The sequence below is a fragment of the Rhizobium leguminosarum bv. trifolii WSM2297 genome (assembly GCF_000271845.1).
Genome location: NZ_JH719395.1, coordinates 108,451 through 164,264 on the forward strand (window position 1 = coordinate 108,451; position 55,814 = coordinate 164,264).

54 protein-coding genes and 1 pseudogene (2 of these 55 only partly in view) are annotated in these 55,814 nt (G+C 60.9%); 27 read left to right on the forward strand and 28 right to left on the reverse strand.

Annotated features, from left to right (window positions below; all coding sequences use genetic code 11):
* From pepN to RLEG4DRAFT_RS40865, 3 genes and pseudogenes are all read right to left on the reverse strand, one after another.
* On the reverse strand, positions 1-723 hold the 5' portion of the coding sequence (gene pepN, locus RLEG4DRAFT_RS15780) for an aminopeptidase N (RefSeq protein WP_003578139.1). The gene continues 1,926 nt to the left of window position 1, outside the view; only the first 723 of its 2,649 coding nucleotides appear in the window; its start codon is at positions 721-723; its stop codon lies off the left edge, out of view.
* Positions 724-910: 187 nt separating this feature from the next.
* Positions 911-2,016, reverse strand: a pseudogene (locus RLEG4DRAFT_RS58680) (methyl-accepting chemotaxis protein).
* A gap of 102 nt (positions 2,017-2,118) precedes the next feature.
* Positions 2,119-2,286, reverse strand: coding sequence for a hypothetical protein (locus tag RLEG4DRAFT_RS40865; protein WP_171898213.1), 168 nt, complete (start codon positions 2,284-2,286; stop codon positions 2,119-2,121).
* A gap of 64 nt (positions 2,287-2,350) precedes the next feature.
* Between RLEG4DRAFT_RS40865 and RLEG4DRAFT_RS15790 the strand changes: the two genes are divergently transcribed.
* Together RLEG4DRAFT_RS15790 and RLEG4DRAFT_RS15795 are read left to right on the forward strand one after the other, a co-directional pair.
* Positions 2,351-3,289, forward strand: a complete 939-nt coding sequence (locus tag RLEG4DRAFT_RS15790; RefSeq protein ID WP_003578144.1) for a DMT family transporter — start codon at positions 2,351-2,353, stop codon at positions 3,287-3,289.
* A gap of 222 nt (positions 3,290-3,511) precedes the next feature.
* Positions 3,512-4,384, forward strand: coding sequence for a hypothetical protein (locus RLEG4DRAFT_RS15795; protein ID WP_003578146.1), 873 nt, complete (start codon positions 3,512-3,514; stop codon positions 4,382-4,384).
* Here the strand turns inward: RLEG4DRAFT_RS15795 and RLEG4DRAFT_RS40870 are convergent, their stop codons facing one another.
* The 6 genes from RLEG4DRAFT_RS40870 to RLEG4DRAFT_RS15820 form a co-directional block, all read right to left on the reverse strand.
* A complete protein-coding gene (locus RLEG4DRAFT_RS40870) occupies positions 4,385-4,537 on the reverse strand; it encodes a hypothetical protein (protein WP_003578147.1) in 153 nt (50 codons plus the stop codon).
* A gap of 50 nt (positions 4,538-4,587) precedes the next feature.
* On the reverse strand, positions 4,588-4,779 hold the full coding sequence (locus tag RLEG4DRAFT_RS15800) for a hypothetical protein (protein WP_003569328.1): 192 nt from the start codon (positions 4,777-4,779) through the stop codon (positions 4,588-4,590).
* Between the two features lie 132 nt (positions 4,780-4,911).
* Complete coding sequence (locus RLEG4DRAFT_RS15805; RefSeq protein WP_003578149.1) at positions 4,912-5,817, reverse strand: uracil-DNA glycosylase; 906 nt, start codon at positions 5,815-5,817, stop codon at positions 4,912-4,914.
* Between the two features lie 68 nt (positions 5,818-5,885).
* On the reverse strand, positions 5,886-7,178 hold the full coding sequence (locus RLEG4DRAFT_RS15810) for an Hsp70 family protein (protein WP_003578152.1): 1,293 nt from the start codon (positions 7,176-7,178) through the stop codon (positions 5,886-5,888).
* Between the two features lie 212 nt (positions 7,179-7,390).
* Positions 7,391-10,516 carry an efflux RND transporter permease subunit gene (locus tag RLEG4DRAFT_RS15815; protein ID WP_003578154.1) on the reverse strand — a complete coding sequence of 1,042 codons (3,126 nt, stop codon included), beginning with the start codon at positions 10,514-10,516 and terminating at the stop codon, positions 7,391-7,393.
* Positions 10,513-11,820, reverse strand: coding sequence for an efflux RND transporter periplasmic adaptor subunit (locus tag RLEG4DRAFT_RS15820; protein ID WP_003578156.1), 1,308 nt, complete (start codon positions 11,818-11,820; stop codon positions 10,513-10,515). The genes RLEG4DRAFT_RS15815 and RLEG4DRAFT_RS15820 overlap by 4 nt, the downstream gene beginning before the upstream one ends.
* A 289-nt stretch (positions 11,821-12,109) precedes the next feature.
* Between RLEG4DRAFT_RS15820 and RLEG4DRAFT_RS15825 the strand changes: the two genes are divergently transcribed.
* Positions 12,110-12,991, forward strand: coding sequence for an aminoglycoside phosphotransferase family protein (locus RLEG4DRAFT_RS15825; protein ID WP_003578158.1), 882 nt, complete (start codon positions 12,110-12,112; stop codon positions 12,989-12,991).
* A 109-nt stretch (positions 12,992-13,100) separates the two neighbouring features.
* Here RLEG4DRAFT_RS15825 and RLEG4DRAFT_RS15830 read toward each other — a convergent pair whose 3' ends face one another.
* A complete protein-coding gene (locus tag RLEG4DRAFT_RS15830) occupies positions 13,101-13,889 on the reverse strand; it encodes an SDR family oxidoreductase (protein ID WP_003578159.1) in 789 nt (262 codons plus the stop codon).
* A 246-nt stretch (positions 13,890-14,135) separates the two neighbouring features.
* Between RLEG4DRAFT_RS15830 and RLEG4DRAFT_RS15835 the strand changes: the two genes are divergently transcribed.
* Both RLEG4DRAFT_RS15835 and RLEG4DRAFT_RS15840 read left to right on the forward strand, forming a co-directional pair.
* Positions 14,136-15,800 carry an electron transfer flavoprotein-ubiquinone oxidoreductase gene (locus RLEG4DRAFT_RS15835; protein ID WP_003578160.1) on the forward strand — a complete coding sequence of 555 codons (1,665 nt, stop codon included), beginning with the start codon at positions 14,136-14,138 and terminating at the stop codon, positions 15,798-15,800.
* A 101-nt stretch (positions 15,801-15,901) separates the two neighbouring features.
* Complete coding sequence (locus tag RLEG4DRAFT_RS15840) at positions 15,902-16,543, forward strand: L,D-transpeptidase (protein ID WP_003578161.1); 642 nt, start codon at positions 15,902-15,904, stop codon at positions 16,541-16,543.
* A gap of 70 nt (positions 16,544-16,613) precedes the next feature.
* On the opposite strand, the gene RLEG4DRAFT_RS15845 is transcribed toward RLEG4DRAFT_RS15840, so the two are convergent.
* Positions 16,614-17,519, reverse strand: coding sequence for a DMT family transporter (locus RLEG4DRAFT_RS15845; protein WP_037093770.1), 906 nt, complete (start codon positions 17,517-17,519; stop codon positions 16,614-16,616).
* A 97-nt stretch (positions 17,520-17,616) separates the two neighbouring features.
* On the opposite strand from RLEG4DRAFT_RS15845, the gene RLEG4DRAFT_RS15850 reads away from it, so the two are divergent.
* Positions 17,617-18,138, forward strand: coding sequence for an Lrp/AsnC family transcriptional regulator (locus RLEG4DRAFT_RS15850; RefSeq protein WP_171898214.1), 522 nt, complete (start codon positions 17,617-17,619; stop codon positions 18,136-18,138).
* 176 nt (positions 18,139-18,314) lie between these two features.
* Here RLEG4DRAFT_RS15850 and mgtE read toward each other — a convergent pair whose 3' ends face one another.
* Together mgtE and RLEG4DRAFT_RS15860 are read right to left on the reverse strand one after the other, a co-directional pair.
* The gene (gene mgtE / locus RLEG4DRAFT_RS15855) at positions 18,315-19,688 is read right to left on the reverse strand and encodes a magnesium transporter (RefSeq protein WP_003578164.1); all 1,374 of its coding nucleotides are present in this window, start codon (positions 19,686-19,688) and stop codon (positions 18,315-18,317) included.
* A gap of 365 nt (positions 19,689-20,053) precedes the next feature.
* The gene (locus RLEG4DRAFT_RS15860) at positions 20,054-21,280 is read right to left on the reverse strand and encodes an MFS transporter (RefSeq protein WP_003578165.1); all 1,227 of its coding nucleotides are present in this window, start codon (positions 21,278-21,280) and stop codon (positions 20,054-20,056) included.
* A 295-nt stretch (positions 21,281-21,575) separates the two neighbouring features.
* Here RLEG4DRAFT_RS15860 and RLEG4DRAFT_RS15865 point away from each other — a divergent pair, with 295 nt between their 5' ends.
* Positions 21,576-22,520, forward strand: a complete 945-nt coding sequence (locus RLEG4DRAFT_RS15865) for a diacylglycerol/lipid kinase family protein (protein WP_003578166.1) — start codon at positions 21,576-21,578, stop codon at positions 22,518-22,520.
* A gap of 16 nt (positions 22,521-22,536) precedes the next feature.
* Here RLEG4DRAFT_RS15865 and RLEG4DRAFT_RS15870 read toward each other — a convergent pair whose 3' ends face one another.
* Entirely contained in the window at positions 22,537-23,886 is a 1,350-nt protein-coding gene (locus tag RLEG4DRAFT_RS15870) for a glutamine synthetase family protein (protein WP_037093774.1), read from the reverse strand.
* Between the two features lie 80 nt (positions 23,887-23,966).
* Between RLEG4DRAFT_RS15870 and RLEG4DRAFT_RS15875 the strand changes: the two genes are divergently transcribed.
* The 3 genes from RLEG4DRAFT_RS15875 to RLEG4DRAFT_RS15885 all read left to right on the forward strand — a co-directional run bounded on the left by RLEG4DRAFT_RS15875 (position 23,967) and on the right by RLEG4DRAFT_RS15885 (position 27,743).
* A complete protein-coding gene (locus tag RLEG4DRAFT_RS15875; RefSeq protein ID WP_003578169.1) occupies positions 23,967-25,334 on the forward strand; it encodes an aspartate aminotransferase family protein in 1,368 nt (455 codons plus the stop codon).
* 209 nt (positions 25,335-25,543) lie between these two features.
* The gene (locus tag RLEG4DRAFT_RS15880) at positions 25,544-26,953 is read left to right on the forward strand and encodes an NfeD family protein (RefSeq protein WP_003578171.1); all 1,410 of its coding nucleotides are present in this window, start codon (positions 25,544-25,546) and stop codon (positions 26,951-26,953) included.
* A gap of 28 nt (positions 26,954-26,981) precedes the next feature.
* Positions 26,982-27,743, forward strand: coding sequence for a slipin family protein (locus RLEG4DRAFT_RS15885; protein WP_003578173.1), 762 nt, complete (start codon positions 26,982-26,984; stop codon positions 27,741-27,743).
* 302 nt (positions 27,744-28,045) lie between these two features.
* On the opposite strand, the gene RLEG4DRAFT_RS15890 is transcribed toward RLEG4DRAFT_RS15885, so the two are convergent.
* A complete protein-coding gene (locus RLEG4DRAFT_RS15890) occupies positions 28,046-28,564 on the reverse strand; it encodes a prepilin peptidase (protein ID WP_003578177.1) in 519 nt (172 codons plus the stop codon).
* Positions 28,565-28,823: 259 nt separating this feature from the next.
* Between RLEG4DRAFT_RS15890 and RLEG4DRAFT_RS15895 the strand changes: the two genes are divergently transcribed.
* From RLEG4DRAFT_RS15895 to RLEG4DRAFT_RS15960, 14 genes are all read left to right on the forward strand, one after another.
* A complete protein-coding gene (locus RLEG4DRAFT_RS15895; protein WP_003578179.1) occupies positions 28,824-29,027 on the forward strand; it encodes a Flp family type IVb pilin in 204 nt (67 codons plus the stop codon).
* A 98-nt stretch (positions 29,028-29,125) separates the two neighbouring features.
* Entirely contained in the window at positions 29,126-30,043 is a 918-nt protein-coding gene (gene cpaB, locus RLEG4DRAFT_RS15900) for a Flp pilus assembly protein CpaB (RefSeq protein ID WP_003578181.1), read from the forward strand.
* Positions 30,044-30,098: 55 nt separating this feature from the next.
* Positions 30,099-31,589 (forward strand): type II and III secretion system protein family protein, encoded by a 1,491-nt coding sequence (locus RLEG4DRAFT_RS15905; RefSeq protein ID WP_003578183.1) that lies wholly within the window; start codon positions 30,099-30,101, stop codon positions 31,587-31,589.
* Positions 31,573-31,878, forward strand: coding sequence for a hypothetical protein (locus RLEG4DRAFT_RS15910; RefSeq protein ID WP_003578185.1), 306 nt, complete (start codon positions 31,573-31,575; stop codon positions 31,876-31,878). Before RLEG4DRAFT_RS15905 ends, RLEG4DRAFT_RS15910 begins: the two co-directional genes overlap by 17 nt.
* A gap of 91 nt (positions 31,879-31,969) precedes the next feature.
* Entirely contained in the window at positions 31,970-33,571 is a 1,602-nt protein-coding gene (locus RLEG4DRAFT_RS15915) for a TadE/TadG family type IV pilus assembly protein (protein ID WP_003578186.1), read from the forward strand.
* Complete coding sequence (locus RLEG4DRAFT_RS15920; RefSeq protein ID WP_003578189.1) at positions 33,568-34,047, forward strand: TadE/TadG family type IV pilus assembly protein; 480 nt, start codon at positions 33,568-33,570, stop codon at positions 34,045-34,047. Before RLEG4DRAFT_RS15915 ends, RLEG4DRAFT_RS15920 begins: the two co-directional genes overlap by 4 nt.
* The gene (locus RLEG4DRAFT_RS15925; protein WP_003578191.1) at positions 34,041-34,664 is read left to right on the forward strand and encodes a TadE/TadG family type IV pilus assembly protein; all 624 of its coding nucleotides are present in this window, start codon (positions 34,041-34,043) and stop codon (positions 34,662-34,664) included. The genes RLEG4DRAFT_RS15920 and RLEG4DRAFT_RS15925 overlap by 7 nt, the downstream gene beginning before the upstream one ends.
* Before the next feature lie 29 nt (positions 34,665-34,693).
* On the forward strand, positions 34,694-35,836 hold the full coding sequence (locus RLEG4DRAFT_RS15930; RefSeq protein WP_003578192.1) for a response regulator/pilus assembly protein: 1,143 nt from the start codon (positions 34,694-34,696) through the stop codon (positions 35,834-35,836).
* Entirely contained in the window at positions 35,833-36,393 is a 561-nt protein-coding gene (locus tag RLEG4DRAFT_RS15935; RefSeq protein ID WP_003578194.1) for a L,D-transpeptidase, read from the forward strand. Before RLEG4DRAFT_RS15930 ends, RLEG4DRAFT_RS15935 begins: the two co-directional genes overlap by 4 nt.
* A 19-nt stretch (positions 36,394-36,412) precedes the next feature.
* Complete coding sequence (locus tag RLEG4DRAFT_RS15940) at positions 36,413-37,861, forward strand: CpaF family protein (protein ID WP_003578196.1); 1,449 nt, start codon at positions 36,413-36,415, stop codon at positions 37,859-37,861.
* Positions 37,858-38,811: a type II secretion system F family protein gene (locus RLEG4DRAFT_RS15945; protein WP_003578197.1), complete on the forward strand. Its 954-nt coding sequence runs from the start codon at positions 37,858-37,860 to the stop codon at positions 38,809-38,811. Before RLEG4DRAFT_RS15940 ends, RLEG4DRAFT_RS15945 begins: the two co-directional genes overlap by 4 nt.
* Positions 38,812-38,818: 7 nt before the next feature.
* Positions 38,819-39,763, forward strand: a complete 945-nt coding sequence (locus RLEG4DRAFT_RS15950) for a type II secretion system F family protein (RefSeq protein ID WP_003578198.1) — start codon at positions 38,819-38,821, stop codon at positions 39,761-39,763.
* Positions 39,764-39,778: 15 nt separating this feature from the next.
* Positions 39,779-41,083: a hypothetical protein gene (locus RLEG4DRAFT_RS15955; protein WP_003578199.1), complete on the forward strand. Its 1,305-nt coding sequence runs from the start codon at positions 39,779-39,781 to the stop codon at positions 41,081-41,083.
* Positions 41,084-41,144: 61 nt separating this feature from the next.
* The gene (locus tag RLEG4DRAFT_RS15960) at positions 41,145-41,705 is read left to right on the forward strand and encodes a hypothetical protein (protein WP_003578200.1); all 561 of its coding nucleotides are present in this window, start codon (positions 41,145-41,147) and stop codon (positions 41,703-41,705) included.
* A 207-nt stretch (positions 41,706-41,912) separates the two neighbouring features.
* Here RLEG4DRAFT_RS15960 and RLEG4DRAFT_RS15965 read toward each other — a convergent pair whose 3' ends face one another.
* From RLEG4DRAFT_RS15965 to RLEG4DRAFT_RS15985, 5 genes are all read right to left on the reverse strand, one after another.
* Complete coding sequence (locus RLEG4DRAFT_RS15965) at positions 41,913-42,431, reverse strand: tetratricopeptide repeat protein (RefSeq protein ID WP_003578201.1); 519 nt, start codon at positions 42,429-42,431, stop codon at positions 41,913-41,915.
* Between the two features lie 384 nt (positions 42,432-42,815).
* Complete coding sequence (locus RLEG4DRAFT_RS15970) at positions 42,816-44,300, reverse strand: ArnT family glycosyltransferase (protein ID WP_003578202.1); 1,485 nt, start codon at positions 44,298-44,300, stop codon at positions 42,816-42,818.
* Positions 44,301-45,803: a glycosyltransferase family 39 protein gene (locus RLEG4DRAFT_RS15975; protein WP_003578203.1), complete on the reverse strand. Its 1,503-nt coding sequence runs from the start codon at positions 45,801-45,803 to the stop codon at positions 44,301-44,303.
* A 9-nt stretch (positions 45,804-45,812) separates the two neighbouring features.
* The gene (locus RLEG4DRAFT_RS15980; RefSeq protein WP_003578204.1) at positions 45,813-46,829 is read right to left on the reverse strand and encodes a glycosyltransferase family 2 protein; all 1,017 of its coding nucleotides are present in this window, start codon (positions 46,827-46,829) and stop codon (positions 45,813-45,815) included.
* 137 nt (positions 46,830-46,966) lie between these two features.
* A complete protein-coding gene (locus RLEG4DRAFT_RS15985; protein WP_037094632.1) occupies positions 46,967-48,457 on the reverse strand; it encodes an ArnT family glycosyltransferase in 1,491 nt (496 codons plus the stop codon).
* A gap of 185 nt (positions 48,458-48,642) precedes the next feature.
* Between RLEG4DRAFT_RS15985 and RLEG4DRAFT_RS15990 the strand changes: the two genes are divergently transcribed.
* Entirely contained in the window at positions 48,643-49,605 is a 963-nt protein-coding gene (locus tag RLEG4DRAFT_RS15990; protein ID WP_003578206.1) for a lysylphosphatidylglycerol synthase domain-containing protein, read from the forward strand.
* On the opposite strand, the gene RLEG4DRAFT_RS15995 is transcribed toward RLEG4DRAFT_RS15990, so the two are convergent.
* From RLEG4DRAFT_RS15995 to RLEG4DRAFT_RS16010, 4 genes are read right to left on the reverse strand one after another with little or no spacing between them, the layout of a single operon-like run.
* Positions 49,573-50,814, reverse strand: a complete 1,242-nt coding sequence (locus tag RLEG4DRAFT_RS15995; RefSeq protein ID WP_003578208.1) for an RNA polymerase sigma factor — start codon at positions 50,812-50,814, stop codon at positions 49,573-49,575. The genes RLEG4DRAFT_RS15990 and RLEG4DRAFT_RS15995 overlap by 33 nt on opposite strands.
* A gap of 9 nt (positions 50,815-50,823) precedes the next feature.
* Positions 50,824-51,183, reverse strand: a complete 360-nt coding sequence (locus tag RLEG4DRAFT_RS16000) for a YciI family protein (protein WP_003578210.1) — start codon at positions 51,181-51,183, stop codon at positions 50,824-50,826.
* A 3-nt stretch (positions 51,184-51,186) separates the two neighbouring features.
* Positions 51,187-51,546, reverse strand: coding sequence for a YciI family protein (locus RLEG4DRAFT_RS16005; RefSeq protein WP_003578212.1), 360 nt, complete (start codon positions 51,544-51,546; stop codon positions 51,187-51,189).
* A 10-nt stretch (positions 51,547-51,556) separates the two neighbouring features.
* Positions 51,557-51,916 carry a YciI family protein gene (locus tag RLEG4DRAFT_RS16010; RefSeq protein WP_003578214.1) on the reverse strand — a complete coding sequence of 120 codons (360 nt, stop codon included), beginning with the start codon at positions 51,914-51,916 and terminating at the stop codon, positions 51,557-51,559.
* 154 nt (positions 51,917-52,070) lie between these two features.
* On the opposite strand from RLEG4DRAFT_RS16010, the gene RLEG4DRAFT_RS16015 reads away from it, so the two are divergent.
* Complete coding sequence (locus RLEG4DRAFT_RS16015; RefSeq protein ID WP_003578215.1) at positions 52,071-52,286, forward strand: hypothetical protein; 216 nt, start codon at positions 52,071-52,073, stop codon at positions 52,284-52,286.
* An 11-nt stretch (positions 52,287-52,297) separates the two neighbouring features.
* Here RLEG4DRAFT_RS16015 and RLEG4DRAFT_RS16020 read toward each other — a convergent pair whose 3' ends face one another.
* The 3 genes from RLEG4DRAFT_RS16020 to RLEG4DRAFT_RS16030 all read right to left on the reverse strand — a co-directional run bounded on the left by RLEG4DRAFT_RS16020 (position 52,298) and on the right by RLEG4DRAFT_RS16030 (position 54,599).
* Entirely contained in the window at positions 52,298-53,800 is a 1,503-nt protein-coding gene (locus tag RLEG4DRAFT_RS16020; protein ID WP_003578217.1) for an AMP nucleosidase, read from the reverse strand.
* An 87-nt stretch (positions 53,801-53,887) separates the two neighbouring features.
* Positions 53,888-54,067, reverse strand: a complete 180-nt coding sequence (locus RLEG4DRAFT_RS16025) for a hypothetical protein (RefSeq protein WP_037093780.1) — start codon at positions 54,065-54,067, stop codon at positions 53,888-53,890.
* A gap of 193 nt (positions 54,068-54,260) precedes the next feature.
* Complete coding sequence (locus RLEG4DRAFT_RS16030; protein WP_003578221.1) at positions 54,261-54,599, reverse strand: DUF2147 domain-containing protein; 339 nt, start codon at positions 54,597-54,599, stop codon at positions 54,261-54,263.
* Positions 54,600-55,044: 445 nt separating this feature from the next.
* Between RLEG4DRAFT_RS16030 and RLEG4DRAFT_RS16035 the strand changes: the two genes are divergently transcribed.
* Positions 55,045-55,311, forward strand: coding sequence for an SEL1-like repeat protein (locus RLEG4DRAFT_RS16035; RefSeq protein WP_003578223.1), 267 nt, complete (start codon positions 55,045-55,047; stop codon positions 55,309-55,311).
* 196 nt (positions 55,312-55,507) lie between these two features.
* Here the strand turns inward: RLEG4DRAFT_RS16035 and RLEG4DRAFT_RS16040 are convergent, their stop codons facing one another.
* Positions 55,508-55,814, reverse strand: partial view of a pyridoxal phosphate-dependent aminotransferase gene (locus RLEG4DRAFT_RS16040; protein ID WP_003578225.1) — the end only. 806 nt of this gene lie beyond the right edge of the window; 307 of the gene's 1,113 nt are visible here — the last part of the coding sequence; its start codon lies off the right edge, out of view; its stop codon occupies positions 55,508-55,510.

A 55,814-nucleotide genomic window follows, 5' to 3' on the forward strand; every position in this document is an offset into this window, starting at 1 on the left:
CATCGAGCGTTTCAGTGCGTCCATCGCATAGGCCGCGCGCGGTTCCTTGCCGTGCTCGACATAGATCTTCAGCACCACCTCGCGGCCGGACATAGTGGTGAATGTGTCTTCGACGACGCCGAGATCGCCGGCAACGAGCGCGAAGAGATAGCTCGGCTTCGGATGAGGGTCGAACCAGGCGGCGAAATGCTTGCCGGGGCCGTAGCCGGCGCCGCCGAGGAAATTGCCGTTCGACAAGAGCAGCGGGTTGGCATCCTTGTCGGCGATGATGTTGACCGTAAACGGCGCAAGCACGTCGGGCCGGTCGGGGAAATACGTGATGCGACGGAAGCCTTCCGCCTCGCATTGCGTGCAATAGATGCCGCCGGTGCGGTAAAGGCCCATCAGCTGGGTGTTGGCCTCGGGGTTGATGAGCGTGGTGATCGTCAGCTCGAAAGGCGCGCTTTCCGGCAGGTCTCGCACGGTGAGGCTTTCCGCTGTTGCGTCATAACGCGAGGGGTCGAGCTCCACCTGGTCGAACAGCAGCCCCGACAGCGTCAACTCGTCGCCGTCGAGCACGATCGGCGCTGCCGGATCGGTGCCCGGGCGGCGATGAAAGATCAGGCGTGCCTCGACCTTTGTCTCCGTCGGGTCGAGTTCGAAAGTCAGGTCCACGCGTTCCAGCACGAAGTCGGTGGGACGGTAATCTGCCAGATGAATGACCTGGCCGGTATCTGTTCGCATGGTGTTTCCTGAAGACCGTTATTTGACAACCGCGGAATACAGAGGCGGGCGCACTCTGCCATAAATTTGCCGGGCATGATTACATTAAAGTCTGAACTAAACTTAAAGCAAATTGCCCGCGAACCTCAAGTTCGCGGGCAAAATATCCTGTTTGGAGCGGATGAGCGCCTCTGCCGGCCGGATGGCGCTATTTCAGATTGAGCGCCGCCTTGATCGTCGCGTCATTTTCCGTCCGTTGAACGACGACGCCGTACCAGCCGAGCCCGTCGTAATCCTCGTAGCCGAGGGTGCGCGCGAAAGCGACGATCGAGCCGCTATTGTCGTAATAGCTGCCCTTGGCCCGGCCGGACGGGTTGGCGAGCGCGAAATGCGAAAACAGCAGGGCGGGATTGGTGGTGGCGTGACCCGGCTCTTGCCGTCGAGCAGCATGACCGTCGTTTTCTCCGCCAGCTGCGGCGGCAGGTTCGCCTCTTTCTCGACGATCGCCTGGCCCTGGTTCTGCCAGTCGAAATAGACGCCGAGCGTGCCGATCAGCCGTCCGTCGATCTTGCCGCCTTCGCGGATGCCGGTGGCATAGACGAGCGCATGCCTGTTGTCGTGGAGCGGGCTCGCCTTGACCTCGTCGACGATATAGGCGTCACCGGAGGAGCACGCCGACGCGGCGCGAAACCACGGATCGCCGGCAAGGCTTGCCCCCGCGATCTTGCGCTGGAACTTGGGATTGGCCGACGCGATCACCTTGCCTGAGAGATCGGTCACGACGAGATCGAGATAGACGGTGTAGAAGCGGTTGATGGCGCCGAGACGCTCCGCCGCAAAGGCGGCGGTCTCCCTATCCGGGTTCTGCAGCGCCTGCCAGAGTGCCGGATCCGTCGCCCACCAGCGCACATCGGCGGTGCGCTCGAAAAGGTTGCGGACGATAAGCTGCACCAGCGTCTGCGCCAGATCGGTGAGGCGAACGCCCTCCATCTCCTCGACCAGCGAATCGGCCATGGCGCGGCTGAGGCCGATACGGCCGAGCACGTTGCTCTCGAACCTGCCGGTGATGTCGCTTGCGATCTGTGCCAGCCGCTGCACCTCGTTGGCTACGACCGCAAAGCCCTTTCCGGTCTCGCCGGCTCTTGCCGCCTCGATCAGCGCGTTGATGGCGAGCAGCTTGATCTGCTTGACGATATTGGTGTTGTCGGCGCTGAAGCGCTCAAGGTCGGTGCTGATGCCGTCAGTGACGACACGCATCGAGCGCGGTGTCGCATTCTGCGACCGGGCAATGGTTTCTGCGCTGAGCGGCTTCATCAAATGATCCTGGAAGGGCGGGCAATCGTCTGGGCGAATAAAATTTCGAGATCAGCAAAAACGATGCGTGCCTATGGTTTTCAATTGGTTAACACCGCGCGATCAGAGGTAAACATTTTGATATGATTGGCCGAAGAGAGCGAAATTTCGACGGGAGGGCGCGCGTTGCGCATCGTCGACCGGCGGCGGACAGCGATTTTGCGATTCTTCGGCGCTGCTTGCGATTTTTCGCCAATCGCGATTTTCTTTCGCTACGATGGAAGAGATCATCCCTGCGTTCCCGAGTCGAACGCGTCTTCCCGTACCTGTTAAGTCAGTATCACGAGCCAGGATCATGCACGCGGTTCTCAAAAACCCGATGAGAGGCATTGCGCTGAAAGTCTCGTCGGTCGTGGTCTTCCTGGCCATGCAGACCTTCATCAAGCTGGCGGGCTCGGACATCCCGCCGGGTCAGGTTACTTTCTGCAGATCCTTCTTCGCGCTCTTCCCGATCATCGCCTATCTCGCCTATATCGGGCAGTTGCGCGCCGCCTTCTACACCGCCAATCCGGTCGGCCACCTCAAGCGCGGCACGATCGGCATCATGTCGATGGCTTTTGGTTTCTACGGCCTCCTGCATCTGCCGCTGCCGGAGGCGATCGCGCTCGGCTATGCGCTGCCGCTCGTTGCCGTTATCTTCGCCGCGGTTTTTCTCGGCGAGACCGTGCGCATCTATCGCTGGAGCGCCGTCCTAGTCGGCATGGTCGGCGTTGCCATCATCTCGTGGCCGAAGCTGACGCTGTTTCGTGATGGCGGCATGGAAGCCGAACAGGCCGTTGGGGCCCTCGCAGTGCTGCTCTCGGCCGTCCTCGGCGGCATGGCGATGATCCAGGTGCGCCGTCTCGTCGAGGAGGAGAAGACGGCGACGATCGTGCTCTATTTCTCGCTCACCGCCTCGGTCTTCTCGCTGGCCTCCCTGCCGTTCGGCTGGCATGTCCTGCCATGGCCGTCGGCACTCTATCTGATCGCGGCCGGCTTTTGCGGCGGCGTCGCGCAGATCCTGTTGACCGAAAGCTACCGCCATGCCGATGTCTCCACCATCGCGCCATTCGAATACACATCGATCCTGCTCGGCGGCATCGTGGCCTATTTCGTCTTCGGCGATGTGCCGAGCGTGACCATGCTGATCGGCACGCTCATCGTCGTCTCCGCCGGCATCTTCATCATCTATCGCGAACATCAGCTGGGCATCGAGCAGCGGGAGGCGCGCAAAGCCACGACGCCGCCGGCCTGACGCCGCAAACCGATGTGGATTGCAGCCTCTCGAAATTGCTCTCAATGAGTGAAAAGAATGGTGAATTCTTGGGATATCGCCGCTTCCCGGAATATGTTTGTAGAAGATGAGAGACTATCAGTTATTCGAAGCTGTGCATGCCTGAATGGCCGCTGATGCCGGAAGAGCGCTCGGTGTCGTTGCTTCCATCGTCGGCCGGCGAGGGAGGTGGAGAGAAGCGTAATGGCATTCACGGCGGAGCAATTGGCGGGGAACTGCTCCTTTCTGCTGAGCATCCGCTTTTTGGCTGGGCAGATGCGCGGCATGTTCGATGCCGGTCCGCGCCTGGCGCGATTGCTCGCTTCGCATCAGCGCTGGCTTCTGACCCAGACTGCCTATGCCCTCAACCTGGAATATGATCCGCGCGACCCGACCTCGGGTTTCACCGCCGTTCGGCTGACCGGACGCATCACCGCGCATAAGGTGGCGAGCCGCAACACCGTGCTCGCCTTCATCGAAGAACTTTATACCTACCGCTTCATTGTCCACACGCCCGGCGACGAACGGCGGCGGCCACGTCATTTCGAGCCGGCCGATGTCAGCCATCAGGCGATGTTTGCCTGGATCCATTCCAATCTCGGCGCGCTCGATCTGCTTGACGGTGGTCAAAGGGCAGCGTTTTTCCAGACGAACCCATCATTGATGCGGCTGGTTCAGCCGCGCATCGCCCGCCATTGCCTGGAAGATGCCGCCTGGCGCGAGCCGCCGGAACAGGTGGCCTTGTTCCTCTGGACGGAAGCCGGCGGCCTCGTGGTCGACAATTTCATTGCCCGCATGGATATAGAAAACATCGAGGCGGGGAGGTATTCCGTCGGTCGCGTCGACACCCGTGCGCTCGCGGCCGACTTCATGATGTCGCGCACCCATCTGCAGCGGCTCCTCGCAAAGGCGGCGCAGCGCGGCTGCGTCGGCTGGGATGACGAACCGCGCAAGACGCATTTTTGGATATCGCGGGATTTCGTCGAGCAATATTGCGCCTGGCAGGCGGTCAAGTTCGCCTATGTCGACGAAGCCTTCGAATGGGCGAAAGCCCAGTTCGAGGAAATGGCCGTCTGATCAGAGAACGATTGCCGAAGCGCTTGCGCCGCCAATGCCGGTATCGGCCGGCTTTACCGAAAGCTCGCGCTCATACTCCCGCGCCGCGCAAACCGCGACGCGGATATGCTCGAACGTGTCGATAGTGCGCAGAAGCGATAGGATCGTGGACATTTCAAGTACTCGTGGATTTGACGCGGAAGGGCAGGCGAAGCGCCTGCCGCTCAATATTGCTGGAAGTCCGAGAAGATCGCGTCGGGGCGCGCCGTGCGGCCGTTGATGCCGGTGCCGCGGGCGGTCATCTGTTCGTTCGCGGCAAAGCCGAAGCGGCTGTAGCCGTGGGTGGAACGAACCTGGTCGCCGGCGAGGCGAAGGGTTTCAAACCCGCTATGGATAGGACGAAAATGCTTGTTCATGGCCTTGGTTCCTGTGGTTCCTCCCAAGACACCATCTCATATTGCGGTGCAGCATTGATTCCGCAATGCGTCACGACGGGATGCAGTCATGCGCAAAACGCATGGGTCGATTCATGAATTATTCAACTTTGGCTAATTTCTAAGCAAAGAGAGGGACTTAAGCTTCGCTTGAAAGGCGAGCAGGTCATTCCAGGCCAGCCGTTTATTGACGGGCGCGGTTAACAGATCCTGCGGATGCAGGCTGGCTATGGCAGGAATGACACAGTCCGCAGCGGCAATTTCCCTCCAACGGCCGCGCAGGCCGTGAATCGTGTCGTTTTCGCCGAAGAAGAAGCGGGCCGCAAAGTTGCCGAGCAACAGGATCGCCTTGGGTTCGGCCAGAGCGATCTGCCGTTCGATGAAGGGCCGGCAGATGTCCATTTCGGCAGCTGAGGGCGCACGATTGCCGGGTGGCCGCCAGGGGATGACCTGCGTCAGCAGGACGCTCGAGCGCGTCAGCCCGATTGCCGCCAGCATCTTGTCGAACAGTTGGCCGGATTTCCCCGAGAAGGGCACACCTTCGCGATCGTCTTCGGCGCCCGGTGCCGAGCCGATCACCATGATACCGCTTTCGGCATTACCGCTAGCAAAGATAGTCGAGCGGGCGCTGTGCTTAAGATTGCAGCCGTTGAAAGCTTCGATCGCGGTCTTGAGTTCTGCCAGCGACCGCGCGGTTTCGGCGACGAAACGCGCCTGCTGCACCGCCTCGCCATCCGGGATCGCCGGTTGCGGGCCGGAGGCGGCGCGTTCGGCCGGGGCCGGGCGCGCCGCTGTAGTCGGGCGCGGCGGTGTCCGGCTTTCACCAGGCGCGGCACGGTCCCCAGCGGCGGCAGGTTGCGGCTGCGCCTGGGTCGCCGGGCGGCGGGCGGCCTTCATCGCCTCGAATTCGGCGAAGCGGTCGATCGCCTCTTCCTCCAGCAGCCATTCCACGCCGGCATCCGCATGGAAATGCAGAAGCGCTGCAAGCTCGGCGGGGGAAAGGTCGTTGGCGGAGATCATCCGACAGGTTTAGCGGAGAGACTGTGGCATGGAAAGGGCAGCCGACAGATTGCCCGCCCTTGCCGGCGCTATTGCACAGTCCATTGCGCGATGTCGTCGCGTTCACCGATCAGCGCCAGGCCGTGGGCGATCGACAATAGTTCGCCGCCGCTCTCGATCTTGTCGCTGTCGAAGCGCTCGGTGAAAATGCGCCGCACCGCCGGCACGAAGGAGGTGCCGCCGGTCAGGAACACCTTGTCGATGCCGGATGCATCGGTGTTGGTCTTTTCCAGGACGTCGTCCAGCGCCCCTTCGATACGGGCGAGGTCGTCGACGATCCAGCTTTCGAAATCGCTGCGCTTGATCGTGCGGCGGCCGCCGCGGCCGAGCGGGGCGAAATCGAACGGAGCCTCTTCGGCGGAGGAAAGCGCCATCTTCGTAGCAGAGACCGCCTGATAGAGCGGATAGCCTTCGTCATGGTCGATCAGCTCGACGAAGATTTCCAGCTTCTCCGGTTCCAGCGCCGTGCGCACCAGCTTCTTGAGATCGTCGAATTCCCGCGAGGTCTTGAAGATCGACAGCTGGTTCCAGCGGCTGAAGCTCGCATAGTAGTTTGACGGCACCTCAAGGATCTTGTCGAAGCTCTTGAAATGGCTACCCTTGCCGATCTGCGGTGCGACGATGTTGTCGATCATGCGCGCATCGAAATGGTCGCCGGCCACCCCGACGCCGGAATGGCCGATCGGCGTGGCCGTCAATTTGCCGGCCCTGGTCTCGAAGCGGATCAGCGAATAGTCCGTCGTACCGCCGCCGAAGTCGGCGACGAGCACGGTCGCATCGGACTTCAGGTTCTGCGCGAAGTAGAAGGCGGCCGCAACCGGCTCGTAGACATAATGAATTTCCGGAAAGCCGAACCGCGTCAGCGCCTCGTTATAGCGTTGCACCGCCAGCCTCGGGTCTGGACTGGCGCCGGCAAAATGTACCGGACGGCCGGCGATGATGCGGCTGGTATCATCGGGCCAGCTCTCGCCGGCGTAATGGCGAAGGCGCCGGATGAAGATTTCCATCAGGTCTTCGAAGCTCTGCCGCTTGCCGAAGATGATTGTGCCCTGGAAGAGCGCGCTTGCCGCAAAGGTCTTGATGGATTGCAGGAAACGGCAGTCGCCGGGATTGTCGATGAACTGACGGATCGCGGCATGGCCCGCCTCGACCTTCAGCGCCGAGGCGCCGAGCTGCGCATCCTTCATGAAGGAAAGCGCCGTGCGCATGCTGTCGGCCGTGCCTTCCGTGCTGGTGAATGCCATCGAGCGCGTCGCGCCGCCATCCGCCGTGGCGAGAACCGTATTGGTCGTGCCGAAGTCCAAACCCAGCGCCTGAGCCATGCCCGCACCTCTTTCATGCCGATTGTTATTGGAGGCGGAGCATGGCTCCGCGAAGGGGCGTAAGCCCGCCCCGGATTCAAGAGGGCGGGTGATGCCACAGAGGCGTGACACATTCAAGAGGAGCGAAAGTTGAGGTGATCGAGGCGCACTTCTTCTTCAGAAGTGCGCCGCAAGAAGGGTCAATCGGCAACGCCGAACTCAGAGGGCCGTCATCATTCGGCAGCCATTGCCCTTGCCTCCTGCACCTGCACCTCGGGCTCCTCGACCTTCTTTCCGCCGATCAGGCGGCCGAGGAAGTTTCCGAAGCGGTCCATCTCGACGAAGATGACCGGGGTGATGAACAGCGTCAGCATCTGCGAGACGATCAGGCCGCCGACGACGGCAATGCCGAGCGGCTGGCGCAGTTCGGAGCTTGCGCCGGTGCCGAGCGCGATCGGCAGGGCGCCGAGCAGGGCGCAGAAGGTCGTCATCATGATCGGCCGGAAGCGTCGCACACAGGCCTCGTGGATCGCGTCCGTCGCCTTTTCGCCGGTCGTGCGCATGGTCTCCACCGCCACGTCGATCATCATGATCGCGTTCTTCTTGACGATGCCGATCAGCATCAACAGACCGATCAGGGCGATGATCGACAGATCGAAGCCCATGATCTTCAACGCCAGCAGCGCGCCGAAGGCCGCGGCCGGCAGGCCGGAGAGAATGGTCAGCGGATGGATGAAGCTTTCATAGAGCACGCCGAGCACGACATAGATGGTCAAAACCGCCGCCAGGATCAGATAGGGCGTATTGCCCTGCGACTGCTGGAAGATCTCCGCCGTACCGCCATAGGAGGTGAAGACGTCGGCTGGCACGCTGATGTCTTTCTTGATTTGTTCGACCGCCGCCGTCGCGTCGCTGAGCGAGACGCCTTCCGGCAGGTTGAAGGACACCGTGGTCGAGACCAGCTGGCCCGTCTGGTTGATGGTTACCGGGCCGGTGGTGCGCTGCACATGAGCGAAGTTCGACAGCGGCACCAGGCTGCCATTGGAGGAGGCGACACGGATCTCCGACAGCTTCTGGTCGTCCCAGGGTTTGCTGGTGTCGTATTCGACGATGACGTCGTAGCTGTCGCCGGTCGACTGGATTTCCGCCGCCGAATATCCGCTGAAGGATTCCTGCAGCGTCGTGCGCAGCGTGTCGTTGTCGATCCCGTAAGCGGCTGCCCGCTCGGTATCGATGACGATACTGGCCTGCAGGGCGTTGTTCTGGGCGTCCGAGGTTACATCCGTGAACAAGCCTCGGTCGCCACGCATCGCCGTCTGGATCTTGCCGGCCCAGAGGTTGGTCTGGTCGGCGCTGAGTGCCTGCACGACCAGCTGATACTGGCTGGCGGTCTGGCGGCCGCCGAAGCGCAGGCTCTGGTTCGGCGTCACGAAGGCCTGCAATCCGGGGATCTTGTTGATCGCCGTGCGCAACTCGCGCAGCGTCTGGTCAAGCGGCGGACGCTCCTTCTTGTCCTTGAGTTCGACAAACATCGAGCCGTTGTTCTGCGGTTTGTTCGGGTTGCCGCCGATCGTCGACATCACGTGGTTGACCGCCGGGTTCGCCTTGACGGCGGCTGCCGCCTGCTGCTGCAGCGCCTCCATGGCGGTATAGGAAATGTCCTGTCTCGCCTGCGTGCTGATCGTCAGCCGGCCGATGTCTTCCTGCGGGAAGAAACTCGTCGGCAGCGTCATGAAGAAATAGACCGTCAGCGCCACCGAACCGAGGAAAACCCCGAGGATCGTCAGGCGATGGCGAAGGCACCAGCCAACCGCCCTGTCGTAGCCGTTGAGTGTCCGCTCGAAGCCGGCATCGAAAATGCGGATGAGGAGCGGCGGGCGGCTGTGATTGTTGGAGAGGCGCGAGCCGAGCATCGGCGTCACGGTCAGCGAGACGATCGCCGACGAGATGATGGCGATGGCGACCACCATGCCGAATTCGTTGAAGACGCGACCGACGACGCCGCCCATCAACAGGATCGGGATGAAGACCGCGATCAGCGAAACCGACATGGAGATGATGGTGTAGCTGACTTCGCCGGCCCCCTTGATCGCCGCCTCCCGCACCGGCATGCCTTCCTCGACATGACGCAGGATGTTTTCGAGCATGACGATCGCATCGTCGACGACCAGCCCCACCGCGAGCGTCAGCCCGAGCAGCGAGATGTTGTCGATGCTGTAGCCGAGTACATACATCATGCCGAAGGTCGAGATCAGCGACAGCGGAACGGCAAGTCCCGGAATGATCGTTGCTGTGGCATGGCCGGTGAAGAGATAGATGACGAGAACGACGAGGCCGATCGTCAGGAACAGTGTGAACTTCACGTCGGCGATGGCGGCGCGAATGGGTTTTGCCGCGTCGTTCATGACGACCGTCGTGACCGAAGGCGGGATTTCGGCGTGAAGCTGTGGCAGCTTGGCGTTGATCGCATCGACGACATCGACCGTATTGGCATCCGGCTGACGCTGAATGGCAAGGATGATGCCGCGCTGGCCGTCATACCAGCTGCCGGTATACTGGTTCTCGACGCTGTCCTGCACATCGGCGATATCGCCGAGATGGATCGGCGCGCCGTTCGGATTGGCAATGACCAGCGAGCGGAATTGGTCGGCATTGGTCCGCTGCGTGTTCGCCGTGATGGTCATGCTCTGCGAACTGTTCTGCAGCGTTCCCACCGGCTGCTGGCTGTTGGCGGCAGAAAGCGCCTTGTTGACGGTATCGATGCCGATGCCGCGGGTGAGCAGCTTGTTGGGATCGACCTCGACGCGCACGGCATAGGTCTGCGCACCGTAAACGCTGACCTGGGCAACGCCCGGAAGTGTCGAAAGCGACGGCGAGATGATGTCTTCGGCGATCTCGTCAAGTTTGCTGCGGGGCATGGTGTTGCTCTGCACGGAGAGCAGCATGACCGGCGCATCGGCCGGGTTGGTCTTGCGGTAGCTCGGCGGCGTCGTCAGGTTGTCGGGCAGCTGGCGGGTGGCATGTGAGATCGCCGCCTGCACGTCGGCCGCAGCGGCGTCGATATCGCGGTTGAGATCGAACTGCAGCACGATACTCGTGCTGCCGAGCGAACTGGAGGCGCTGATTTCGCTGATTCCGGGAATGGTCTCGAACTGCTTGATCAGCGGCGTGGCAACCGAGGTCGCCATCGTCTGCGGCGAGGCGCCGCTCAACTGCGCCGAAACATTGATTGTCGGAAAGTCGACCTGGGGCAGGGCCGCAACCGGCACGAGCCGGTAACCGGCAAGGCCGGCCAGAATGACGCCGATGGCAAGCAGCGTCGTCGCGACGGGGCGCTGGATACAGAAATTCGGGATCATTGCTGAGCTCCCACCGCGATCGTCTCGGATTGCTGGGGTTGCCGAGGCTCTTCGGCGGAGGCGACATCAAGCGTCTTTTGATCGAACTGCTCGTTGATCGCTTGCTGGTCGCTGAGCTGGCCCTGGCCTTCCACCACGACATGGTCGCCTTCCGAAAGACCCGATGCGATGGCGGTGAAGCCGCCATTGGCGCGGGCAACGGTCACCGGCGTCAGATGCGATTTGCCGTCCTTGGCGACGAAGGCGAAGAACCCCTCCGGGCCGGGGCTGACGGCAACCGTCGGCACCACCACCTGCTGTTCGGTACTGTTGAAATGCACCACGATGTTGACCGACTGGCCGGGCCAGAGCGCGCCGGCGGCATTCTCGAATTTTGCCTTGGCGAGGATCGTGCCGGAGGCGGTATCGACGGTGTTGTCGTAAAAACTGATCTCGCCCTTGCGGACTTGCCCCTTGGTGGAAGCGGGGACCGTGCTGACCTCGACCGGGCCGGCGGCCAGGGCGGTCTTCAATCCCCTGAGATAGCGTTCCTGCAGGTGGAATTTCACATAGATCGGATCGTATTTGGCGATGGTGACGATCGCCGAGCCGGCATTGAGGAAAGCCCCCTTGCTGATGGCGATGTCGCCGAGCCGGCCGTCGAAGGGTGCGCGGATATCGGTATTTTCGAGGATGATCTGATCCGAGGCAAGTGTCGCCTTGTCGGCATCGACCGTGGCGGCGGCGGTATCGCGGGCGGCTTTCGCCTGATCGAGGCTCTGCTGGGTGCCGGCCTTCTGGTCGAAGAGGTCTTGCGCGCGCACCAGTGCGGTCTCGGACTCCGAAAGAGTCGCCGTATCCCGCACGATCATCGCATTGTCCTTGTCGACGGCGGCCTTGGCCGTCCGGTCGTCGAGCTTGGCGATCAGGTCGCCGGCTTTGACGGTCGCCCCATCCTGGCCATTGATGCTGACGATCAGGCCCTGTTCTTGCGCGGCGATGGTGGTGTTGTCGTCGGCATCGGCCCAACCGGAAGCCGTCACATCCGTCGGCAGCGTCGTCTTCACGGCTGCAACGGTCTTCACGACTGTCGGGCCACCGCCGCCGCGTCGGCGCCCGCCGCCCTGATGTTGCCCACCGTTCTGCGCTTGATCGGCCTGCGCCTGATCGCCCTGTACCGGCTGCCCGCCATTGCCGCCAACCGGCTGCTTGATGAACTGCGAGAGGTAGGGAATGCGGGAGGCATAAGGGAGCATATTCCCGAATTGCCAGACGCCGACGGCGGCAACTGCGATAACGCTGACAGTGATCCAAAATTTCTTCATGGGCGAGACCGGGGGTTGAACGGGGTTTGCGATTTTTATGCTCTGATTGAGCCGCTTATATTGCGGCGCAAAAAAGACATAATTCCCGGGTCGCAATCACTAAGTGGTTATAACGGCTTAAATTTTTGTAATGAATATTCCGTAATATTCAAACTATACTAATATAGGCCAGTGTAACTCCGGTGCCGTTTGACGGCGGAGGGGCAGGCGGCTCGCGACAAGACGAGATCGGTCCGCGTGCCGTTCGTCGCCCGGCGAAAAAACACGGAAAAAGAGAAGGCAGGTCGTCATGACCGAATTGAACGCAAGCGAATTTCGCTCTCTCATCACAAGCGTGTTTCCTGAACTCACGGCCTCTGTCTTCAAGCTGGCGGCGAAGAGCTGGGATTCGCTTGCCGTCGACGTCGATGACACGCTGATCTTCAAGTTTCCCCGCCATCCAGCCGCCGAAAGAGCGCTTGTGAAGGAAGCCGGCGTGCTCGACATCGTTCGGCCGTCGCTGTCGATGGCGGTTCCCGACATGCACATTCACGACGGGCCGCCGATCTTCTCCAGCCATGCCAAGCTCGACGGCGAGCATCTCATTGCCGAAGATTACGATGCGCTGGGGCAGGGTGTTCGCCGGCACCTCGCCGATGACCTCGCACGGTTTTACGCCGAGTTGCACGTGCTTGATGCCGATCGCCTGCGTCAAGCCGGGGTCGGAGCCATCCAGCCATGGCAATCGCCCGACGCGGTGCGAACGAAGGCTTTGCCGCTGCTGCCGCCCGACATCGGGCGTTTTGCCGAGGCCGTCATTGCCGATTTCGAAGCCTTGCCGCCTGATCCCCACGGCACGGTCTTCGGCTTCTTCGACGGCCATGGCTGGAACATGGCCTTCGACCATGCGCAAGGCAGGCTCAACGGCATTTACGATTTCGCCGATTCAGGTTTTGGCCCGCTGCACCAGGAATTCATCTACTCGAATTTCATCTCAGCCGATCTGACCGCACGCATCGTATCGGCCTATGAGATGCTGACCGGACGCAAGCTCGACCGGCGGCGCATTGCGATCCTGACGGGCTTCCATCGTCTTTCCGAACTCGCCGAACTCGCAGACGATCCGGCGCATGTCGACTTGATGGTCCAAAATGTTGCGACATGGGCTGCTGTGGCGGCTCATGTCGGCTAATGCATGTCGCCCGAAAGTGTAGCGGTTCCGGGATAACGACATGCATAAAACAAAGAGCTAACGCCCGTCGCATGAAGCAAGCTTGCTGCGACGCGCTTTAAAGCAGCCGTCAGACGGATCGCGCCGCGCCGCCGTCGCAGCGGATCAGCGAGCCGGTGATGTAGCTTGCCGGCTGGCTGCACAGGAAGGCAGCCGTTGCGGCAAATTCCTCCACCCGGCCGTAGCGGCCGACCGGAATGCGCGCTTCCTTGTCGGTGCGGATCTCTTCGAGGCTCTTGCCCGTCCGCTTTGCCGCCGCCCCGTCGAGATCGTCCAGCCGCGCGGTCAGGATGCTGCCCGGCAGGAGCAGGTTGGTGGTAACGCCGAAGCCCGCCACTTCGGAGGCGAGCGTCTTGCTCCAGCCGGCTAGAGCCGGGCGCAGCGTATTCGATAGTGCCAGATTGGCGATCGGTTCGATCACGCCGGAGGAAGCGACGGTCAGGATTCGGCCCCAGCCCTGCGCCTTCATGCCGGGCAGCAGCGCGTTGGTGAGCGTAATCACCCGGGCGACCATGGAGAGGAAATAGGTCTCGAGCTTTTCACCCGTCATGTCTTCGGTCGTGCCGGGCGTCGGCCCGCCGGTATTGTTGACGAGGATATCGAGCCCGCCGAATTTCTCCTTGACAGCGCTCGTCGTCGTCTCGACGAAGCGTTCATCGCCGAGGTCGGCCCAGATCCAGTCGGCCCGGCCTTTGCCTTCGCTGTTGATCGCCTTGCAATTGGCTTCCAGCTGCTCGCCGCTGCGCCCGCAGAGCAGCAGGTTTGCGCCTTCGCGCGCCAGTGCCGTGGCGATGCCGAGGCCGAGCCCACGCGAGGAGGCGAGGATGAGCGCCCGTTTGCCTTCGATGCCGAGATCCATGATTGTCCTCCAATATCTCTAGGCGATGTATAAGACGCATACGGCGGAAAAGGAAAGGCAGTGGCACCGGTTCCGCGCGTTTGATAATTGACGTTTACGTAAACGGTATATAATTTTGCCTCCCGAAGCGTATCATTGTGCGAATTGAAGATTGGCTGTCGTATCCCGGCTCGACAATGCTTTCTCGTTTTGACAAGAAAGTGCCTATGGGATGACGGCCGCGCGCCGCCAAGCGGAGACGAGTGAATGACCGAGACGACTGAACTGCCCGAACGCGAGAGCATGGAATTCGACGTGGTGATCGTCGGCGCAGGCCCTGCCGGTCTTTCCGCAGCAATCCGGCTGAAGCAGGTCAATCCGGAACTCTCGGTCGTCGTGCTGGAGAAGGGGGCCGAGGTCGGCGCCCACATACTCTCCGGTGCGGTCGTCGATCCGATCGGCATCGACCGGCTGCTGCCTGGCTGGCGCCAGGAGGCGGATCACCCGTTCAAGACGGAAGTAACTGCCGATCACTTCCTGCTGCTCGGACCGGCCGGCTCGATCCGCCTGCCGAATCTGCTGATGCCGCCGTTGATGAACAATCACGGCAACTACATCGTCTCGCTTGGGCTTGTCTGTCGCTGGCTGGCAACCAAGGCCGAAGAACTCGGCGTCGAGATCTATCCGGGCTTTGCCGCGACTGAAGTGCTTTACAATGACCAGGGTGCGGTCATCGGCGTTGCCACCGGCGACATGGGCATCGAGAAGAACGGCGAACCCGGCCCGAACTATACCCGCGGCATGGAACTGCTCGGCAAATATACCCTGATCGGCGAGGGGGTGCGCGGCTCGCTCGCCAAACAGCTGATCGCCAAGTTCGATCTGCAGAAGGATCGCGAACCGCAAAAGTTCGGCATCGGCATCAAGGAGCTCTGGCAGGTCAAGCCGGAAAACCACAAGCCGGGCCTGGTGCAGCATTCCTTCGGTTGGCCGCTGGGGATGAAGACCGGCGGCGGCTCCTTCCTCTATCACCTCGAAGACAATCTCGTCGCCGTCGGCTTCGTCGTCCACCTGAACTACAAGAACCCCTATCTCTATCCCTTCGAGGAATTCCAGCGCTTCAAGACCCATCCGGCGATCCGCGGAACCTTCGAGGGCGGCAAGCGGCTCTCCTATGGGGCGCGCGCCATCACCGAGGGTGGCTACCAGTCGGTGCCGAAGCTTTCCTTCCCCGGCGGGGCGCTGATCGGCTGTTCGGCCGGTCTCGTCAACGTGCCACGCATCAAGGGCAGCCACAATGCGGTGCTGTCGGGCATGCTGGCGGCCGACAAGATCGCCGCGGCGATGGCGGCCGGCCGCAGCCATGACGAGGTCGCCGAGATCGAAAACGAATGGCGCAAGGGCGACATCGGCAAGGATCTGAAGCGGGTGCGCAACGTCAAGCCGCTCTGGTCGAAGTTCGGCACGGCGATCGGCGTGGCGCTCGGCGGTCTCGACATGTGGACCAATACGCTATTCGGCTTTTCCTTCTTCGGCACGCTGAAGCACGGCAAGACCGATGCGCAGAGCCTGGAGCCGGCATCGCAGCACAAGCCGATCGCCTATCCGAAGCCGGATGGTGTGTTGACCTTCGACCGTCTGTCCTCGGTGTTCCTGTCGAACACCAATCACGAGGAGGACCAGCCGGTGCATCTCCAGGTGAAGGACATGGACCTGCAGAAGCGCTCGGAACACGACATCTATGCCGGCCCGTCGACGCGTTACTGTCCGGCCGGTGTCTATGAATGGGTGGAGAAGGACGGCAAGGACACCTTCGTCATCAACGCCCAGAACTGCGTCCACTGCAAGACCTGCGACATCAAGGACCCCAACCAGAACATCAACTGGGTGCCGCCGCAGGGCGGTGAAGGGCCGGTCTATCCGAATATGTGAGGCGGATTATCTCAACCGCCGACAATTTTTACGTGCTGACGCCTTCGTGATCACTTGTTGCGGGCTGCCGTTAGCCGTTCGTTAACCATAATTTCCTTAGTTTGCGACATCATGTTGACGCACTAAGGACAACGATCTCCCGCCGGGGCTTCCTGATCGCTCTGCCGCTTTTTGTCGCCGGCTGCTCTTCAACCGGCCTGAACAGCCAGACGAATTACGCCGCACTTCCGGATGAAAAATTCCCGTTGAGGCAGGTGCCGATCGACAAGATCAAGCCGGAGCTCCGCCGTCAGGAAGTAGCCTACGAAACCACGCATGCGGCCGGCACGATTGTCGTCGATACGACGGCACGGCGCGCCTACTACGTCCTCGGCGACGGCAGGGCGGTGCGCTACGGCGTTGGTGTCGGCCGCGAGGGACTGGCCTTTGCCGGCAACGCCTATATCGGCCGCAAGGCCGAGTGGCCGAGCTGGACGCCCACCGAAAACATGCAGCGCCGCGAAGAACGTTATCGCAAACTCGCCGGCGGCATGCCGGGCGGCCCGAACAATCCGCTCGGTGCACGTGCGATGTATCTCTATCGCGGCGGCGGCGATACACATTTCCGCATTCACGGCACCAACCAGCCGCAATCGATTGGTCTTGCCATGTCGAGCGGCTGTATCCGCATGATGAACCACGACGTGATCGACCTCTATAGCCGCGTCGAGGTCGGCGCCAGGGTCGTTGTCATCCAGGCCTGATCCCGGGCAGCAGACGTGCAAAAGCCGCCGCAGCGATAGCTGTCGGCGGCTTTTGCTTTTGGTGAGAGTTTCAACGGCGCCGCGCCGCAAAACCCGTCGACAGCGCCACGCCGATGCCGGTGATGACGGCGGCGCTGATTTCGGCAATTCCGACCGGTTCGCCGAGCAGGAAGCCGCCGCCCAACGTCGCCAGCACCGGTGTCAGCGCCGTGAAGGCGGCCGCCTGTGTACCGCCGAGGGTGCGAACGGCCGTGCCATAGGCGACCATGGCGACGAGGCCGGAAAGAATGCCCTGGCTCAGCACTTGCAGGCCGATTTCCGGAAGCGGGGCCTGCGGCAGCGAGATGCCGAAGACGAGGGCCAGCACAGCCATGATCAGGAAGGACCAGACGGCAATCAACGCGCTGGCCTGAATGGCCGTCAGACCGGAGCGGCGGAAGGCATGCGTATAGCTTGCCCAGAGCACGGCGCCCGCCGGCAGCATTACAAAGCTCGTCCAGGGCAGGGAGGCATCGACAAGGCTGCGGGCGAGCAGGATCAGCACCCCGCCGACGATCGCCACCAACCCGGCGATGCGCGTCGCATCCGGCCGCTCCCGAAACAGCAGAATGCCGATCAGGGCGGTGGCAAGCGGCATGGAGCCGCCGAGCAGGATTCCGGAGGAGGCTGCCGGTGTGGAGTGGATCGCAAGCGTCGTCACCAGGAAGAAGATCGCGCCGCAGCCGGCGACCATGATCGCCAAAAGATGCAGCGGCAGACCCTTCGGCAGCAGGCCGATGCGAAGCCAGACCGGCGACAGCGCGACGGCTGGAATGCCGAAGCGGATGAGGCCGATATCGATCGAGCCGAGCGACGTCGTGGCGCTGTGGCGGGTTGCCAGAAACCAGGAAGCCCAGATCAGCACGGTGATGGTGCCGGCGGCATAACCGACGGTCTGCGAAGGTGATCTGTCGTTTGAAAATGCGATCGTGCTCATCGTCCTAATCCTTTCCTGCATCCGGATCCTGTCCGGTTCAAGAGAAGATTAGCTTGAGATGCCGAGGCATGTCCTTGCTATCTCTAGCTCGAAAATCATGCTATGCGCAATCTTCTGCCAATTACTGCCGATAGGAATCGCGAAAATGCCAAATCTCGATAAATTCGATATCGCCATCCTGAAGTGCCTGCAGGAGGATGCGCGGGCGACCAATGTCGAGATCGCCGAGAAGGTGAACCTGTCGCCATCGCCCTGCCTGCGCCGCATCCGCAATCTTGAACGCTCCGGCATCATCCGCGGTTACACCGCCGATATCGACCGCAAGGAGGTCGGACTCGGCCTAACCGTCTTCGTCGAATTCAAGGTCGCCCATCACAGCCGCGAGAACTCCGAGGCGCAGCACAAGGCGCTGCTCGCCATCCCCGAGATCGTCTCTTGCTTCCTAATATCGGGTACCGCCGATTTCCTGGCCGAAGTGGTGGTGGAGGATCTTGCCGCTTACGAGCGGCTTCTGACCGAAACGCTGCTGACGTTGCCCAACGTCAGCGACATCCGCTCAAACTTCGCCATTCGCAGCATCAAGACGCATGGACCGTTGAAACTGCCCGAGGGGCAATAATTTCCCAATACTTTTTTCTCGGCCAGTAAAACCCCTCCCCAACCCCTCCCCACAAGGGGGAGGGACAAACCTGGGGCACCGTCTCGCTCCCCCGAAAGGTCAAATATTTGGAATGCGGGTGCGGCAGTTTAAGCCCCTCCCCCTTGTGGGGAGGGGTTGGGGAGGGGTCTTAGGCTTTACAGCAGCGTCCCGCTGAGGATGAGCAGCGCCACCGAGAAGTAGATGACGAGCCCGGTGACGTCGACCAGCGTGGCGACGAAGGGGGCCGAGGCGCTGGCCGGATCGAGCCGGAGCTTCTGCAGCAGGAAGGGCAGCATCGAGCCGCAGATCGAGCCGAAGGTGACGATCCCGATCAAAGCGGCAAACACCGTGATGGCGACCATCTGCCAATGCGGGCCGTAATCATAGAGCCCGGCCGACTGCCAGAAGACGATGCGGATGAAGCCGACAAGGCCGAGGATCGCGCCGAGCACGATGCCGGTCGGCAATTCGCGCAACAGCACTTTCCACCAGTCCGAAAGCTTCAGTTCGCCAAGCGCCAGCGCCCGGATGATCAGCGAGGTCGCCTGCGAACCGGAATTGCCGCCCGAGCTCATGATCAGCGGGATGAACAGCGTCAGCACCACGGCCTTTTCCAGCTCGCCTTCGAAATGCTGCATGGCGCTTGCCGTCAGCATCTCGCCGAGGAACAGGGCGGCGAGCCAGCCGGCGCGCTTGCGGATCATGCCGGCAAAGCCGATCTTCATATAGGGCTGGCCGAGCGCCTCCATGCCGCCGAACTTCTGGGCCGCTTCCGTCGTGTCGGAGATCATCGTGTCGATCACGTCGTCGACGGTGACGATGCCGAGCATCTGCCCGTGGTCGTCGGTGACCGGCAGGGCGAGCAGGTCGTGCTTGCGGATCAGCCGGGCGACGTCCTCCTGCTTCATCAGCGGATCGGCCGAAACCGGCGCGCCCTTCTGCGCCACCGAGAGGATCGAGGCATCGGGCTCGCCGGTGATCAGGCGGCGCAGCGTCACCACATGCAGCAGCGCATGGCTGATCTCGTCGAGCACATAGATCGCATAGACGGTCTCGCGCGAGCGTTCGACTTGGCGCACATGATCGAGCGTCTGGGCAACCGTCCAGCTATCGGGCACGCTGACGAATTCCGTCGTCATGATGCCGCCGGCCGTGCGCGGCGGATAACCCATCAGGTGCTGGATGGCGATGCGCACCGGTTCGTCGAGGCTGGAAAACAGCCGGGCGCGGGTCTCGCCGTCGAGTTCGAGCAGCACATCGGCGACACGGTCGTTCGACATTCCGTGCAGCAGCCGTGCGGCGTCCTCGGCACTGATCAGCGCCAGGATTTGCGCGGCGTTGCGAAGCTCCGGCCGATCGAGAATGTTGACGGCATAGTCGAGCGGCATGCCTGACAGCACGCGGCCGGCATCCTGGACGGTGAGTGCGTTCAACGCATCGACGCGTTCGGCGATGGTTGCGCCGCGGCTGTTGTTGATGAAGGCACGGGCGGCATGGCCTGCCCGAAGAGGGAAGCGATTGATGTTCATTTGAGGCTCGCCTTTCCGTCGATCCGCCGTAGCGTCCCGAACGGGCGAGCCGACAGGAGTCGGTCAGCGCACGAGGGCCGCGTACGGCAAAGGCAATCGACTGCTACTGTCACTTGGCATCGTAATGATGGCTCCGTTGAAATCCGCGGAAGACGAGTGCCGTCCACGTGAGATGCTCCTGCATAATTCCTTAAATCGGAATCGATTTAAGGATAAAATTATGCAGCAATTCTAAGTTCTACAGCGTCCTTTGCGCGTCTGAAAAGACGCGCGGCGCCGTAGGTGGTCCCGAACGCGAAAAAAGTCAAGCGGGGTAAATGCTTAACGCCAGAATGTCGCACCCTGCGAGTTGCGGGTGGGACGCTCTACGCGACCTGCGTCCTGCGGTCGCGGCGCTCAAGGCGAAACGAGGCTGCAAAGACGAAGAGGCCGAGGAAGGAGAGGGCTGCGCCGACATAACCGGTTGCCGCAAAACCATAGCCCCCGGCGATGACGAGGCCGCCGAGCCAGGCGCCGATCGCATTGGCGATGTTGAAGGCGGAATGGTTGGAGGCGGCGGCCAGCGTCTGTGCATCGGCGGCGACATCCATCAGCCGCGTCTGCAGCGCCGGGCCGGCGGCAAAACCGCAGCCGACCAGGAAGACGCAGAGGCCGAGCATATAGGGGTTGGCGGCGGTCAGCGAGAAGGTGGTCAGCACGACGATATTATAGACGAGCGAGCCGCCGATGGTGCCGAGCAGCGATTTGTCGGCAAGCCACGAGCCGATGAAATTGCCGGCATTCATGCCGACGCCGAAGAGCACCAGCATGATCGGGACGGCTGTTTCCGGCAGCATCGCCACCTCTGTTGTCGTTGAGGCGATATAGCTGAACATCGCGAACATGCCGCCATAACCGACGGCGGCGATGCCGAGCGTCAACCATACCTGCGGCCGGCGGAAGGCGCCGAGCTCGCGCAGAAAGCTTGCCTCGTCGGAAACCCTGTCCTTGGGCACGTAGAACCAGATCAGCGCCACCGTCAGCAGGCCGAGCACGCCGACAGAGAAAAATGCGATCTGCCAGTCAAGCGACTGGCCGAAGAATGTCGTCAACGGCGTACCGAGAAGGGTTGCGACGGTCAGGCCGAGCATGACGCGGCCGACGGCACGGGCGCGGCGCTGCACCGGCACCATCGAGGCGGCGACAAGCGCCGCGACGCCGAAATAGGCGCCATGCGGCAGACCGCTGACAAAACGCAGCAGCGTAAAGGTTTCGAAGGTCGGCGCCATGGCGCTGAAGATGTTGCCGGCGGCAAAGATCAGCATCAATGTCAGGAGCAGCGTGCGGCGCGCCATTTTCGCAGCGAGCACGGCGATGACAGGCGCGCCGATGACGACGCCGAGCGCATAGGCGCTGATGACGTAACCGGCTTGCGGCGTCGTCACCGAGAAGGTGTCGGCGACATTGGGAAGCAGCCCCATAATCGCAAATTCGCCGGTGCCGATGCCGAAGCCGCCGCAGGCGAGCGCCAGCTGGACCAGCGCCACTGTCGTTGCCGACGGCAGCCCTTCATCCCGGCTGTCGATGGAATCATTGACGGCGATCTCACTCACGAGCGTTCCTCGATGCGGTTTTCTGAATGCCGATGGCCCAGGCGCTGCCGCGGGCCGATCGTTCAAAATGGCGGGATGTGGAGACCTGTCTCCGATCCTTCCATCTATCCGTGAGCTCTCGGCCGGCGTCGAGTGCGTTTTTTGCAGTGCAGCGTCCTGCTATGTGCATATGTCTGTTGCAATATTTGCATTTCTGTCATCTTCCGGAGAAGGCGTCGGCGCTTGAAATCGCCGATGCCGCAACCATCTCAAGAGCAAAGGCAGGATTATTTCCGCGCCAGGGACGGGAGCCCATATGAAGCTTGTAGGCTTTTTCAATCGCGATGGCGGTACGTTCAAGACCACCGACATGCTGGCCTACGAAAAGAGGGCGGAGGAAGCATTCCGCGACGCGGGGCATGATTTCGACGCCATCGTCTTCTCCGGAAAGGAGATCATTCCCGCCATGGAGCGGGCGGCCAAGCGCGACGATATCGACGGGATCGTCGCCGGCGGCGGCGACGGCACGATTTCCGCGGCGGCATCGATCGCCTGGAAAAACGGCATTGCACTCGGCGTCGTGCCCGCCGGCACGATGAACCTCTTTGCCCGCTCGTTGCGTGTGCCGCTCGATATCTGGCAGGCGCTCGATGTGCTTGCCTCCGGCGAAATCGACAATGTCGATATTGCCAGCGCCAACGGCCGGCCCTTCATCCACCAGTTTTCCGCCGGCCTGCATGCCCGCATGGTGCGTTACCGCAACGCCTACAGCTATCGTTCGCGGCTGGGCAAGATCCGGGCGAGCACAAAGGCGGCCTTGGGTGTCGTCCTCAATCCGCCGGAATTCGAGGTCGAGTTCGAGGCGGCCGGCATGCGCGAACGCCGCTGGGTGTCGGCAATCTCCGTCTCCAACAATCCCTTCGGCGAGAATGCGCTGCTTTACGCCGATAATCTGAGAAGCGGCGAACTCGGCTTCTATGCGGCAAATCCGCTGAAGCCGCTCGGTGTCGCCCGTCTCGCCATCGACATGCTGCGCGGCAAGGTCCGCGAGAATGCCGATGTCATGGTCATGCACCCGGCCGAGGTGCGGCTGCATTTCCCGAAGCTGCGCTCCAAGGCCAATTGTGTCATCGACGGTGAGTTGCTGCCGCTCGAACGCGATGTTTCGATCAGGCTGCACCCGGGCGAGTTGAAGGTTCTCGTCAAGCAGGGTCTGGCTGCCCAGGTGGACGCGGACGAACGCCGCGAGCCGGCCGCCTAAGGCGGTCCTGACAGTTTCAGAGCCGGGGCAGATAGGTGCGATAGTCGAAATCCGAGACGGTGCGCAGATGCGCAAGCGCTTCCTTGCGCTTGGTGTCGCCATAGAGCGCCTGATACCGCTCGCCGAAGATATCAGTGATGAAGGGCGAGGTGCGGAAAGTCTCGACGGCGCTCAGGAAATCATGCGTCAGCCGTGTCGTATTCGCCGGTGTGTGCGAGGGTGTCGTCTCCTCGCCGGGGTCAAGTTCGTGGTCGAGACCTATGAGCATGCCGCCGAGGATTGCCGTCAGCAGCAGATAGGGATTGGCGTCGGCGCCGGCGACGCGGTGCTCGATGCGGGCGGCCGGCCCATCCTTGTCGGGTATGCGGATCGCCGTGCCGCGATGGCCGTTGCCCCAGGTGAGGTCCACGGGCGCGAACGAGCCCGGCTGGAAGCGGCGGTATGAATTGGCGAAGGGGGCGAAGATCAGCTGCGCCTCGCGCATGGTGTTGAGCAGCCCGGCAGCAACCGATTTGAGCCGTTTTGGCTCGCCGCCCTTGGCGTCGAGGATGTTGCGGCCGTGCCGGTCGATGACGCTCGCATGCACATGCAGGCCGGAGCCGGCATGGTCGGAATAGGGTTTGGCCATGCAGGTCGATTTCAGCCCGTGGCGGCGCGCCGCCTGTTCGGCGATGCGCTTGAGATAGAGGCAATCGTCGGCGGCCGCCAGCGCATCGGGACGATGCAACAGGTTGACCTCGAACTGGCCCGGGCCGAACTCCGCCGTCGTCGCATCCGCCGGCAGTCCCTGTGCCTTCGCATAGGCCCTCAGCGTCCCGAGATAGTCGTCGAGCGCGTCGACGGCGCTCATGTCATAAAGCTGGAAGCCGTTCGGTTCGCCGCGATAGGTGAGACTTTCTGGCGGGGAGGGGCGTCCGGTCTCGCGCCAGTCTCCCGACATCACGTAGAATTCCAACTCGGTCGCCACCACAGGCGTTAGGCCGCGCGAGGCATAGCGCTCCAGTATCGAGGCAAGGATGGCGCGCGGATCCATGAAGCTCGGGCTGCCGTCGAATTCGTGCATACTGGCGAGCACCTGCAGCGAGCCCTCCGGCGCCCAGGGCATCGGCGCAAGGCTGCGCCGGTCGGCAACGACCATGCCATCGGGATCGCCGATCGTCAGCGACAGGCCGGTCATGTCGTCATTGTCGTCGCCCCAGATGTCGAGCGATTGCGTCGAGGTCGGCAGGCGGATGTCGCCGGTCCAGACCTTGCCTGCGGTATCCAGCGGAAGCTGCTTACCGCGCAGATCGCCGTTCATGCCGACGATCAGGATCTCGAAACGCGGGTCGCCCTCGGTCTTGCCGTCCATCCTGTCGCTCGCCATGACCTTGAAAATCCTCCGGGACAAGGCCAAGCTCCTATCTGATCGACAGCAGCCTTTCAATCCGCGAGGGTCTTCACCTTATGCCCGATACTTGCCCGCCCTCGAACCTTGCGGCGATCGACGCCGCCCATCACCTGCATCCCTTCTCCGACATGAAGAAACTGAATGCTGAAGGCACGCGCATCATCCAGCGCGGCGAGGGCTGCCACATCTTCGACGATCACGGCCGGAAATATCTCGACGGCTTCGCCGGCCTCTGGTGCGTCAATATCGGCTATGGCCGCCGGGAGATCGCTGAGGCCGCCACCAGGCAGATGAATGAACTGCCCTATTACAACACCTTCTTCGGCACGAGTTCGACGCCCGCGACGCTGCTGGCCCAGAAGGTGACCTCGCATGCCGGCGAGCGTTTCAACCACATCTTCTTCACCGGTTCCGGCTCGGAGGCGAACGACACCTGGTTCCGCATGGCCCGCGTCTATTGGAGCGCCGTCGGCCAGCCGTCGAAGAAGATCGTCATATCGAGGAGGAACGGCTATCACGGCTCCACCGTCGCCGGCGCCAGCCTCGGCGGCATGAAATACATGCACGAGCAGGGCGATCTGCCCATCCCTGGCATCGTCCATATCGGCCAGCCCTATTGGTACGGTGAGGGCGGCGATCTCTCGCCGGCCGAATTCGGCCTCAAGGTCGCCCGCGAGCTCGAAGCGAAGATCGACGAACTGGGCGAGGAGAATGTCGCTGCTTTCGTCGCCGAACCGGTGCAGGGTGCCGCCGGCGTTATTATCCCGCCCGAAACCTATTGGCCGGAGATCGACCGGATCTGCAAGGCGCGCAATATCCTTCTGGTGACCGACGAGGTGATCTGCGGTTTCGGCCGTCTGGGCGCATGGTTCGGCCACCAGCATTTCGGTGTCGAGCCCGATCTGGCGCCGATCGCCAAGGGGCTGTCCTCCGGTTACCTGCCCATCGGCGGCGTGCTCGTCAGCGATCGTATCGCCGATGTGCTGATCAATGAGGTCGGCGACTTCAATCATGGCTTCACCTATTCCGGCCATCCGGTCTGCGCCGCCGCCGCACTCGAAAACCTGCGCATCATCGAGGAGGAAGGGCTTGTCGAACGTGTGCGCGACGCCATCGGTCCCTATTTCGGCAGGGCCTGGGCAGGCTTGGCCGACCATGATCTGGTCGGCGAGGCCGTCAGCATCGGCCTGATGGGCGCCCTGCAGCTTGCCGCCGACAAGAGCACCCGCACCCGTTATGCCAAGCCCGATCAGGTCGGTGCGCTGGTGCGCAATCATGCGCTGGCAAACGGCCTCGTGTTGCGCGCCACAGGCGACCGCATGCTGGCTTCGCCACCGCTGGTCATCACCCACGCGGAGGTGGACGAGATGGTCGGGATGACCAGACTGGCGCTGGATGCGGCCTGGAAGGAGTTAAAATCCTGACTTCGCTCAGTCCGGCCGGTTTCTATCGTCGCCGCGTTCGTCGCCGAGCCGGTGCAGCGTGCGGAGCTCATCCAAGGCTTGAGGCCTTACATCCTCAGAGGTTAAACCAACCATGAAGCGAAGCCTTGAGCTTGGCGTTCTTCACTTGTTCGTAAATCCTGAGTCGCCTTCTCCTTTTTCTTTGTGATTTCCGACATACATTAAATGCTATGTACGTTCCGCAGATTGTCACGCGGGGTTTAAGGTGTTGGCGATGGCAACCGCCAATCTTCACTTTGTTGTTTTTGCTGCTCTCAGCTTTTGGCTTCGTCGCAGCGTCGGCGTCGGCGTCCAACCGGACCGCTGTCGTCCTCAAGGTGAACGGCGCGATTGGGCCCGCGATCGCTGACTACGTGATACGAGGCATCCAGCGTGCCGGCGAACGTGGAGCGGCCTTGATCATCCTGCAGATGGACACGCCCGGTGGCCTTGATACCTCCATGCGGGAAATCATTCGCGCGATTCTTGCCTCACCAGTGCCTGTCGCGGGCTTCGTCGCACCGAGCGGGGCACGGGCTGCCAGCGCCGGCACCTATATTCTCTACGCAAGCCACATTGCCGCAATGGCGCCTGGGACCAATCTAGGTGCGGCGACACCAATCGCGCTCAGCGTAAGGCCTTTCGGCGGTGATGCGGAACCCGAAAAGAAGCCGAGCGAACCTGGTGACAAACAGGCGGAAGCTCCAGGCAATGCCAGCGAAGCCAAAGCTGTTAACGACGCAGTCGCGTACATTCGCGGGCTTGCGGAATTGCGCAATCGTAACGCCGACTGGGCAGAGCGTGCTGTCCGCGAAGCTGCGAGCCTTTCATCCACTGCGGCAGTGCGCGAACATGCCATCGATTTCACGGCAGTCGATGTCAACGATCTTCTTGCAAAGGCACAAGGCTACAAGGTACGGGTCGGTCAAACGGACGCCCAGCTCGATACCGCCGGTTTAGTCGTGCAGGAATTCGAGCCTGACTGGCGCACGCGCCTGCTTTCCGTCATTACCGATCCGAACATCGCAATCATCCTGATGATGGTCGGTATCTATGGCCTGATCTTTGAATTTCTCGCACCTGGGACAATGCTTCCTGGCACGATCGGCGGCATCTGCCTCCTCCTTGGTCTCTATGCCCTCGCATTGCTGCCGGTGAGTTTTGCCGGCCTGGGGCTTATTTTCCTCGGTGTGGGATTGACTGTGGCTGAGGCGCATTCGCCAAGCTTCGGCGCTTTCGGCATTGGCGGCGGGGTAGCCGTGATCCTGGGAGCAACGATTTTGTTTAATACCGATGTACCCGGCCTGGAAGTGTCGCGCCCACTACTGGGCGCGATTGCCTTTGCGGTTCTTGCCTTTAGCCTTGTCGTTGCTCGCCTGGCATTCACCTCGCGCTTGCGCCAGGTTGCCACCGGTGCAGAGCAGATGATCGGCATTTCCGGCAAAGTTGAGAGTTGGACGGGGCTCACGGGGTACGTGATTGCGCATGGCGAACGCTGGAAGGCGGTTTCCGCCGAACCGCTTGTTGCTGGTGACCCTGTCAGCGTGACTGGCCGCAATGGGCTGGCGCTCGAGGTCGCCAGCCGTCCCAAGGACACTTAACGGCACTCAGGAGGCAGGAGGAGAAGTCATGGATATGTTTGCAGATCTTGCCTTCTATTTGGTGGCCATTGTCATTTTGGTCGCCATCCTCGCATCCGCGGTCAAGATTCTGAGGGAATATGAACGCGGCGTCGTGTTTACACTTGGCCGCTTTGCCGGAGTCAAGGGACCCGGCTTGATTCTGCTCATCCCCTATGTCCAGCAGATGATGCGAGTCGATTTGCGCACGCGTGTACTCGATGTCCCCAGCCAGGACGTCATCTCACATGACAATGTCTCGGTTCGTGTCAGCGCGGTGATCTATTTCAGGGTTATTGACCCCGAGAAGTCGACAATACAGGTCGAGGATTTCATGATGGCAACAAGCCAGCTTGCCCAGACGACGTTGCGCTCCGTGCTCGGCAAGCACGACCTCGATGAGATGTTGGCAGAACGCGACAGGCTCAACTCGGATATTCAGGAAATCCTTGATACTCAGACGGATGCTTGGGGAATTAAAGTAGCCACTGTCGAGATCAAACATGTGGATATCAACGAGTCGATGATTCGTGCAATTGCTCGCCAGGCGGAAGCCGAACGCGAACGCCGCGCAAAGGTCATCAATGCCGAGGGCGAACAGCAAGCTGCAGCGAAGCTACTGGAAGCGGCCGAAATTCTGGCCAAGCAGCCGGAGGCGATGCAACTTCGTTATTTGAGCACTTTGAACGTCATCGCCGGCGAGAAGACTTCGACGATTTTATTCCCCTTCCCGATGGAGTTCGGCAATCTGATAACCATTAAGCCGAAGTGATCGAACGGCGCTGGCATTGATGATGGATCCAGGCTTACCTGCGCTCTACCTAGGGTCAGATGAACAATTATTCTTTGCGCCGCTCAACGCACGCTTGAAGACCGCCTCCTCGCTGCCGACATAGCTTGCGGATATCTGGAAGCGGGCATCCTGCTGAACTCCGAAGGCGGCCGTCAAGATCCACAACCCAATTCCCCGCAATGCCATTGCCCCTAACATTCGCCACCACCAAAGTTGAACGCTTTGGCAAAGGTGCTCTTGCGAGGAAGCATGTCGATGCCGGGTCACGGTAGCTGCAGCTGCTATCGGATCATGGGCAAAGCCAAGGTGAGGAGCACGGCGAAAACCATGAGGACGCCATAAGGTATCTTCCGGCTTGCCCGGATTTCTTCGATGCGCATGAAGAAGGCGAGGTGTGCGACGGGCAAGGGCACCGGCAGCCGCAGGACCAGCAGCGTCACGATGCCGAGGACGAGGAGGAAAAACGAAAACGGCAGCATTCCGTGCCATCCGACAAAAAGGCCGATCGGCAGGAAAAGCTTGGCGTCTCCTGCGCCGAACAGCCGGAGTGCCCAGAGCACCACCCCAAGCGCAAACATCAGCAGACCGGCCCCAACGTCGCCGCCAATTCCGCTCGAAGCAAACAGCGCCGCGCCGACATCCTCGGAGCTGAGAATTACGGCCCCCGCACGCAGTGCATAAAGTGTCACGAGTGCAAGAACGAGCGTGTTGGCTATCTTCCATGTGCGGAAATCTGTCCAGGCTGCGTAGAGAAAAAGTAATACTGAAAGTGAATTAATAACGAAGACCATTTTCAGCATAGAGCGCAACCTCTTTTGGTTATTTAACCTACTTGTACGTTTGGTATCATTCAGCATCTGCGACGTTAGCTGGTATTTACTTCTATTATTCGGACTTTGGTCTTAACCATAAAAGTATAGATGTATATCTTCTATGTATAAAACAATTGACTAATTTAGACTTAACAGTTTATTAATACAACCAGTCGAAGGGGCGGTCTCGACGACAGGGCGGCCGGGGGAAATTACGGCGCACAACTTACCTGGGAGGTAATTCTCGATGAAAGCATTTGTAAACTGCGTACGCGCTTTCGCGCGGGAAGAAGATGGCGTCGCACTTACCGAATACCTCATTCTGCTTGCCTTGCTGGTTGGCGGCGTGATCACGGCGGTGACATTGGCCGGCACCAATCTGGCTACCGTTTGGAACGGCTGGGCAGGATGGTTTACAACCAATCTGAGCGCCCCAGCCGCAGCGGGCTGATATCTGCGTTCGAAGAAGCGAGGGGTTTTGTTAACCCCTCTCTTCTAAATTAGAAGCAATGAATGGATGCGTTCCGTCCAGTGTAGCGAGTAACTGCGATGCGTTCTTCAACGATTTTAAGTCTCGTTATTGCGTTTGTCCTCGCAGCAGCAGCAGTTTTCGGCATGCGCGAGTATCTCTCCGATCAGAAGGCCCGGCTGCTGGCGATGAACGGCATGAAGCCCGAGGAAAGGACCCTCGTTGTCGCCGCCAAACCGATGCGCTTCGGCGACCGGATCCGGCCCGAAAATCTCAGAGCCATTCCATGGCCCTCGAATGAAACACCCGCAGGCTCGTTTGTCGGCATAGAGGCGGTCGTCGGCAGCGACGCCCAGCCGCGTTATGCCATGGCGGCGATCGATCCCGGCGAGCCGGTGCTATCCTCCAAAATCACGGGCGCCGGCGAACGCGCCACGCTGTCGGCGGCGCTCGACCAGGGGATGAAGGCGGTCTCCATTCGTGTCAACGACGTGCTCGGCGTTGCCGGCTTCGTCAGGCCTTCCGATCGTGTCGACGTGCTTCTGACGCGGGTCGTGCGCGGGCCGGCCGGCAATGATCAGACCTTCGTCGACGTGCTGCTGCAAGGCGTCAAGGTGCTGGCGGTGGACCAGACCGCAGACGAGCGCAAGGACGAGCCCTCCGTTGTGAAAACCGTGACCTTCGAGGTTACGACCGATGAAGCGCAGCGCCTTACCCTCGGCTCCAGCATCGGCACGCTCTCGCTGGCGCTTCGCAATATTGCCTCCGCTTCTATTGAGCAAACCCGGCCGATCACCGTCGCCGACCTCGGTGGCGGGGCGATGGCGACGGAGCTCGGCAATGATCTGGAAAAGAATAAGTTGCCAGAAGCTGAAAAACAAGTGCAGATTGTGGAACAAAAAGTCGAACCGGTATTGCCGGTCGAGCCGAAGTGGGTGACGGTGGGGGTCTGGAACACGACGAAGCGCGAGGAGCACCGAGTCGGCCTGATCCAGTGATGTTTAGCCGGCATGCCGCAGATGCGGCCAGCCGAATGAGGGGGCTAAAGCAGGCATGGCGAATGGCAAGAGGAGAATCGCAAGGACAAAAAGCCTTGCGGCACTGGTGGCAGTGTTTTCAGCCTGTGTGTGTTTAGGGCCCGGATTTGCCGGATGCGCCTACGCACAGGAAAAATCGGTCACCTTAGGCAAATCGGTCCAGCGCGTGACCCTGCCTCCGAACGCGACCCTGACGCTCAATACCGGCCAGCCCTTCGGTGATCTCGTCATCGGCAGCGCCGATATGATCGACGTAGTGCCGCTTTCCGACAAGTCGCTGTTCATCCGCGGCAAGAAGATCGGCGCCACCAATATCTCGGTCTATGGCGACGACAAGTCGCTTCTCGGTGTCATCGATGTCCGCGTTGCCAGCGATTTCAGTGAAGTCGCCGCCGCCATTCGTTCTGCCGCGCCCTCGGCCCGGGTTATCGTGGCCAACTCCAGCGACCGCATTCGCCTGACAGGCATAGTCCGTGACGGCGTCGAATTGCAGCGGGTGATGGACATCGCCCAGTCCTATTCCGACCAGCCGGTGCTGAACCAGTTACGCGTCAGTGACAGCCAGCAAGTAATGCTGGAAGTCCGTGTCATCGAAGCCTCGCGTCAGACGGGTCGTGACCTCGGGATCGGCTGGTCCGGGTACGGCAACAACAACCGCATCGGCAAGGCAACGACCAGCCAGGGTATCACCGTGGACGATAGCGGCAATCTCGTACGTACCCTCGTCGACCCCAAGGGTGCGGCAACGGGGGCGCTGCCCTTCGGTCAGTTGATCGCCAAGGTGCTGGAAATCTCGGGCGGCCACATCGACGTGGTCATCAACGCGCTCGAGCAGAAGGGATTGGTGCGTCGCCTGGCTCAGCCGAACCTCATCGCTATGAGCGGCTCGACGGCCAGCTTCCATGCCGGCGGTGAAGTGCCGATCCTGAAGACGACCAACAACGGCACGACAGTCGCCACCGAGACGGACTATCGCCCCTTCGGTGTACGCCTGACCTTCAAGCCGGTGGTTCTTGATGATGGGCTCATCAATCTGGAGATCGAGCCTGAGGTTTCCGAGCTTGATCCGTCGATCAACGTCAACGGCAATCCGGGTTTCATCTCGCGCGCGGCCAGCACCACTGTCGCGCTTCGCGACGGCCAGAGTTTTGCCATGGCGGGCCTGCTGCAATCCATCAATGCCAAAGACATCCAGCAGTTGCCGGGCCTCGGGAAGATACCGATCCTCGGCGCGCTGTTCCGTTCGACGAGTTTCCAGAAGAAAGAATCCGACCTGGTTATCGTCGTTACCCCCCACATCGTGCGACCGGCCCGCCCGGGTGAGGACCTCTATAGTCCGCTCGATCAGACGCGTTCGTCCAACGACGTCGAGCTTTTCGCGCTCGGTGTCCTGGAAGTCGACAAGGACATGCTCCGGCGCTTTCGCAACGGCGAAGGTGTGACCGGGCCTTATGGCCATCGTCTCGACCTGAACCAGGGAGGCCAGGTTGTTGCTACAAAACGCTAAGCGCGCCCTTCTCGTCCTTGCCGCCGCCGGCCTGGTTTCCGGCTGCGCCGACTACCTGAACCATCGCGACACGATCACCTTCGGGGCCGGGAACGCCATGGAAGCAAACAAAGCCATCCATACCGAGGACCCGTTCCCGCCGGAAGCCCAGCGAACCCGTATCGCAAGCGACGGCAAGGTGATCCGCAGGGTGATGACCGAGTACCAGAACGGCGGGGTGGGGGTCATTCAGCCGTCGCCGGCCATGGAGGCCAACGGTGCGTCCAATGGGGCCAGCGTCAGCCAGTAGCCATTCGAAAGGCATGAACGGCGAAAGCGCGCCGGAAGGGAAATACACGAAAAAGGGTCGTCACGGCAGAAGCCGTGATGGGGGTAGGCCAATGCTGAGCAGGGTTGTCAGACGGTTCTGGAACGATCATCGTGGCTATGTCATCGCCTTGACGCTCATCGCCATGCCCATGCTTCTCGGCTTTTCGCTGCTGGTCATCGATGTCGGCCGCAGCAGCAACCTGCATACCGATCTCCAGAACGCGGTCGATGCAATGGCGCTGGCCGGAGCCCGCGAACTCGACGGGCGTGATGACGCCATTTCTAGGGCGCAGACGGCGATCAAGAAAATCGCCAATAGCGCGGCTTTTTCCGGGGGCGGGACCGGCATGTCGCTCGGCTCGCACATCAGCGTGACCTACGACGCCGCAAACGACGCCGGCAGCACGGTCACCGTGTTTTTTCTGAAGAACATCCCGGCCAACGACGATACGCCGATCCCGTCTTCGATGGAAACGACAGTGGCCAGCGAAGCGTCCTACGCCTGGGTCATTGCCAAGCCGCAGGCGATGCAGACGATCTTTCCGGTCCCGGTCGGCTTCAATCGGGATACGATCAATGTTTCCGCAGATGCGGTTGCCGTCTATCACGCCAGTGCCTGTGATATCACGCCGATCTTCATCTGCAATCCCTATGAGCCGGCTGGCAATACGAGCCCGGCCGCCAACGAACAGGCGGCGGCAGATCTCCACACCAACTTCGCGGCCGGCAATCTCTACGGCCGGCAAATCGAAATGTACAGCACGTCTTCGTCCAGCCCCGGGCCTGGCAATTTCGGGTTCCTGAGAACCCCTCTGGGCAATGGCGCAAGCGTGATGGCCGACGCTTTGGCTACCGGGAATCCGGGGGCCTGTTATACGAAGGACAAGCTGGATACCGAAACGGGTGCCATGGCCGGGCCAGTTGAAGACGGCGTCAACACGCGATTCGGTATTTATCAGGGGTCGTTCAAGGGCTTGCGCAATGATGGCCGCTACCGCCCGGCCCAGAACGTGCGCTCCGCACAAAAGCAAACGGGACAGAACGGCTGCAAGGCCTACGACCCGGTGCTGGTCGGCAGCACCGTTGGCGATGTCACCAAGGCGGTGCCATTGGGTTACGGTGCAGCCATGTCGCCTCTCGGCGGCGGCAAGATCAGCACCAGCAACAATTGGAACTATGCAAACTACTGGACCGTCGCGCAGGGCGGCACGGCCCCGTCGGTGAGCGCGATTCTCAGCAATTATTCCAGCTATCCGCCGCAGGCCGGCGGAACACCGAGCCGGCCCTCCGCCTACGACGTCTATCGTTACGAGCTCAACACCGCGGCGCTGCTCAACCATGCCTCGGCAAACGGCGAAATCGGCAATCCGACGACAGGCGGCGGACAGTGCTACTCGGGGCCGGCCCTGTCGAACTACACGGCGGGCGAATATGGCGACCGCCGCGAGATTTTCGCCGCCATCGTCAATTGCGGCTACGAGGCCTCGGTCGACCATTTGAACGGCCACAAGCAGACGCAGGCGGTTGCCTTCGCACGCATGTTCATGACCAAACCGGCGATCAAGGCTGGCAACGAGCGCTATCTCTCGCTTGAAGTGATCGACATCAGCGGCAAGGGTGGACGGGGCACACTCGAAGATTTCCTCCGGGAAGAAGCGGAGTTGGTCAGATGATGGCGCTCCGCAATTTTATCCGGCATCGGCTTTGCCTCGGCTTCTGGCGGCGGGAGGAAGGCGCGGTGCTTGTCGAAGCGCTGCTCGCGATCCCCTTTGTGACGATCTTTGCGGCGGGGATACTCGAGTTTGGCAGCATCTTCTGGCAGCGTATGCAGATCGACGCAGGCTTGCGCGATGCCGGGCGTTACCTTTCGCGGTGCCGGCCGGTGTCGGGAACCTATGTGCCGACATGTAATCAGGCGACTGCGAAAACGATCGCCTTTTACGGAACCCAAACACCCGCGGCAAACGCTAAACCCCGCGTGCCCGGCTGGAACAACCCTGCCGACATCACCATCACTGCGCCGGATGCGGACGGGGACATCACCATTTCCACTGCTCATCTCTACCAGACCTCGCCGGTATTCGGCTTTCTGGGAATTGGTGCCATCACCATCAGTTCTTTCCATGAAGAGAGATACATCGGATGGTGACCTCTAGGGCAATCAAGGCATTCTGGCAGGATAGCAGTGGTGTCAGCCTTGTCGAAGCATTGCTGACCTTTCCGATCGTCATGCTGGTATTCGCCGCCTTCATCGAGTTCGGCTATGCCATGTCGCAGTGGAATCAGACGGTCAAGGCACTGCAATATGGCGCCCGTTTGGCGGCGGTATCCGATCCGCTGACCACGAATTTTAATGCTGTTTTCCCAACAGATGCCGCCGATCCACTCAACAACGGCAGAGCGGCGCCGAACAATGCGACGATATCCTCGACCTGTGGACCGGCTCTTGCAAACTGCACGGCGGCATTGAACCGGATTGTCCTCGGAAGCGACGGCGTTTGCAACGCGGGTACCGATCCTCATCCCGGCATTTGCGACCTCAACTGGCGCATCAAGCGGGAGAATCTGATGGTCACCTATCAGCGATCGGGGCTCGGCTACTGGGGCCGGCCGGAGGGGCCTGTGCTGACGATGCGGCTGGAGGTGCGCAACATCACTTTCGATCTGCCTGTCCTCGGCGAGTTGTTGGGGCTGAACGACGTAACCATCCCGGCCCATCCCGTGACGATCACGACGGAAGATCTGAAGACCTGCTCCACCTGCTGAATCCTTGAATTACGCGTAGGAAAGCGAAAATGACAGCGCACATGAACATTGCCGCATCTACCAAGATCCTGGTCCTCTCCGACGACGCGGCTGCAGCGAGCTTCATGCTCGATACGTTCGGGTCGCTTTCGCGTTACGATGTTCGCCATCTCGCGCTGAAGGCGCTCGGGGAAAAAGGCCGGTTCGATCCGACGCAATTCGACCTGATCGTTCTCGACGTCGACAACGGGACATTGCTGCAGCAGCCGGAGCTCTTCACGTTTCGCACCAGCTTTCGCGACATTCCGCTCGTCGTCGTTTCCGAAGACCTGTCGGACGACATGCTGCGGCTGCTCTTTCGCCTGAACGGCAAAGACTGGCTGAAAAAGCCGCTCGAGCGCCGCGCACTGATCGACATGATTTCGACGCATGCGCCGGGCACCGGGGCGAGCGACAGCCGGGTGCATGCCGTGGTCTCGGCCGTCGGCGGCGCGGGCGCCAGCGTGATCGCCTCGTCGCTTGCGCATGTGCTGGCCCAGCCGACCAAGAATTCCACGCCGCGGATCGACTTGTTCGACACGGATTTCTGCTCCGGGGCGCTTGGCTATTATCTCAACCTCGTCAACGACTACGACTTGAAACCGGTCATCGCCAATCCGTCCCGCGTTGATCTGGAATTCATCGATCTGGTGCGAAAGCGGCATTCGGGGGGCTTTTCGCTGCTGTCCTTCAAGCAGCCATCAGTGCTTCTGGCGCCGAAGGGCCGTGAACTCGTGCTGCGTATGCTCGACGTCGCCGCCTTCGAGAGCGATCACACGATCATCGACGTTCCCTATTATGACACGCCGTGGAAATACGAGGTGCTCACTTCGGTCAACAGCGTCTGCATCGTCACCGAGATGACGGTGCCTGCGCTTTCTCAAGCCAAGGATCTGTTTGCCAATCTGGTACGGCTGCGGGGCAGTGCGGACCAGATATTCATCGTCATCAACAAATACCGCGCCAAGCTTTTCGGCCTCGGCCTGCGCCGGCAACAGACGGAAAAGATATTCAAAGAGATCCCAACGCATGTCATTGCGGATGACTGGGACACTGTGAGCGAGGCGGTCAACCGCGGCGTGCTGCCATTTCAAGTGAATTCCCGGGCGCGCTTCTGCGGCGCGGTCGGCAAGCTTGGAGCACTGGTGAGATGAAGGCGATCATAAGGTTCTGCGCAGCCGGTGCCGGCCTTGCCGTTTTGGCAATTCTGGCCGCTGTCGGAGATGCAGCGGCAAGCGGGCTTGTGCCACGCAGCCTCGGGCCGACGACAAGCGCCATGGTGCCGATCGAAAAAAGCTACGCGGCCGGGACAATCGTCATCGTCAGCGGCAACCGTACGCTGGATCTCGTCATCTCCGAAGGGCGCGCGATCCGGTACAAGATCGGCGTCGGACGAGACGGATTTCGCTGGAGCGGCACCGTCAAGGTCGGGCGCAAGGCAGAGTGGCCCGACTGGCGCCCGCCTGCCGAGATGAAGGCGCGCGCAGCCGGACTTCCCGACTTGGTACCCGCCGGGCCGCTCAATCCTTTGGGTGCTCGCGGGATCTATCTCTACAAGGGTGGGGCCGACACGCTCTACCGCATTCATGGAACGAACGAGCAGTCGACGGTCGGCGGTTTTGCGTCGTCGGGCTGTTTTCGCATGAGCAATGCCGACGTCATCGATCTCTATGAGAGGGTGAAGGTCGGTTCCACGGTCATTGTAAAATAGTAGTTCAGGGGTGGGGTGCATGGCGAGCGGTATCATGGGGCGTTTCTACAAGCAGGCGGGGCCGGAAAGCCGGGAACATCCGGAGGCGGCCGAACTGTCTTTGGTCGGCGCAGTTCAGAACATGCCTGCCGAACCGGCCTCTGACAGCGCCACGGCAAGTGACACAGAGGCTTCGCTCGGGCCGGACATGGTTTCCGAGCGGGTCAATCTGCACCGCTACCTGCTCGATCGCATCAACCTGGGGATCCTCGACACCCTCGACAACGAGGAGATCGCCACCGAGATCCGGCCGTTGGTCAAGGACTATATCCGGAGTAACAACTTTCCGCTGAATGCCAAGGAAATCAATGATCTGATCCGCGATATCACCGACGAGATGCTCGGGCTGGGACCGATCGAGCCGCTGCTGGCCGATGACACAATCGCAGATATTCTCATCAACGGCTATAACAGCGTCTACGTCGAGCGGAGCGGCAAGCTCGAGAGCACAGCCGTGCGGTTCAAAGACGAGGACCATCTGCTTCGGGTGATCAACAAGATCGTCTCGGCGGTTGGCCGCCGTGTCGACGAGTCGACGCCGATGGTTGACGCCCGCCTCAAGGATGGCTCGCGTGTCAACGTCGCCATCAGGCCGATATCGGTCGATGGACCGCTCGTTTCCATTCGCAAATTCACGCGCAAGCCGCTGACAATGGAGCGCCTCGTGCAATATGGCGCTATGGCCGATGCGATGCGCATCCTTCTCAGCGCCGCGGTCAAGGGCAAGGTGTCCATGGTCATTTCAGGCGGCACCGGTTCTGGCAAGACCACCTTGCTCAACGCTCTCTCGTCGCAGATTTCTCCAAGGGAGCGTCTGATCACCATCGAGGATGCAGCCGAACTTCAACTGCAGCAGCCGCATGTCGGGCGTTTGGAAACCCGACCGCCGACGCTCGACGGACGCAACGAGATCCGTCAACGCGAACTTTTGAAAAACGCCCTGCGCATGCGTCCTGATCGCATCATCGTCGGCGAAGTTCGCGGCGACGAAGCGTTCGACATGCTGCAGGCGATGAATACCGGTCACGAGGGATCGATGACGACCATTCACGCCAACACCCCCCGCGACGCCGTCGGTCGGCTTGAGCAGATGGTCGGCATGGCCGGGATGCCGATGTCGCAGATGAGCATTCGCTCGCAGATCTCCTCCGCCATCACCATGATCGTGCAGGTCCAGCGCCTGAGCGACGGTACCCGCAAAGTCGTCTCGATTTCCGAGATCACCGGCATGGAGGGCGAAGTCGTGCAGATGCAGGAGATTATGAAATTCAAGAAAATCGGCACCGATGAAGGCGGGCGGATCCATGGAGAATTCCGCGCCACCGGCATCCGGCCGCGGTTCGTCGAGGAATTTGCCGAACTCGGGATCGAGATCCCCGTGACGATTTTCGATCCCGGCAAACCGCTGCAGACGGGACCTGTTCAATGACCCTGACTCTCCTTTACGCGGCCGTTTTCACCGCCGCCCTTGTTGCTGTCGAAGCGTTAATGCGCGGCTACTTCAAGACATCAGAACGCCACCGCGCTGTGAACCATCGGCTGAGCTTGCTCGAGGTCAGCGATGATCATCGCAAGACCTATAGCGATATGCTCAAGGAGCGCGGGGCCGGCGGCAGGTGGCGGCAAACCCCCATGATGCAGCGGCTGCGGCAGTTTTACGCCCAGTCGGGGATCAAGTTCGATGCCAGGCGATTTGCTCTCTACGCGATCGCGGGCGCTCTTTTGACGTGGCTGGTCGTTCAGGTTCTCTTGCCGAGCACTCTGTTTAGAGTCCCCGTCTTTCTCCTGATCTGCCTCATCATCCCCGCAGTCGTCGTTTGGCGCGCCCGGGTGCGCCGCATGAGGAAATTCGAACTGAAACTTCCTGAAGCGCTCGATGTCGCCAATCGCAGCCTGGCCGCCGGCCACCCGCTGCCGGCGGCGATTTCGTTGGTCGCACGCGAGATGCCTGATCCGATCGGCACCGAGTTCGGCCTCCTCTCGGATGAACTCACCTACGGCGTGACACTGGACGACGCCCTGGTGAACTTGGCGGACCGGGTCGGCGTCGAGGATCTGAACCTGCTTGCGATATCGCTGAGCGTACAGGCGGGAACCGGCGGAAACCTCGTGGAGATCTTGCAGAACCTTTCGAAGACGCTGCGAGACCGCATGCTACTGAAGGCAAAGGTCAGGGCGATTTCCTCGGAAGGACGCATTACGGCGATCGCCATGTCGATGTATCCGTTTCTGCTCTACGCGATGATCAAGATGTTGTCGCCGACCTACTTCGATCCCGTCTGGGAGAGCGGCCATGGAACCATCGTCGTGACCACGCTGCTGGCCGTCATGGCGATTGGGAATGTCATTCTCTACAAGATGGTCAACTTCGAGTACTGAGGCGGTCATGTCGAGTGAGTATGGAATTTACCTCATCGTCTTCTTTGCAGTGCTGATATTCTCTGCAACAGCATCGGAATTGTTTTTTCGACGGCGCGAGGTCTCGGTTCGGGTGTCGAAGAGCTCGGCGGCAACAGGCGAGGAGTTCCACCTTGGCGATACGACGATTGCCGATCTCGGCGAGGCGGAAAACCGCCTGATCCGTCGCTATTTCGAGATTACGCGACGTGACACCAATGTGAATTCCACCCAGAACCGACTGATTCGGGCAGGCTATTTCGCCGCCGGCGCCGTGACCACCTTTCAGGTGGTTCGTGCGCTGGTCTGTATCAGCGTGCTGGTCGCGGCGGTCTGGGCTCTCAATTGGGTCGTGCCGGACATGTCACGGGTGGTTACGCTGGTTGTTGCCATGTTTGCTGCGGGCGTGACCTTTATTCTGGTCAACATCTATATCGACCGGCGTGGCGCCGCCAAGGAGAGGGAGTACCGCCGCCTCTTTCCCGATTTTATGGATATGCTGATCGTCTGCCTCGATGCGGGCATGAGCATCGAGGCAGCGGCGAACCGTGTTGCGCGGGAATTCGTCGACAAGCGGCAGGACTTCGGCCTGCATCTCTCGATCATGATGCTGGAAGTGCGGGGTGGCCGGCGACTGCGCGAGGCGCTCGCGAACCTTGCCGTCCGCCTAAGGATTGACGAAGCCCGGGCCCTTTCCGTTCTGTTCCGCCAATCGGAGGAGCTCGGGACCAGCGTAACGCAGACGTTGCGGGTCTACTGCAAGGAAATGCGCGACCTCCGCATTATTCGCGCGGAGGAAAAGGCAAACGCCCTGCCGGTCAAGATGCTGCTTCCGCTCGGCGCGTTCCTTTTTCCGGTAAGTCTCATCATCGTTCTCGTTCCCGTTGTTATCCGTGTCATCAGTCTTCTTCTCAGCATGAGCCCCGGCGGTTGAGCCAAGCGAGGTCGTATGCAGTATTCGCTCGAACATGATCGTAACGATGCCATCAGTTCCCTGGATCCGCGTATGCCGATGGCACCGGCAAGCCTAGAACAGACAGGACTGGATCTGTCGTTCCTGCTTCGGCTGGCGTCAAAATGTGCGGCCGAGCAGGATACAACCACGGCGTCTCATCTGGCTGACCGGATGAAATTGCCGAAAGTGATCGTCAATATCCTGATCAAGGAACTGGTGAAACTCGCATACCTCGAGGCTCGCGGCCTGGCCGGTGAGGATGTGAGATCCGATATTCGGTATGCGCTTTCAATGAAGGGGCTCGAATATGCCCACGCGGCGTCGCGCCAAAGCCAATATGTCGGCCCGGCGCCGGTGTCGCTGGACGCGTTCTGCCGGCAAGTCGGTTTGCAGTCCATCCATTACGAGCGCGTGACCCCAGAGCGGCTGACCGACAGCCTTGCCGGGCTGGTGCTCTCGGATACCTTGGTCGAAAAGCTCGGCCCGGCCATCAACTCCGGTCGCTCTATCTTGCTTTACGGACCACCCGGAAACGGCAAGACGAGCATCGCCGAGCGGACGTCTCAACTGTTTCGTCAAACAATCTGGGTGCCCTATGCCATCGAGGTCGGCGGCCATGTCATCAGTTTCTATGACGAAGCCGTGCATCATCCCGTGTCGGGGGGCGACACAGAATCCCATCCGAAAGCGGATCAGAGATGGATCGAATGCCGCCGTCCGGTGATCAAGACGGGCGGGGAATTGACGCTAGATCAGCTCGATCTCACCTTCAACGAAGGACCGAATGTCTATGAAGCACCCATCCACTTGAAGGCATCCGGCGGCGTTTTCATCATCGATGATTTCGGGCGTCAACAAGTGGCGCCGCAGGCGCTCATCAATCGCTGGATTGTGCCGCTGGAGCGCGGATATGACTTCCTGACACTGCACACCGGCAAGAAGTTCAAGGTTCCCTTTGACGAGTTGGTCGTATTCTCGACCAATATCGCACCGAAGGACCTTTCCGACGAGGCGGGCTTGCGGCGCCTCAAATACAAGATCTTCGTGAACACGCCGTCGCGCGACGAATATATCAGGATCTTCAAATCCTATGCCAGCGGCACCGGATTGGCGGTCAGTGATCCAGACCTGAACCTGTTCTACGATCGCAAGTACAACGGCGATGCGCCGGCCTCTTGCTATCATCCGAAATATCTTCTGGATTTCGTCGGGTCTTACTGCGAATTCAATGGTATAGCTGGAAACGCGTCGCTCGATATGCTCGAGCGGGCGTGGGAAGGTGTGTTTACAACGGAATGATTGCGGACTTGGCGCTGATCACGGCCAACGCAGATTCAATGACTTACGGGGGAGTAAACGAATGACCAGCATTCCGAGCATCGAGGGCGAAGCGGACCGTCCAACACCAGGCAATTTGCGAACCGTAGAGAAGAAAGGCTCAAAAAGCCCGCTCCTCGTCGGTTTGCTCCTGATGCTCCTGCCTGTGAATGCCGGCGTTCTCATCTATACCGCCAAAAACTCAGCGGATGTTCGCGAGAGCCGCGAGACCATCGCCGCGCTGAAAAGGTCCATCGATGGCCTGAGAGGACAGATGGAAAAGCAGTCGAGCAAGATCGCGGACAACGCCAAGGCCGACGACGTCGCACTGATCCGCCAGGAGATGGGTAGCCTGCGACAGGCTTTGGTGGACGAACGGCGCAACGACACAAGCGTTCCACGCACGGGTTCAGCCTTGGTCCTGAGCGCGCCGGGCAAGGAACCGGCCCAATTTTTCGCACCCCGTGCCGCGCCGGCGGAAACTCCAACTTCCGATAGCAGTCTTGCCTCGATCGCGGCCGGGGGCTACGCAGTCAGTGACCTGCCGCGTTACGAACGGACACTCTCGCCGGAAGGCCAGCTCATCCTTCGGAAGGCGCGGTAAAACAACGACCTCGCCTCCAAGGCACTTGGATCAAACGTGCTTCATGTGACGGGCTTTAGGTCTTTGTTTTTACGCATGTCCCTGTCGCAAAGCCGAGCACAGTTTTGCGCGGCATGCTTCAAAGCAGTTGCTGGACGCTGCCAGGGGCGCCGCGCCGGTTCTCTCATCTCGGCGCAGATTCGCGGATCGCTGAAGTGAAGGGGCCAATCACCGCTGAGCGTAATTCACGCTGTTCTTCATCAATTCGAGATTACGGGCGGTGACTTCGTTTCCGGGATCAAGCTCATAGGCTTTCAGGAAATACCGTCTGGCAGTGCGCAAATCACCGCGTAAAAGATGAGAATATCCGATATTGTTATAGTAGACCGGGGTGTTGCCGATCATGCGCGAGAGTTGCTGGTAGGCGCGGTCGGATGTATCGAAGCGGGCAACCATGTCGGCGGAGGCTGCCAAGCCTAGCCAAGCGGCCGGATCTTCCGGAAAAACGTCAACCGCTCGCTTGTAAATGGCGTAGGATTTTCCGTAGTTCTTTTCCTGGAATTGCAGTTTGCCGGTGGTTATCAACTCGTCGTTCTTATAGAAGGCGACGGCTGAGTCATCCTCAAGGGTCTTTGCACTATCGCCATAAGCAGCCAGACCATCACTGGCTGACTGGCAACCAACTAAAATCGCCCCGGTCGCTATCAAAAACGCGATGCATGTCGTTCCAGCTCTGATCCGCAACATTGGCAACTCGATCCCCCATCAGACATTCTTACCTAAATTTCGGATGCGTTCACCGGAGATCATCGTAAAAAAAAGCTAACAACTCAAGAATTTAAGCCAATAGTCGCAAAAAAGCGACAGATCCGGTTTTCGCGCGCAGTACGCCAGGCGATAAATGCCTACCATTTAAAGTAGGCATCATGCGCCCCATGATTCTAAGAGTAGCAAAATAATCAGCGTGGGCTACCCTGCTAAGCATCATCAAGCGTTCGGCGTGATAGAAACGGGGAACCGCTCGGGTCGGGGCACTGCTGCGCAACAGCTCACTGGCGAAGTGCTTTGTTGCGCGCCACGACAGCCTCTAGCTTCGTCGCCACTTCGCATTCGCTGAAATCCTGACTTCACTCAGCCCGGCTGAACGATCCAGGCGTAGCCGAAACGGTAGCGGTCGTCACCGCGCCCATAGAAATAAGGCACGTCGATCACCGACGCCTCAGGCGCGGATGCGCCGAGATTGGCCTGCAGCCACTCCGCCATATCAGGCGGCAGGGCTTCGCTTCCGCCCTTGGGGAGAAGCCACACCAGGAGAAGTGGGCGCCGGCCGGTAAGATCCGGGTGGAAGCCGGGATAATCCACCGAGAGAACCGGCACTCTGGAAATATCCTGCCTGAGATTGCCGGCAAGCAGGCTGTCGCCGGCAAGGATCGCCGCCGGCTCGGCCTGTTTGCGCAGGGTTTCCAGCATCGTGGCATAGGGCCTGTTCAACCGTTCGTAATGCCCGGTGAAGCGTGCGGCCGCGACGCTGCCGTAAAGAGCGGCCGGCACGCCGATCATGATGACGGCGACGATGGCGATGAAACGCCGGAACGCTCGATCTGTCACGACGCCCGCGGCCTCGATCTTCAGGCAGAAATAGAGCGGCAGGAGGAACAGCATCGGCACCAGCCAGCGATCCTTGATGCCGGCCGCGCCGCCGAAGACGATCAACAGCAGAATGCCGATGAGGAAAACGAGCATCATCCGCTCGAAGAGCCGCGTCCATTCAGAGCCGGCGTTCAGCGCCGGACGCAGGCTCCTGCCGAAGACGACGGCGAAGACCGCGACCGTCAATCCGGCAAAGCTGATGGTGGCGAGCGCGAGCGAGCCGACACCCATCGCCACCTGCATGAGATAGCTGGCATGGCCGCTCGCCGTCATCTTCTCCAGCGTGCGCGCGGTGGCGAAATCGAGATTGTCCTTCAGCCAGAAGAGATGCGGCAGGGTGATGATGAACGCCACCGCCGCCGTCACAACCAGCCGCCGGTCGAAAATCCGTGGCCGCAGGCGTGCGTCGGCCAGCGCGGCAATCAGGGCTGCGGCCGGCAGGATCGCAAAATTATATTTGGCCAGCAGGCCGAAGCCGATGCCGATGCCCGCGATCAGATAGGAGGCAAGGCTCGGCTGCTTCAGGCTGCGGATGAAGCCGTAAAAGAAGATGCTGGCCGAGAAGAACACGGCGACCGTATGCGTCAGGTCGCGCTGCATCTCGAAAGCCATCTGCGGGATCGTCAGCAACCCGAGTGTCGATATCGCCACCAGCGCCTTGTCGCGCAGGATGAGCCGTGCGGTCAGGCCGTAGAGCAGGTAGGCGATGAACAGCAGAAGGTTCTTCACGAGAGAAAGGGCGGCAAGCGAGACGCCGGTAAACTGGAAGACGGTATATTGCAGCCAGTTATAAAAGGGCGGCTGCGGGCCGTAGCCGGCGGCAAGCCATTGCGAGCGGAAGGCCTGTTCGGCTTCGTCGAGATCGAGCGAATGCGAGGTCGCCAGCCGCACGCCGACCTGAAGCACGAAATAAGCGCCCAGCAGGACGAAAATCCAGCGGATGTCGCGACTGTTGGTTTCGGTCATCTATCTCATCCCCGGCCGGACCCAGGCGTAGCCGAGCGCGAAATTGTCGCCCTGGCGGCCGAAATAATAGGGAAGCGACTGAGAGCCTATCTCCTGCGGCGCGATACCGGCGGCCGTCAGCGCCGATGAAAACCGATCCGGCATGACCGCATCCGCAGCCGTCGCCGTCTTCTTGCCGCGCCAGACGATCAGCACCGGCCCCTTGGCCTCGGCATAGGCCGGGATGCCCGCTGCCGGAAAATCCGGGATAACCACGGGCACTTCGGGAAATTGCAGCCGCATGTTGCCGCCGATATAGGTGTCGGAAGCGATCACCAGCGCCGGCTGCTCCTGTCGCGTCATCTCGCGCGATAAACCCGCCATCGGCACATTCGGCCTGGCATAGGTACCAATCAGCCCGGCGCCGGCGACACGCAAGCCGAGTGCGATCAGCACGCAGGCCATCAGCACCGGCAGCACCGGCCGGAGGCGGCGCAGCCCCGCGGAAAGGTCGATGCCGGCAGCTTGCATTTTCGCCAGGAAATAGATCGGCAACACCAGCAGGAACGGGTCGAGCCAGCGCTCACGCACCGTGGTGGAACCGGTGAAGAGCACGATGAGGACGATGCCGGCAAGGCTCGCGAGCATCATCCGCTCCATCATTCCCGTCCAGCGGTTTCCGGCCGAAAGCGCGCGGACGAAATCCCGGCGGAAGGCGGCGGCGAAGATTGCGACCGGCAGCGCCGCAAAGGCGATGATGGCGACGACAAAGGCGAAAAGGCCTTTGCCAATTCGGACGAAGCCGGCGGGTTCGTTGCCGGCGGCCATCTTGACCAGAGTATCGGAGGAGGCGAAGGCGAGATTGTTCCGCAGCCAGATCGCGTGCGGCAGGACGATGACGAGCGCGACGGCAATCGCGGTCAACATGCGCCAGTCGAGCGCCCTGCGCCGCCATTCGCTGTCGGGCAGAATGGCGATCAGGGCGGCGACAGGCATCAGCGCGAAATTATATTTCGAGATCAGCCCGATGCCGGTGGCAAGCCCGAGCAGCACGTAGCTGGCGATATCGGGCCGGTCGAGCGTGCGGAAGAAGCCGTAGAGAAACAGCGCGCTGGCAAAGAGCAGCGCCGTCGTGTGGGTCAGATCCTGCTGGGCCATATAGGAGACCTGGGGCAGGGTGATCAGCGCCAGCATGGCGATGGCGGCGAGCGCCTGGTCCTTCAGCACGCGCCGTCCGGCAAGGCCGTAGAAGAGATAGGACAGGAACAGCAGGATGTTTTTCGGCACGATCAGCGCGCCGATCGACATGCCCATCACAGAAACGACGGCATATTGCATCCAGTTGTAGAAGGGCGGCTGCGGGCCGTAGCCGGCCAGCAGATATTGCGAAAAGAAGGACTGCTCGGCCTCGTCGAGCTCCAGCGAATGCGGGAGCGCGATGCGCAGCACGATGTTCAACACGAAATAGGCCGCAAGCAGCAGGCCCGCGGTTTTGATCGTCCTCGTCGCGCGCTCCAGCTTCATGCTGCCGGCTTAGGCTTGGCTTTGATCGTCGAAGATCTGCCGCACGATATAATTCGGAGAGGCATCGTCGCGGTAATAGGTGCGCGCGATCATCTCCGCCAGGATGCCGGTGGTGATCATCTGCACCGACGATAGCAGCAGCACGACACCGACCATCAGCATCGGGCGCGTGCCGATATCATTGCCCATGATGAACTTGTCGAAACCGAGATAGACGAGGATCAGCATGGCGACCGCGCCGAGGCCAAGGCCGAGCGAGCCGAAGAAATGCCCGGGCCGTGCCTTGTAGCGCATGAAGAACATCACCGACAGCAGGTCGAGGATGACGCGGAAGGTGCGCGAAATACCGTATTTCGAAACGCCGTGCTCTCGGGCATGGTGGGTGACGGCCATCTCGCCGATGCGCGAGCTCGGGACGACACCGGCCACCCAGGCCGGGATGAAGCGGTGCATTTCGCCCATCAGCTTCACCTGCTTGATGATCGAGGCACGGTAGATCTTCAGGCTGCAGCCGTAATCGTGCAGCTTGACGCCGGTGATGCGGCCGATCAGGTAGTTGGCGCACCAGGACGGGATCTTGCGCAGGAACAGACCGTCCTTGCGGTTCTTTCGCCACCCGACCAGGAGATCGAGTTCACGCCGTTCCAGTTCGGCGACCATCGACGGAATGTCCTTCGGATCGTTCTGCAGGTCGCCGTCCATCGTTGCAATCAGCCGGCCTTGCGCGGTGTCGATACCGGCTTGCATGGCGGCTGTCTGGCCGAAGTTGCGCTGCAGCTCGACGATCCGAAGCGCCAGTCCCTCGCGTCCGACGAATTTGCGGGCGTTGACGAGCGTCGCATCCGTGCTGCCGTCGTCGACGAGGATCAGCTCCCAGCGATTGGGATAGGCGGCCATCGCAGCCACGACACGCTCGACGAGCGGGCCGACGCTTTCCTCTTCGTTGAAAATGGGCACGACCAGCGACAACTCGAGCGATTGTGCCGGATCATTCGTACCGCGAATGGGCTCTACCATTGTCTGCAAGTTTCATCTCCAAAAGGCCGGGCGGCCGAGCAATCTTACTGCCGCCGCAGCGCTTGCGGAAGGCTAGTACATGAAGTGTCTGCCCGTTGCCAGCGGGCAATGCCGGTTTCCCCGCAATCGGCTGACCTGTCGGAACGTTATTTCGCGCCGCCTTCGACCCAGGAATACCCGATGGAGAAGCTGCGTTTGCCGTCACTAAAGAGATAGGGCAAGGTCAGCGTCTTCAACTCCTGCACATGAATGCCCGATCTCACCAGATCATTCGCAAAGCTCGGAGATATCGTTGGGTCATCGGCGGTCTCGCCGCGCCAGATCACGAGCACCGGCCCTTTCGCAGTCGCATATTCGGGAACGCCGGAACCCGGGAAGAACGGGATCACCACGGGAACGTCGGGAAACTCCAGCTTCATGTTGCCGGCCACGAACTTGGTTCCGGCCACGATCAGAACCGGCTTGCGGGTCGCGGTCAGTTCGGCCGCGTAGCCGGAGAAGGGCACGTTCGTTCGCGTGTAGGTGCCGACATATTGAATGGCGACGATCCGCAGCAGAAGGATCGCCAGGATGACGACCATGAAGACCGGCACCACAGGCCGAAAGCGCGCAAGGCCGGCGGAAAGATCGAGACCCGCGGTTTCCAGTTTCAGAAATAGATAGATCAGCAGCACGAGCAAGCAGGGGTCGAGCCAACGTTCGTGGATATCGCTCGCGCCGGCGAAGACAACGACACCGGCGAAGGCGATCAGGCTGACGATCATCATCCGCTCGATTACCCGGATCATCGGATTGGTCGAGGAAAGCGCACGAAAGAAATCCCGTCGGAAGGCCGCTGCGATAACAACGATCGGCAACGCGACGAAGCCGATGACGGCGATGACCAGGGACAACAGTCCCTGCCCGATGCGGGGAAGACCGGCGGCGGCCTCGTGCTCGGCGGTCATCCGCTCCAGTGTCGGGCCCGAAGCGCTGGCGAGGTTATCGGGCAGCCAGAGCGCGTGCGGCAGAATGATCAGAATGGCGATCGCGATTGCGGGCAGTAGACGCCAGTCGATGAGGCGACTGCGCCACTCCCGGTCCGGCAGGACAGCGATGAAGGTGGCAAATGGCAGAATGGCGAAATTGTATTTGGAGATCAGCCCGATGCCGGTGGCGATGCCGATGACGAGGAAACTTGCGATCGTCGGCTGGCGCAGCGTGCGGAAAAAACCGAAGAGGAAAAGCGAGGTCGCAAACAGCAGGGCGACGGTGTGAGTCAATTCGCGCTGCGCCATCAAACCCACCTGCGGCAGGGTAATCAGGCTCAGCATGGCAACGGCCGCGAGCGAACGGTGCTTCAGCACCTCGCGGGCAGCAAGCCCGTAGAAGAAATAACAGCCGAAGAGGATGATGTTCTTCGGCACCGAGAGCACCCACATCGATATGCCGGTTACCGAAACGATGGCATATTGGATCCAGTTGTAGAAGGGCGGCTGGGGGCCATAGCCGGCAAGCAGATATTGCGAATAGAAGGCTTGCTCCGCCTCGTCGAGATCGAGCGTATGCGGCAAGGAGATGCGCAGCACGATATTGAGCAGGAAATAGACTGCCAGAAAAATGCTTGCGGTCGTAATGCTTCTGGTAATCCGCTTCACTTCGATCTCCACGTCAAGCCGGCAAGGCGCCGTCGCCACTGGTCTGCCTCTTGCCCGTCGGTGTAGAGGAGGCGGTGCCGCCATCGCCCATCAACTCCGCCGTTGTGCGCAGCCTTCATTTCTCCTAAAAGGCCTGGCGCCGGAACCGATGCCTAAGCCGGCGCCCAGCGAGGAATGCCTACTACATGAAGAGTTCGATCGTTGAAAGCCGGCAATCCTGGTTTATGCGCAATCGCATGACGGTGCTGACGGTCGTTATCGTCGCAGCCTATGCGCTCTTCATCCAATGGTTCTGGGGTTGGCCCGTCATCATCCGGCAGTGGGCCGATGTCGGCGCCGGCCCGGTGATCGGGGCGCTGGTGCTTTTGACGAGCACCTATTTCCTGCGCACCTGGCGCATCTATGATTATTTTCCGAAAGAGACGGCGGGTCGGTTCGCGGTCCTCTTCCGCGTCACCCAGATCCACAATCTGCTGAACATCATGCTGCCCTTCCGCACCGGCGAGACCAGCTTTCCGCTGTTGATGCGCTCGGAGTTCGGCATTCCGCTGACGCGCGCGACCTCCGCGCTGTTTGTCATGCGGCTGCTCGACCTGCACGCGCTTGTGGCCGCTGCCGGCATCGGTTTTGCCGTCGCCGCCGCCAATCAGACGGTTGCCTGGTTGCTCTGGACCGGCTTTTTCCTGCTGCCGGTCGCAGCTTTCGCTGCCCGCAAACCGCTGCTGCGCCTTGCCGCCAGGCTGCTGCCGGAGAAGGCGCAGAAATTCGTCGCCGAGATCGAAAACGGCTTGCCGCTCGATGCCATCGCCTTTGCCCGCGCCTGGGCAATGACCATCGTCAACTGGCTGGTCAAGGTATTGGTGCTGGCCTGGGCGCTCGGCCTGATGGGCGTGCTGCCGATGGCGGCAAGCTTCGGCGGCGCACTCGGCGGCGAACTATCCTCCGTACTGCCGATGCATGCGCCGGGCGGCGTCGGCACCTATCCGGCCGGCATCACCGCCGGTGCTATTGCTCTCGGGGCTTCGAGCGAGCGGCTGGCCCTGGAAGCACTGGCCCAGGCGAGCGTCAACGCCCACTTGCTGATCATCGTCTCGGCGCTCACCGGCACGGCGATCTCACTGCCGCTCGGGCGTCGCGGCAAGCTCTGAAATCCGTTTTCTGAGAAATGCCTGCTCCGGCTCCTGCCGGCAGAGCGACAGCGCCCTCTCATAGGCCGCGATCGCCTCTTCGCGCCGGCCGAGACGGCGCAGGAAATCGGCGCGCGCCGAATGGGCGAGATGATAGGTCTGCAGCTCTCCGCGCCCCAGAATGGCGTCGACCCGATCCAGTCCCTTCGCCGGCCCTTCCGCCATCGCGATCGCTACGGCGCGATTGAGCTCGACGATCGGCGAGGGCTGGGCCGCCAGAAGCAGATCGTAGTAGAAGGCGATCCGCCGCCAATCGGTCTCTTCGGCGACCGGCGCCCTGGCATGTTCGGCGGCGATCGCCGCCTGCAGCGTATAGGTGCCGATCTCTCCCGTCTGCATCGCATGGGAAAGCAGGGCCAGGCCCTCGGCAATCTTCGCATGATCCCAGCGCGAGCGGTCCTGATCGGCAAGCAGCACCAGCGATCCCTGTTCACCGCTGCGGGCGGAACGGCGAGAATCCTGCAGCAGCATCAGCGCCAGCAGGCCGGAGACGTCGGGATGCGGCAGCAGAGCCAGAAGCAGCCGTGCCAGCCGTATTGCCTCTGCGGTCAGGTCGGCGCGGACCACGTCTTCACCCGAAGAGGCGGAATAACCTTCGTTGAAGACGAGATAGATGACGTGCAGCACCTGGTCGAGCCGTTGAGGCAGCGCCTCGCGGGCAGGCACCTCATAGGGGATATTCGCCGCCCGGATCCTGCCCTTGGCGCGTACGATCCGCTGGGCGACCGTCGGCGCCGGAATAAGGAAGGCATGGGCGATCTCTTCGGTGGTCAGCCCGCAGATTTCCCGAAGCGCCATCGCCGTCTGCGCATCGGCAGGGATAGCCGGATGACAGCAGGTGAAGATCAGCCGCAGCATGTCGTCCTCGATCGCTTCCATCTCGCCGATCTCCGTTTCGTCGACGCTGTAGAGGCTGTCTTCGATATGATGCTGTGAAGCATCGAAACGCGCCCGCCGCCTTATCGTGTCGATCGCCTTGAAGCGCCCGGTGGAAACAAGCCAGGCAAAGGGATTGCCGGGAACGCCGTCCGCCGGCCATGTCCGCGCGGCAGCGGCAAAGGCATCGTGAAGCGCTTCCTCGGCCCGATCGAAATCGCCGAGCAAGCGGATCAGCGTCGCTAGCACCCGGCGCGACTGTGTTCTGTAGATGTCCTCGATCAGGTTTTCCAAAGGGGTACCTCAATCCGGCAGGGTCAGCATCCGCACGGGCCTGAGCTCGACCGCGCCAAAACGCGCCGACGGAATCCGCCCTGCAATCTCTTTTGCCGTCGCCGTGTCAGGCGCCTCGATCACGTAGAAACCGGCCAGATGCTCCTTTGTCTCGACATAGGGGCCGTCGGTCGCAGACAGCGTACTGTTTCGAACCCTCAGCACGGTCGCCTTATCGGGCATCTCGAGCGCATCGGCATGGACCAGGATACCGTCGCGGCGCAGATCCTCGTCGAAGGCGAAATGCGCTTTGATGAGGTCATCGGTCTCATCAGGCGTCAGCGTGCCGTCGGTATCCGCGCAATTGTAGATCAGGCACATGTAGCGCATGGCTCAGCACTCCTCGCTGATCGAATAGGCCGGCCGCACCTCGATGGAGCCGTAGCGCGCCACGGGAAAAGTCGCCGCGATATCAGTTGCCTCGGCCATATCCTTCGCCTCGATCAGCACGAAGCCGCCCAGATGTTCCTTGATTTCGGCAAACGGGCCGTCGGTTGCCGTCACCGCATTGTTGCGGACCCTGACCGTCATGGCCGTCGAGGGTTCGCGCAGCGCGAGCGCCACCAGCAGGTGGCCGCTGTCGCGCAATCTGTCGTCGTTGATGATCGAATCCTGCGTGAGCTTTGCGCCTTCCTCGGCGGAGATGGCGCTGATCTTGGCGGTTTCGAACCAGACCTGGCAGAGATATTTCATTGCCGTCTCCTCACGCTTGATTGCCGAAAGAATGGATGGGCCTGACCTCGATCGCCCCGAGCTTGGCGAGCGGGATGCCGGCGGCGATGCGGATCGCTTCGTTGAGATCCTTCGCCTCGATCAGGATGAAGCCGCCGAGCGCCTCCTTGGTTTCGGCGAAGGGGCCGTCCGTCACCGACGTCTCGCCGCTTCGTACCCGGACGGTCACCGCCGATGTCGGCGGCTGCAGCGCATGGGCGACGATCAGATGCCCGCTTTCGGCAAGCGCCTTGTCATAGTTGAGTGAGTTCGTGCCGAGTTCGGCCTTTTCCTCTTTCGTCCTGGCGCCGAGCACTGCGCCATCGAACCAGACCTGACAGAGATATTTCATCGCGGGCAACCTTCCTGAACTGTTTCAATAAGCCTGGACGATCGATCTTCGCGCCTTTCGACAGCGGCGGAAAAAATATTTGTGCGGCCCGGCTGTCGAATTCGCAAGACAGCGCTCGACAAGGCTTCATCGAAACCTGTCGAGGAGAACGGCAATGAGTATTCTTGAAATCGCGCTGGCAAGCCAGATATGGGCGCGCCGCCACGAGAAGCGTCAGTCGGAGTTCGACGAAGGTGACGGGCTGAAAGTTCTCCAGCGCACCGCTTTCGCCTTCGTCGCCTTTACCCTGCTGATATCAGGGCTGAACCTAGCCGCCGGCAGACCGCAGGTGGTTGCGCAGCAACCGGCAACCATCGTCGCCGGCAGGTGAGGAAACGGCGCCTATTGGAAGGCCGTTTCGAAGAAGCTGCGCAGCTTGCGCGAATGCAGCGCTTCCTTCGGCATGGCGGCCAGCTTCTGCACCGCGCGGATGCCGATCTGCAGATGCTGGTTGACCTGCGTGCGATAAAAGGCCGTCGCCATACCCGGCAGCTTCAATTCGCCGTGCAGCGGCTTGTCGGAGACGCAGAGCAGGGTGCCGTAGGGCACGCGGAAGCGGAAGCCGTTGGCGGCGATCGTTGCCGATTCCATGTCGAGCGCGATCGCTCGCGCCTGGGAAAGCCGCTTCACCGGCCCGCGCTGGTCGCGCAGTTCCCAGTTGCGGTTGTCGATCGTGCCGACGGTGCCGGTGCGCATGATGCGTTTCAGCTCGAAACCCTCGTAGCCGGTGATTTCGGCAACGGCTGCTTCCAGCGCCACCTGCACTTCGGCGAGCGCCGGGATCGGCACCCAGACCGGCAGGTCGTCATCGAGCACATGGTCTTCGCGCATATAGGCATGGGCAAGCACATAGTCGCCGAGCCGCTGGCTGTTGCGAAGACCGGCGCAATGGCCGAGCATCAGCCAGGCATGCGGGCGCAGCACGGCGACGTGGTCGGTGATCGTCTTGGCGTTGGAGGGGCCGACGCCGATATTGATCATGGTGATCCCGGCATGGCCCTTCTTCTTCAGGTGGTAGGCCGGCATCTGCGGCAGGCGGGTCAGCGCCGCGTCCGTTTCCGGCGCGCTCGAGCCGGGTAGGGTGACGATGTTGCCGGGCTCGACGAAGGCGGTATAGCCGTCGCCGCCCTCCACCATCAGCTTGCGCGCCCAGCTGCAGAATTCGTCGATATAGAACTGGTAGTTGGTGAACAGCACGAAATTCTGAAAATGCTCGGCATGCGTCGCCGTATAATGCGACAGTCGGGCGAGCGAATAGTCGATGCGTTGCGCAGTGAACGGTGCAAGCGGTGAGGGCTCTCCCGGCGGCGGGATATATTCGCCATTGGCGATTTCGTCATCGGTGGTGTTGAGGTCGGGCGTATCGAAAATATCGCGCATCGGAATGTCGATGAAAGCGTTGGTCGATGCCTCGACATGCGCACCCTCGCCGAAAGCGAAGTGCAAGGGGATCGGCGTCGTCGATTCCGAGACGATGACCGGAACATTGTGGCTCTTTACCAAGAGCGCCAGCTGCTCCTTCAAGTAATGCTTGAAGAGCTTCGGCCGGGTGACTGTCGTCGTATAGATGCCCGGTGCCGTGACATGGCCGTAGGAAAGGCGCGAATCGACATGGCCGAAGCTTGTCGTCTCGATGCTGACCTGCGGATAGAAAGCGCGGTAGCGCGAGGAGATCGGAGCGCCCTGCGCAAGCTCGTTGAAGCTGTTGATCAGGAACGCCGTATTGCGCTCGTAAAGCGCTGTCAGCACTTCCACCGCCTTGGCGGGATCATCAAAGCTTTGCGGCTGGAAAGGGGGTGGTGAGGATATATCGAGCGGCGACAAGGGGGAGATTCGTTTGTTCATGACGCATTATAGAGAGTTGTTTTTGACAAGCAAACGACGCGCGCGGGCGGAATCCGATTATTTTATCCTCTTTGGTGTCGGATACTGTCACTGCACCGATGGCGCGCAGAAAGTGCCGTTTTTCTCCAGGCAGGTATAGCTCGCCCCGAAATGCGACTGGGCGCCACCGCCGCCATTATGCACCACCACCGCCGAAAAGGTGATCGCGAAGATCGCCGCAAACAGTGTGATAATGCTGAACCGTCTTGCCAGAATATACATGTCCATCGCCTTGCCCCCGATACGCAACTCTATCGCGACAAGAGTTTTGCCATGGGACGGCTGAATGGGTGCTGAGATACCGGTTCATCCACCGTTCATAGAAGTCAGCCGGCTAACGGCTCCGGAAAGCGCGCATAGCATGCCGAGACGTCGGCATGCTATGCGCTCCTATTGCGGTTGTGCATGCGTATCTAAGACCTCAGAGCCGCGTCCAAGTCTGTGACTTGCAGAGAACCTTCATCACGCAGCCCTGCATCCGCAGCGAATTGCCGGAAATCTTGCCCGAGCCGCTATAGGTCTTGTCGGCGGCCGGGTCGGTGATCTCTCCGGCATAGCTGCCGCCGGTTCCCGCAAGCGTGCCGATCTTCCGCCCGGCATATTTGCCGGTCTTCAATATCACGCAATAACTGCCGCCGCAGGAGGCGATCACCGCCGTATCGCCGGCCGCCGTCTTCCAGCTGCCGACGATCGGCTCCTCTGCGTGAACTGAGCCTGCGATCATAGCGATGGCGCTGGCGAGAACGAAGCTGCGGATCATCTTTTCCTCCATGATGTCCCTGATCGGGCGCGAAATTAACTGACGCGAACGTAAAGGTAAATATGCATGATTTTTTTCCATGGCGGCGCCCGAAAGGTGCTGAGAAGCCATCCTGCTTGGGCCTCTCAAAATATCGGGGGCTGATTTCATGATGAACGATCCCTTTATTTTCAAATCTGAATCTTTCGTAAAATTCGAGCGAAAGTCCTTAAGTCGCAAGGCATCTGATGTTTAACAAAAACCCAAATTTACCAAGCATTTGCACTTTGTTTGTCTCAAATTAATCATGGATTTTAGGCGTTTTTTGAAAGCCGTGCGGCATAGTGAACCCATCGAACGAGCGGGGCAAACCCGCCGGACCGCAAGGGCCGCAAGCCGCGATAGACGGCAAGGCCCGGAGGTAAAACAGGGTAAGTCATAAACAGGCTAAACAGGGATAAAACCGATGGCACGCTTTGAAATGCACGATGCTGAAACGGCCACCATGGGTGGCGACAACAGCGCCGATGTCTTCTGTGAAATGGGTCTGATGTATGCGACCGGCCGCGGCTGCGAAGTCGATCTGGTCGCAGCCCACAAATGGCTGAACATCGCCGCAATCAAGGGCAACGACCGCGCCGCCGAGCTTCGTGCGGATGTGGCCGCCGCCATGGACAAGATGCAGATCGTGGCGGCGCTGCGCGCCGCCCGCGAGTGGATGACGGTCCACTGAGATCGTCTTCGATCGATCGACACAAATAACAACCTCGGAAAGAGGGGAGCTGGCGGGCGCTTTCGACGCGGCCGACGCCGGGAGAAGAGAACCGCGACCGGATCCTCCACCGGCCGCGGTTCCTGCTGTTTTACATCAAAGAGTGAGAGCATGATGTCGCCCGAAAACCGCTGACAGTTTTCGGCATCATGCTCCATCAGCCGATTTGTTTCAGCACCTGCGGCAGCGCCTCTTCAAACAGCGCCATATCCGCCTCCGGCCCGACGCTGACGCGAACGCAGCGATTGAGCGGCGCCACGCCCGGCATGCGGATGAAGACGCCACGTTCCATCAGCCCGTCGACGATTGCCCGTGCATAGGCGCCGTCGCGGCCGGCGTCGATCGCCACGAAATTCGTCGCCGAGGGCAGGGGCTCAAGACCGTTGGCGCGGGCGATGCCGACGATCCGGTTGCGCGCCGCATGGATTTTCCCGACCACTTCGGTGAGATAGGCCTGGTCCTTT

Bases quoted from the DNA above. Each gene is read 5' to 3' on its own strand.
- RLEG4DRAFT_RS16010 (WP_003578214.1), bottom strand. From the start codon at position 51,916: ATGAAATATCTCTGTCAGGTCTGGTTCGATGGCGCAGTGCTCGGCGCC.
- RLEG4DRAFT_RS15975 (WP_003578203.1), bottom strand. From the start codon at position 45,803: ATGAAGCTGGAGCGCGCGACGAGGACGATCAAAACCGCGGGCCTGCTG.
- cpaB (WP_003578181.1), top strand. From the start codon at position 29,126: ATGCGTTCTTCAACGATTTTAAGTCTCGTTATTGCGTTTGTCCTCGCA.
- RLEG4DRAFT_RS15835 (WP_003578160.1), top strand. From the start codon at position 14,136: ATGACCGAGACGACTGAACTGCCCGAACGCGAGAGCATGGAATTCGAC.
- RLEG4DRAFT_RS40865 (WP_171898213.1), bottom strand. From the start codon at position 2,286: ATGATCTCTTCCATCGTAGCGAAAGAAAATCGCGATTGGCGAAAAATC.
- RLEG4DRAFT_RS15805 (WP_003578149.1), bottom strand. From the start codon at position 5,817: ATGATCTCCGCCAACGACCTTTCCCCCGCCGAGCTTGCAGCGCTTCTG.
- RLEG4DRAFT_RS15930 (WP_003578192.1), top strand. From the start codon at position 34,694: ATGACAGCGCACATGAACATTGCCGCATCTACCAAGATCCTGGTCCTC.
- RLEG4DRAFT_RS15795 (WP_003578146.1), top strand. From the start codon at position 3,512: ATGGCATTCACGGCGGAGCAATTGGCGGGGAACTGCTCCTTTCTGCTG.
- RLEG4DRAFT_RS15810 (WP_003578152.1), bottom strand. From the start codon at position 7,178: ATGGCTCAGGCGCTGGGTTTGGACTTCGGCACGACCAATACGGTTCTC.
- RLEG4DRAFT_RS15950 (WP_003578198.1), top strand. From the start codon at position 38,819: ATGTCGAGTGAGTATGGAATTTACCTCATCGTCTTCTTTGCAGTGCTG.
- RLEG4DRAFT_RS15800 (WP_003569328.1), bottom strand. From the start codon at position 4,779: ATGAACAAGCATTTTCGTCCTATCCATAGCGGGTTTGAAACCCTTCGC.
- RLEG4DRAFT_RS15965 (WP_003578201.1), bottom strand. From the start codon at position 42,431: ATGTTGCGGATCAGAGCTGGAACGACATGCATCGCGTTTTTGATAGCG.
- RLEG4DRAFT_RS15790 (WP_003578144.1), top strand. From the start codon at position 2,351: ATGCACGCGGTTCTCAAAAACCCGATGAGAGGCATTGCGCTGAAAGTC.
- RLEG4DRAFT_RS15865 (WP_003578166.1), top strand. From the start codon at position 21,576: ATGAAGCTTGTAGGCTTTTTCAATCGCGATGGCGGTACGTTCAAGACC.
- RLEG4DRAFT_RS15885 (WP_003578173.1), top strand. From the start codon at position 26,982: ATGGATATGTTTGCAGATCTTGCCTTCTATTTGGTGGCCATTGTCATT.
- RLEG4DRAFT_RS16025 (WP_037093780.1), bottom strand. From the start codon at position 54,067: ATGGACATGTATATTCTGGCAAGACGGTTCAGCATTATCACACTGTTT.
- RLEG4DRAFT_RS16020 (WP_003578217.1), bottom strand. From the start codon at position 53,800: ATGAACAAACGAATCTCCCCCTTGTCGCCGCTCGATATATCCTCACCA.
- RLEG4DRAFT_RS15875 (WP_003578169.1), top strand. From the start codon at position 23,967: ATGCCCGATACTTGCCCGCCCTCGAACCTTGCGGCGATCGACGCCGCC.
- RLEG4DRAFT_RS15905 (WP_003578183.1), top strand. From the start codon at position 30,099: ATGGCGAATGGCAAGAGGAGAATCGCAAGGACAAAAAGCCTTGCGGCA.
- RLEG4DRAFT_RS40870 (WP_003578147.1), bottom strand. From the start codon at position 4,537: ATGTCCACGATCCTATCGCTTCTGCGCACTATCGACACGTTCGAGCAT.
- RLEG4DRAFT_RS15830 (WP_003578159.1), bottom strand. From the start codon at position 13,889: ATGGATCTCGGCATCGAAGGCAAACGGGCGCTCATCCTCGCCTCCTCG.
- RLEG4DRAFT_RS16015 (WP_003578215.1), top strand. From the start codon at position 52,071: ATGAGTATTCTTGAAATCGCGCTGGCAAGCCAGATATGGGCGCGCCGC.
- RLEG4DRAFT_RS15895 (WP_003578179.1), top strand. From the start codon at position 28,824: ATGAAAGCATTTGTAAACTGCGTACGCGCTTTCGCGCGGGAAGAAGAT.
- RLEG4DRAFT_RS15935 (WP_003578194.1), top strand. From the start codon at position 35,833: ATGAAGGCGATCATAAGGTTCTGCGCAGCCGGTGCCGGCCTTGCCGTT.
- RLEG4DRAFT_RS16035 (WP_003578223.1), top strand. From the start codon at position 55,045: ATGGCACGCTTTGAAATGCACGATGCTGAAACGGCCACCATGGGTGGC.
- RLEG4DRAFT_RS16005 (WP_003578212.1), bottom strand. From the start codon at position 51,546: ATGAAATATCTCTGCCAGGTCTGGTTCGAAACCGCCAAGATCAGCGCC.
- RLEG4DRAFT_RS15880 (WP_003578171.1), top strand. From the start codon at position 25,544: ATGTACGTTCCGCAGATTGTCACGCGGGGTTTAAGGTGTTGGCGATGG.
- RLEG4DRAFT_RS15940 (WP_003578196.1), top strand. From the start codon at position 36,413: ATGGCGAGCGGTATCATGGGGCGTTTCTACAAGCAGGCGGGGCCGGAA.
- RLEG4DRAFT_RS15820 (WP_003578156.1), bottom strand. From the start codon at position 11,820: ATGAAGAAATTTTGGATCACTGTCAGCGTTATCGCAGTTGCCGCCGTC.
- RLEG4DRAFT_RS15915 (WP_003578186.1), top strand. From the start codon at position 31,970: ATGCTGAGCAGGGTTGTCAGACGGTTCTGGAACGATCATCGTGGCTAT.
- RLEG4DRAFT_RS15890 (WP_003578177.1), bottom strand. From the start codon at position 28,564: ATGCTGAAAATGGTCTTCGTTATTAATTCACTTTCAGTATTACTTTTT.
- RLEG4DRAFT_RS15960 (WP_003578200.1), top strand. From the start codon at position 41,145: ATGACCAGCATTCCGAGCATCGAGGGCGAAGCGGACCGTCCAACACCA.
- RLEG4DRAFT_RS15870 (WP_037093774.1), bottom strand. From the start codon at position 23,886: ATGGCGAGCGACAGGATGGACGGCAAGACCGAGGGCGACCCGCGTTTC.
- RLEG4DRAFT_RS15945 (WP_003578197.1), top strand. From the start codon at position 37,858: ATGACCCTGACTCTCCTTTACGCGGCCGTTTTCACCGCCGCCCTTGTT.
- RLEG4DRAFT_RS15850 (WP_171898214.1), top strand. From the start codon at position 17,617: ATGCTATGCGCAATCTTCTGCCAATTACTGCCGATAGGAATCGCGAAA.
- RLEG4DRAFT_RS15825 (WP_003578158.1), top strand. From the start codon at position 12,110: ATGACCGAATTGAACGCAAGCGAATTTCGCTCTCTCATCACAAGCGTG.
- mgtE (WP_003578164.1), bottom strand. From the start codon at position 19,688: ATGAACATCAATCGCTTCCCTCTTCGGGCAGGCCATGCCGCCCGTGCC.
- RLEG4DRAFT_RS16000 (WP_003578210.1), bottom strand. From the start codon at position 51,183: ATGCGCTACATGTGCCTGATCTACAATTGCGCGGATACCGACGGCACG.
- RLEG4DRAFT_RS15990 (WP_003578206.1), top strand. From the start codon at position 48,643: ATGAAGAGTTCGATCGTTGAAAGCCGGCAATCCTGGTTTATGCGCAAT.
- RLEG4DRAFT_RS15925 (WP_003578191.1), top strand. From the start codon at position 34,041: ATGGTGACCTCTAGGGCAATCAAGGCATTCTGGCAGGATAGCAGTGGT.
- RLEG4DRAFT_RS15815 (WP_003578154.1), bottom strand. From the start codon at position 10,516: ATGATCCCGAATTTCTGTATCCAGCGCCCCGTCGCGACGACGCTGCTT.
- RLEG4DRAFT_RS15920 (WP_003578189.1), top strand. From the start codon at position 33,568: ATGATGGCGCTCCGCAATTTTATCCGGCATCGGCTTTGCCTCGGCTTC.
- RLEG4DRAFT_RS16030 (WP_003578221.1), bottom strand. From the start codon at position 54,599: ATGATCCGCAGCTTCGTTCTCGCCAGCGCCATCGCTATGATCGCAGGC.
- RLEG4DRAFT_RS15955 (WP_003578199.1), top strand. From the start codon at position 39,779: ATGCAGTATTCGCTCGAACATGATCGTAACGATGCCATCAGTTCCCTG.
- RLEG4DRAFT_RS15845 (WP_037093770.1), bottom strand. From the start codon at position 17,519: ATGAGCACGATCGCATTTTCAAACGACAGATCACCTTCGCAGACCGTC.
- RLEG4DRAFT_RS15970 (WP_003578202.1), bottom strand. From the start codon at position 44,300: ATGACCGAAACCAACAGTCGCGACATCCGCTGGATTTTCGTCCTGCTG.